The following is a 56,326-nucleotide window of genomic DNA, read 5'->3' as shown; positions in this document are numbered from 1 at the left end:
GCGGTGGGGGATCACCGGGGTGAGCCAGCGCTCGGGCAGGGTCCGCGACCAGCTCGCGCCGCAGGACGGTCTGTACTGCGTTCTGGAGCGCGGACTCGGCGATCCGTCGGTGCAGGTGATCGGCAGCATCCGTGAGGTCCTGACCGCCCCGGAGGATCCGGACGCTGTGGTGGCACGGATCGCGGATCCCGCGGTGTCCGTGGTCACGCTGACGGTGACCGAGAAGGGGTACCGAGCGGCCGGTCACGGCCTCGACCTGGACGATCCCGAGATCCAGGCGGACCTGACCGGCCGCCCACCGCGCACGGTGGTCGGGCAGCTCGCGGCCGGGCTGGCGCGCCGGGACGAGCCGTTGACGATCGTGTCGTGCGACAACCTGGTGGCCAACGGGCCGTTCCTGCGGAAGCTGGTGACGGACTATTTCGAGGCCCTGGGCAAGGTTCCCGAGGTGTTCGAGACGACCCGGTTCCCGGCCAGCATGGTCGACCGGATCGTGCCGGCGACCACCGACGCGGACCGTGACGAGGCGGCCCGGCTGCTCGGCGTACGGGACGAGGCAGTCGTGGTCGCGGAGCCGTTCCTGCAGTGGGTGATCGAGGACGACTTCGCGGGGGACAGGCCGGCGTGGGAGCGCGGTGGTGCTGTCCTTACCGCCGACGTTGCGCCGTGGGAGCAGGCCAAGCTGCGGATGCTGAACGCCACCCACTCGATGCTTGCCTACCTCGGTGCTCTGCGCGGGTACGAGACCATCGCTGAGGCGGTGCGGGACGAGGAGTTGTCCGCGCTGGCACGACAGCTCATGACGGAGGACGTCGTACCGACGCTGACGGCACCCGACGGCCTCGACCTGACCGAGTACGGCGCGTCCGTCCTCGAGCGGTTCGCCAATCCGGCGTTGAAGCATCGCACCACGCAGGTCGCGATGGATGGGTCGGTGAAGCTACCGGTCCGGATGCTGGGGACAGTCCGCGACCGCCTGGCTGCGGGCGCCGAGCCTCGGGTGATCTCACTGGCCGTCGCCGCGTGGATGGTCTACGTGTTGAAGACGCCGATTGTCGACGATCCGCAGGCCGACCGGCTCAAGGCTGCCCTTGCGGGAGCCTCAGGTCCGGCCGCTGTGGTCGATGCGTTGCTCGATGTCGACTCGGTCTTCACCCCCGACCTACGCGACTCAACAGTCTTCCGCGCCCTGCTGATCGACCACGTTAGCTCACTGACTGCCGGGTCGACCACGTCAGCTCCCTGACTGCCGGGTCGGGCACGTTAGTTCGCTGATCTCCGGGTTGTGAAGGTGCTTGTCGTGTCCTGGCCGGTCTGGCGCCATTCCTGGGCGCTGTACCACTGGCCGGTCTTCTGGAACCGGTCGGTGGTCAGGCTGTCCAGGATGTAGGTGTTCTTGTCCAGCGTCACCTCGCCGAGCGGGATGGCCGCGCCGGCGTTCTGCACCATGCCGGTAGCGGTCGTCCCGCCGCGCATCGTCACCTGGTTGCCGGAGACAACGATGTCGCGGAGCACATTCAGGCCCCACGGGCCGGAGCCGCGGGTGCGGGACTGGATCGAGATGCCGTTCACGTTGTCGGCGACCACGTTGTCGCGGATCTGGACGTTCGACGATGTGTTGACGTTGATCCCGCCGCCGTCCCACAGCGACGTACCTGAGCCACGGCCGGTGCCGAGGCCGTTGCCGCTGATCTCGTTGTTCTCGATCACGCCGTTGCGGCCGATCTCGTACCGGATCCCATCCGCCGCATTGTCGGCAATCTGATTGGCGTTGAAGGTCCGGCCGTCGTCGTACGCGTCGCTCCACAGCCCGACGCCCCGGTTCAGCTTGATCAGGTTTCCGGTGACCCAGCCGCCGCTGGACCAGGTGGTCTTGATCCCGCCCGACTCCCAGTCCGCGATCCAGAAGCCGTCGGTGTTGTTGTAGCTCACCTCGTTGGCCGAGATGGTGCCCTTGAGGGTGCTGTACTGCCCGATGCCGAGTTGGCCGTTGGAGTGGATGAAGTTCTTCTCCAGGACGGCGCCGTCGGCGTTCACCAGCATTGCCCCGACCGCGTGATTCCAGCGGATGTCGTTGGCGAGGACCTTCCAGCCCAGCCCGAGCACGACCGCGCCACCTTGTGCGGGTGTCGCGAAGTGCTCGATCGTCAGCCCGCGCACGGTCACGCCGCCCGCGGTCGACTGGATCGCGGTCTCGGTCTTCGACATCTCGACCGACCGGCCACGCGGGTCGTCACCCAGGTAGACGGCGTTCGCCGCGTAGTCGGCGTAGAAGGTGCCGGGGGCAACCTTGTCCCGACTGGCCACCCGGGTCAGGTGTTTGCTGTTCAGGAATACCTGCTCACGCAGGTAGCAGATGTTCGCGACGTTGTCCTCGCACTGCCCGGTCTGCGAGTACGCCGGTGGCAGGACTCCCGTGGTCACCCAGTCGCCGTTCGACGCGGTCCACCTCGTCAGCGGCACCGACCCGGTCAGCACGGCGCCCTGATCGCTGGCCAGCACCTGGTCAGCCTTCGGGCGGATGGTCTGTGTGATCCGGTGCAAGCCGGCCGTGAAGCAGAACGTCGTACCGTTCGGTGCGTCGTTGACGATCTTCGCGGCGTCCTGCCCGGGCTTGATCGTGACCCCGGCACATTGGGGTGCTTGCGATGGTCCGGATGGGAACACCGCGTCCGCGGAGGGCGGCGTCGTGGGCAGATCCGCTGGGGGAGGCGTCGGCTGCACTCCCGGCATGATCGCGTGCAGCGGATCGTCAGACGGTGCCGCAGGCAACAGCCGGTCCGTGGGTGCTGCGGGCAATAGGCTGTCCGTGGGTGCCGCGGGCAACAGGCTGAACTCGCCCTGCACTAAGACGTCGTCGGTGGGCGCACTGTGCGCGGGCAAGGCTGTCGTGACGGCGAAGGTGCCGACTGCAACGATCACCACAACTGCGGTAGCTGTCTTCATTGCGGAGCCTCCGGGGGCACAGGTGGATCCTGAGCGCACCCCCCATGGCGCGGCTTCGTCTGCAGACTACTACTACCTCAGGTAGCCAAGGCAATACTTTCCGCGCAATTTCTGTTGCACCCAGCCCCAATCCCGTTGCAACAGGCAATCGATCGCGCCGGGGAGAGGATGACGGCGTGGCTCATCGAGCAGCGGTGTACAGACCGACAGGTAGTGCACTCGCGAGACAGCGTACAGAGAACGCACCGACGCTCAGCTGCACTACCGGTCGGCCCGACACTTCCTGTCCAGCTGCACGCCGCCACCCCAGCCGAACCCGAACCACGGGGGCGTTCCGCCAGAGGTCACCGATCGGGTTCGTTCTCCTCGACCCGCACGTCCTCGCGCCTGAGCGCCTCGCGCAAGCCGTGGCGCCGGTGGTCAGTTGGCGAGGAAGCTGCCTACTAGGTCCAGGCCGGCTTTCTGCCAGCCATCGGCGGTGAGTTTGGCACCGAACATCGAGAAGCGCTTGGCGCCCAGGACGTCGAGGACGTACTTGTTGCCGCTGAACACGACCTCGCCGTCCGGCACCTCGGCGCCCGAGTTCTTCACGATGCCGGTGCTCTGGGTACCGCCGGTCATCTCGATCGTGTTGCCGGTGATGCTGATGTCGCGCAGCAGGTACGTGCCCCACGGGCCGGTGCCGCGGGTCCGCGACTGGATCGCGATGCCGTTGACGTTGCCCTTGACCACGTTGCCGCGGACGGTGACGCCGGACGACGTGTTGATGTTGATCCCGCCGCCGTCCCACAGCGACGTACCCGAACCGCGCCCGGTGCCGAAGCCGTTGTTGGTGATCGTGTTGTTCTCGATCGTCCCGTTCCGGCTGATCTCGTAGCGGATCCCGTCGGCGGAGTTGCCGATGATCTGGTTGGAGCTGATCACCCGGCCGTCGTCGGCGACGTCGGCCCACATCCCCACGCCTCGGTTGGCCTTGATCAGGTTGCCGCTGACGGTGCCGGAGGAGCGGGTCGACTTGATCCCGCCGGACTCCCAGTCGGCGATCCAGAAGCCGTCGGTGTTGTTCGAGCTGATCACGTTCCGCGTCACCGTCGCGTCGGCCGAGCTGTACTGCCCGAGGCCGAGCTGGCCGTTGTCGCGGATCAGGTTCTTCTCGACCTTGGTGTTGTTGGCCTTGACCAGCATCACGCCGACGGCGTGGTTCCAGCGTACGTCGTTCGCCGTCACCTTCCAGCCCGGCCCGGAGACCAGGGCGCCGGCCTGCGGCGCGCTGGCGAAGTGCTCGATGGTGAGCCCGCGGACCTCGACACCAGTCGACCCGGACTCGATCGCGGTCGACGTCTTCGACATCTCGACCGAGTGACCGGCGGGGTCGTCGCCGAGGTAGATCGCGTTCGCGCCGTAGTCGGCGTAGAACGTGCCCGGCGCGACCTTGGAGGTGTTGCCGACCCGGGTCAGATGCGCGCCGTCGAGGAACAACTGCTCACGCAGGTGGCAGATGTTCGAGACGTTGTCCTCACACTGCCCACTCGCCCCATACGCCGCCGGCAGCGCGCCACGCACCACCCACGCCGAGCCGGACTTGGTCCAGCCGGTCAGCGGGACGGATCCGGTCAGTACGGCGCGAGCCGCGCTGGCCAGCGTCATGTTCGCCTTCGGCCGGATCGTGTCGGAGATCCGGTGCAGACCGGCCGCGAAGCAGAACGTCGTCCCGGCGGGCTTGGCGTTGACGATCGACTGAGCGTCGTCACCAGGCTTGATCACCACGCCGCTGCAGGGACCGGCGAAGGCCGGACCGGCGTCGCCCTCGTCCGCCGTGGGGACCGTCGGGCCGGTGGGGGAGGCCGGCTCGGTGGACGGCGGCTTGCTGGGCTGCGCCGTGGGCTTCGTCGACGGCGGCTTGGTAGTGGCCGTCGGCGCCGACGTCGCCGGGTGGGTGGCCTTCGGCTTGGGTGCGCGGTGTGAGGGGAGCACACCGGAAGCCGCTGTGTCGCGCACCTGACGAGACTTGGCGGCGGTGGTCGCCTTGTTCTCGTTGGCGATCACCGGGAGCGCGATCGTAACGACTGACAGCGCAGCAGCGATAAGCGCTGCGAACCACAACTTCCTCAATGCACCCTCCGGGGTTGCGGTCCCTGAAACCAGGTGTAGCCACCGCGAGACTTAAGGTAGTGCCATGCGGGTCGCCATGTTGCACAACCGTTACCGGACCGGTCAACCCAGTGGCGAGAACACCGTGGTCGCGCAAACGGTTGATTTGTTGCGTAACTCAGGACATGAGGTCGACCTGTACGCCCGGAACAGCGACGATATCGCCGCGATGAGCCGAAAAGATCGCACTCTGTTACCGTTCCGCTCCGTCTGGTCATTTTCGGCCGAACGCGATTTAACACTTCTATTGCAGGAAAATCGGCCCGATGTCGTGCACGTGCACAACACGTTCCCGCTGTTCAGTCCCTCGGTGCTGCGAGCCGCGTACCGGCTGGGCCTTCCGGTGGTGGCGACGCTGCACAACTTCCGGCTGATGTGCGCCAACGCAGTCCTGCAGCGTGACGGCAAGCCGTGCGAGTCCTGTGTCGGCAAGCTTCCGTGGGCCGGTGTGGTGCACAGCTGCTATCGCGAGTCGCGGGTGCAGACGTTGCCCCTGGCCACGAGCATCGGCGTCCACAACACCCTGCGCACCTGGCAGCGGTACGTCACGACTCTCGTCGCGCCGTCGGAGTTCGTCCGCGACCGGTACGTCGCCGGTGGCTTCGATCCCGAGCTGTTCGTGGTGAAGCCGCATGCCGTCCCGCACTCCGGGCAGGTTCGCAGCGGTGCCGGCGATGCGGTCGTCTTCCTCGGCCGCCTGGAGGACGACAAGGGTTTCGCGGATCTCCTGCAGGCGTGGGATTCCTCGCTCGGGAAGCTGATCGTCGTCGGCGACGGCACGCTCCGCGCCGAGGCGGAGCAGCGCGCTCGGCACGACCTGTCGATTCAGGTACTTGGTCAACTTCCCTGGGCCGACAGCATGGAAGTACTGCGGTCCGCGCGCGCCGCCGTCGTACCGGCGCGTTCGTATGAGAGCTTCGGTCTCGTGGTGGTGGAGGCGTTCGCGCACGGGGTGCCGGTGGTCGCATCCCGGCTGGGAGCGCTGGCGGAGTTGGTGGACGACGGTGAGACCGGCGCGCTGACCGAGCCCGGTGACCCGGAAGGGCTGCGCAAGGCCCTGGGGTTGGTGACCGATCCCCGGACTTCGGTAGCCTTCGGCGAACGAGCCCGACAGGTCTATCTCAACCGCTTCACCCCGGAGCGCGACCTCGAGGCCACGGAGAGGATCTACACCGATGCGATCGCGCGGCACGCCGACGGCGGGCGGACGCGTCGGGGGCGCCGGGCTGACCGTGACTGACCGGTATAGTGCCGCTGACGCGGGGGGACGCGTCGTACCGGGCCGTCGAGGCTCATCGAGAGACGGCTCCTGCCCGGAGCCACTGGGGGATCAGAGTTTGTCGCGGATCGGATTTCTGGCTGGAGTCTTCGACCTGTTCCACGTCGGGCATCTCGACGTGCTCGGACGGGCCGGGCGGGCCTGTGACCGGCTGGTCGTGGGTGTACTGACCGACGAGTGGGCGATGGACGCGTGGGGTGCGCGGCCGTTCGTGCCGTTGCCGGAGCGCATCCAGATCATCGAGCACCTGCGCTGCGTCGACGAGGTGGTTGTGGTCGACGGCGTACGGTCCGACTGGCTGACCGGCGTAGTAGGAGTACAGACCGTGTTCGCTGCGAGTGGTACCGACGGCGTGCTCGGCGTGGACGAACTCGACGGGATACCGGGCGAGCTGGTCAGCGTCCTGCCGGCCGGTCGCGGATCCCGCAGCCCGATCCTGCGCGCCGCCATCGATCAGCGGCAGTCGCGCAGTTCCGTCGCATGACCGCCCTGGGTGAGGTCGTCGGTCAGCTCTCCCGGGCCCAGAAGCCGTCAGCCGGGACACCGGCGTACTCGCGCTTCGTCAACCGGCGGATCGGCCGGGTCTTCGCGGCCGCGGCGTTCCTCGGCCGGCGTACGCCGAACCAGGTGAGCCTCGCGTCCGGCTTCTGCTCACTGATCGGCATCGTGCTGGTCGCGACGGTCCGGCCGTCGCTCGGCCTAGCGTTGATCGTGACCGCGCTGCTGGTGCTCGGCTACGGCCTCGACTCCGCGGACGGCCAGTTGGCCCGGCTGCGCGGTGGCGGATCGCCGCTGGGCGAGTGGCTGGATCACATGATCGACGCGGTCAAGATCGTCCTGCTGCACAGCGCGGTACTCATCTCGTTCTACCGCTTCGATGCCTTCAGCAACGAGTCGCTGCTGCTGATCCCGCTCGGCTACGTCTGCATGTCGTCGGTGCTGTTCTTCGGGCTGATCCTGATCGATCAGCTGCGCCGGCGCCACGGTGTAACGCAGCAGTCCAACCAGCGCGGCGACTCGGTGGTCAAGTCGTTGCTCATCGCACCGACCGACTACGGCGTCCTCTGCCTGGTGTTCCTGGCCTTCGGCACCCCGTCGCTGTTCATCGTGCTGTACGGCGCCCTGCTCGCGGCCAACCTGGTGTTCCTGGCGGCTGCGATCGCCAAGTGGTACCGGGAGATGGCCACCCTGCAGCCGGGGGTGGGCTGATGGGGATCGTCGGCTACGCGCCCGGTGTGTACGACATGTTCCACATCGGCCACCTGAACATCCTGCGCCGGGCCCGGGAGCACTGCGACCACCTGATCGCCGGTGTGGTCGAGGACGACGTGGTCGCGCGGATCAAGGGCCGGCCGCCGGTCGTGCCGCACGACGAGCGGATGGAGGTCGTCCGGGCGATCGGCCTGGTCGACGAGGTGGTCAGCGACTGGTCCAGCGACAAGTTCGAGATGTGGAAGCAACTCCGGTACGACGTCTTGTTCAAGGGCGACGACTGGAAGGGCACGGAGAAGGGGACCCGGCTGGAGCGGCTGCTCGGTGAGGTCGGTGCGTCGGTGCACTACTTCCCGTACACCGCGTCCACCTCGAGCACGGATCTGCGCAGGTTGCTGGAGGGGATGGGCTGATGCCGACCCGGCCGAAGGTCCTGCTCAGCGCGTACGCGTGCCGGCCCAAGGGCGGGTCGGAGCCGGGTGCCGGCTGGGCCTGGGCGAAGGCCGCGGCGCGGGACCACGACGTCTGGCTGCTCACCCGGGGCAAGTTCGCCCACGAGATCGCCGAGGAGCTCGCGATCCGGCCGGTTCCGGCGCTGACCGTCGTACCGCTGGAGTTGCCGAAGTGGGTCCTGCGGCTGCGTCGCCGCCCGTCCGACGTGTACTGGTACTACCCGCTGTGGCAGGGCCTGGCCCGGCGTACCGCGCGACGGTTGCATGCGGAGCACTCGTTCGACGTCATCCACCACCTGACGTTCGCGGTCGACTGGATGCAGGCCGGCGTCGTCGAGGAGTCGTCCGCGAGGGTGATCTGGGGACCGGTCGGTGGTTCGACGACCGCGCCGCTGTCGATGGCGCACTGGCTCGGGCCGCGTGGAGTGGTGGCCGAGCTGGTACGGCGTACCTACACCGGCATCCGGCGTCGCCTCACCGGCCGGAAGCTGGCCCAGAAGGCCGACCTGATGGTTGCCCAGAACAAGGATGTGGCCGAGGCCTTCCGCCCGTACGCGCGCGAGATCGTGGTGCAGCCGAACGTCGCGATCCGGCGGTTCACCGCGTCCGGGCCGTACGAACCGTTCGGTGCGCCCGGGGTGAAGACCGCGCTGTTCGTCGGCCGGCTGATCCCGTGGAAAGGCGTGTTGCTCGGGATCAGCGCGCTGGCGCGTCCCGAGGCGGCGAACTGGGAGCTGCGGATCATCGGCGACGGTCCGGACTGGGGACGCGCCGAGCACCTGGCGGAGGAACTGGGCGTCCGCGACCGGGTCGAGTTCATGGGTCAGCTACCGCGCGAGGACGTACTGGCAGCAATGTTCCGCGCCGACGCCTTGCTCGCACCCGCCCTCCGCGAGGCCGCCGGCTGGGCCGTCACCGAGGCGTTGGCGTCCGGGTGCCCCGTGGTCTGCGTCGACCGCGGCGGCCCCGCAGTGATCGTCGGCCCAGAAGATGGCGCCGTCGTCTCTTGGCGCGGTGACGTGGTCGGCGAGCTCGCCAAGGGCCTTGCGTCCCTCCACGGCCGCATCACTCCGGTCGACCGCTGGGGCCCGGACCGCCTCCCGGACCTTCTCGCCAAGTGGTACGCCCCGGCCCGCGTTTCGTCTTAGTCCTGGGCGGTCTTACCCGGGAGGGCGAGCATGCGGTCGAGGGCCAGCTTGGCGTACTTCTCGGTGTCGGCATCGACCGTGATCGGGTTGACCACGTGGCCGGCGACCAGGTTCTCCAGCGCCCAGACGAAGTGCGGCAGGTCGATCCGGTTCATCGTCGCGCAGTAGCAGACCGTCTTGTCCAGGAACACGATGTTCTTGTCGGTGTGCTGCTTGGCCAACCGCTGCACCAGGTTGAGCTCGGTGCCGACCGCCCACGACGTACCGGGCTCGGCCGTCTCGAGGGTCTGGATGATGTACTCCGTCGAGCCGACCAGGTCGGCCTTCAACACGACGTCGTGTTGACACTCCGGGTGCACGATCACGTTGACGCCGGGGACGCGCGCCCGTACGTCGTCGACCGATGCGGCGGTGAACCGGCCGTGCACCGAGCAGTGCCCGCGCCACAGGATCATCTTCGCCGCGGCCAGTTGCTCACGGGTCAGCCCGCCACCCGGCTTGTGCGGGTCGTACACCACGCACTCGTCCAGCGAGATGCCCATCTTCAGTACGGCGGTGTTCCGCCCGAGGTGCTGGTCGGGCAGGAACAGCACCTTCTCACCTTGCTCGAACGCCCACTCGAGCGCGGTGTCAGCGTTGCTCGACGTACAGACCGCTCCGCCGTTGCGGCCGCAGAACGCCTTGATGTCGGCGCTGGAGTTCATGTAGGTGACCGGCACGGTCACGTCCGCGACACCAGCGTCCGCGAGCGCGTCCCAGGCCGCCTCGACCTGCTGGATCCGGGCCATGTCCGCCATCGAGCAGCCGGCCGCGAGGTCCGGCAGGATCACGGTCTGCTGGTCGTTGGTGAGGATGTCGGCGGACTCGGCCATGAAGTGCACGCCGCAGAACACGATGTACGGCGCGTCCGGCCGGGCCGCGGCGTCGCGGGCGAGCTTGAACGAGTCACCGGTGACGTCCGCGAACTGGATCACCTCGTCGCGCTGGTAGTGGTGCCCGAGCACGAACACCTGGTCGCCGAGGGCCGCCTTGGCCTTCAGCGCGCGCTCGACCAGGTCCGGGTCGGAGGCGGGAGGAAGGGCTCCGGGGCACTCGACCCCGCGCTCGGAGTGGGGGTCGGTGCTCTGGCCCAGGAACAGCAGCGGGAGGGACTTCGGGCCGTCCGCGATCGTCGTCACGTCAAACATCGTGCCATGCCGCGTGCCCCTCGCCGCGTGGTGCACATCACTGCCCGGACTGTGAAATCGGTACTCTCCGGTTGTGAAGATCGCAGGCCTCGTCCTCGCCGCCGGTGCCGGCCGCAGGATGGGCACACCCAAGGCGCTGGTCCGCGACCCCGACGGCCTGGCGTGGGTGGTCCGCACCGCCCGCCTCCTGGCCGATTCCGGCTGTGCTCCGGTCCTGGTCGTCATCGGCGCCGCGGCCGACCAGGTCCGAGCGGTCCTGGTTGACGAGCCCGTCCAGGTGGTCGAGGCAACGAATTGGGATGAAGGGATGGGCGCCTCCCTCCGGGCGGGGTTGAAGGCGTCACCGCAGGATGTCGACGGAGTGGTCGTCGTACCGGTCGACGTCCCAGGCCTCACAGCAGCCGCGGTACGCCGGGTCACGGGGAACCGCTCGGCGTTGGTACGAGCGGTGTACGACGGCCAGCCCGGGCACCCGGTGTTCCTGGGCCGGGACCACTGGGACGGGATCATCGCAACTGCGCAGGGGGACAGCGGGGCTCGGGAGTATCTGCGCAAACATCAAGTAGAAAAGGCTGAATGTGCGGATGTCGCAGAGGGTGCCGACGTTGACACAGTGCATCAATTGCCGGACGGACATCATCCCGGCTGAGCCTTGGCAACGGCGTCGCCGCTGCGAGATGCTGAAAAGATGAACTTGTTCGGTTCCGCGGGAGAGCTTGCCGAGCGGCTGCGCGGAACCGGATATCTGGCCGGCGACGGCCTGGCCACGGTCGGGTACCTGGCGCTCGCCCTGCACCGGCCGTTGCTGCTCGAAGGCGAGCCCGGCACTGGCAAGACCTCCCTGGCCGCGGCGATCGCCGAAGCCCTCGACCTGCAGCTGATCCGGCTGCAGTGCTATGAAGGCATCGATGCGACCCAGGCGCTCTACGACTGGGACTTCCCCCGCCAGATCCTGCACCTGCGCACGGTCGAGGCGACCAGCTCGGACCCGGCCGTCGAAGAGGTCGAGAAGTCGCTGTTCGACGAGCGTTTCCTGCTCGCCCGCCCGGTGCTGCGCGCGCTCCGCGAGAGCCCGGCGGTGCTGCTGGTCGACGAGATCGACCGCGCGGACGACGAGTTCGAGGCGTTCCTGCTCGAGGTCCTGTCGACGTACGAGGTCACCATCCCCGAACTCGGCACGATCACCGCCGAGACCCCGCCGATCGTCGTACTCACCTCGAACCGCACCCGCGAGGTCCACGACGCACTGAAGCGCCGGTGCCTGTACCACTGGATCGACCACCCGGGCCTGGCCCGCGAGGTCGAGATCGTCCGCACCCGGCTGCCGGAGGTCTCGCACCGGCTGGCCGAGCAGGTGGCGCGCTCCGTGCAGCGGATGCGTGAGCTGGATCTGCTCAAGCCGCCCGGGGTGGCCGAGACGCTCGACTGGGCTCGCGCACTCGATGCCCTCGGCACCGAGATCCTCGACGTGGAGACCGCGGCGGCGACGTTGGGTGCCGTGCTCAAGTACCGCGAGGACACCGACCGGGTGCGCGAATCACTAGACCGATTACTGGCGAGCTGAGGACAGATGGCCGCACCAGATCTCGCGTTGGCCGGCTTCGCGTCGGCGCTCCGGCACGCGGGACTGGCAGTCACGTCCGATCGGGTGCACCTTTTCCTCCAAGCGGTCGCCGCGCTCGACGCGGGCGTCACCGCGGATGTCTACTGGGCCGGCCGCGCCGCGCTGTGCACGGGACCCGACGACACCGCCCGGTACGACGAGGTGTTCGCCGCCTGGTTCTCCGGAGAACGGTCGAACGGCGCGGCCCGGCGTACGACGGCGCAGTCCTCGGTGCAGGCCGCCCTCGAGGTGGACGACAGTGCGGGAAGCCAGGACGGCGACCAGTCGTCGAACGCCTCCGCGAGTACGACGGAAGTCCTCCGGCACCGCGACGTCGCCGAACTGTCCGCGAGTGATCGGGCCCACCTGAACCGACTGTTCGGGTCGCTGCGTCCCCGGATCCCGGTACGTCGTACTGTCCGGCGACGTCCATCGCATCGCGGCGACATCGATCCACGGCGGACGCTCCGGGCCCAGCTCCGGCAGGTCGGCGAGCCCGCTCGCGTCCACTACCGCCGCCGCGGCACCCGACCGCGCCGGGTCGTCGTACTGGTCGATGTCTCCGGTTCGATGCGCCCGTACGCCGACAGCCTGTTGCGGCTCGCGCACACGGTGGTCCAGCGGGCTCCACGGTCGGTGGAGGTGTTCACGATCGGGACTCGGTTGACCCGGGTGACTCCGGCGTTGCGCCGAGGCGATGCGGAGTCCGCGCTGCGGTCGGCGGGGAGCGTCGTACCGGACTGGTCGGGTGGCACCCGGCTCGGTGAAGTGCTCAAGGTGTTTCTCGACCGGTGGGGCCAGCGAGGGATGGCGCGCCGGTCGATCGTGGTCGTGTGCAGCGACGGTTGGGAACGCGGCGACACCACGTTGCTCGGTGCACAGGTGCAGCGGCTGGCTGCGCTGGCGCATCGGGTGGTCTGGCTGAATCCGCATCGCGGCAAGCCCGGATACCTACCGGTGCAGACCGGGATCGTTGCGGTGCTCCCGTATCTGGACGAACTCGTCGCGGGACACAGCCTGGCCAGTTTTGCTGATCTCCTGGAGGTGGTTGCCGATGCGTGATGTGCTCGAGCGATTGATGGAGTGGTGGCGCGCGGGCGAGTCGGTTGCCGTGGGCACTGTTGTCGCGACGTTCTCGTCGGCGCCGCGGTCGCCGGGTGCGGCGATGCTGGTCGGGCCCGAGGGCGAGGCGGTCGGCAGCGTGTCGGGAGGGTGTGTCGAGGGCGCGGTGTACCAGTTGGGCGAGGAGATCCTCGAGTCCGGCGAGTCGATGCTGCAGCGGTACGGCGTGAGCGACGAGTCGGCGTTCGCCGTCGGGCTCACCTGTGGCGGGATCATCGACATCTTCGTCGAGCGGGTCGATCGCTCGTCGTACCCCGAGCTGGGAGAGGTGGCGGCCGACGTCGAGGCCGGGCGGCCGGTGGCGGTGGCGACCGTGATCGCGCATCCCGATCCGGCAAGGGTCGGTCGCCGGATGGTGGTGCGCCCGGTCGGTCAGCCGATCGCGGGGACGCTCGGGTCGTCGCGGGCCGACGACGCGGTGGCCGACGACGCGCGCGGGCTGTTGGCGAGCGGGCGGACGGAGACGTTGGAGTACGGGCCGGAGGGGCAGCGGCGCGGCGAGGGGATGCGGGTGTTCGTGTCGTCGCACGCGCCGGTGCCGCGGCTGTTGGTGTTCGGTGCGATCGACTTCGCCGCGGCGGTGGCGAAGCTCGGATCGTTCCTGGGGTATCGGGTGACGGTGTGCGATGCGCGGGCGGTGTTCGCGACGGCCTCGCGGTTCCCGTCGGCCGACGAGGTGATTGTCGACTGGCCGCATCGCTACCTGAAGGCCGAGGCCGAGGCCGGGCGGATCGACGGACGGACCGTCATCTGTGTGCTGACCCACGACCCGAAGTTCGACGTACCGCTGCTGGAGGTGGCGTTGCGGTTGCCGCCGCTGGCCTACATCGGGGCGATGGGTTCGCGGCGGACTCACGACGACCGCGTGAAGCGGCTGCTCGAGGCGGGACTGACCGAGGAGGAACTGGCCAGGCTGGCGAGCCCGATCGGTCTCGACCTCGGCGGGCGGACGCCCGAGGAGACCGCGGTCAGCATCGCCGCCGAGATCATCGCCCTGCGCTGGGGTGGTGCCGGCGACCGGCTGTCGACGGTGCCAGGACCGATTCACCATTGAACATCTCTTGTGGTGGACATCACAGGAGAGCAGGATCGGACGGACGACTTTGCTCACTTCTGGAGGCGGGGCGATGACCCGGATCACGGTGAAGGTCGACGGAAGCAGCTTCACGGACGAAGTGGAGCCGCGCACGCTGCTCGTGCATTATCTGCGCGAGCAACTGGGGAAGACAGGGACCGTGGTCGGCTGTGACACCGGCAACTGCGGAGCCTGCACGGTTCACCTGGACGGCCGGAGTGTGAAGTCCTGCTCGGTGTTCGCGGTCCAGGCCGACGGGCACGAGGTGACGACGATCGAGGGTCTCGCGGCCAACGGGCAGTTGCATCCGATGCAGCAGGCCTTCCATGAGAACCACGCGTTGCAGTGCGGCTACTGCACGCCAGGAATGATCATGCAGTCCATCGATCTGCTGGCCGACAATCCGGACCCGTCCGAGGACGACGTCCGGCTCGGGCTCGAAGGCAACCTCTGCCGGTGCACCGGCTACCAGAACATCGTCAAGGCCGTCCGCGCCGCCGCCGCTGCGGGAGGTGCGCAATGACGACCACCGAGGCACGCCCGGCCGCAGAGGTCGGCAGCCCACGCTGGCGCAAGGAGGACGCCCGCCTCGTCACCGGCCGGACGCGCTGGACCGACAACATCGTGCTTCCGGGCATGTTGCACCTGGCAATGGTGCGCAGCCCGTTCGCGCATGCGCGGATCACCGCGATCGACACCGAGGCCGCCCGGGCCGCGACCGGGGTGGTCGCCGTAGTGACCGGGGCCGACATCGCCGACGAGCAGGGCGCGTTGCCGAACGCCTGGGCGATCGTGCCGGAGCAGAAGGCACCGGTGCACCCGTCGATGGCGGTCGACCACGTCGCGTTCGCGGGCGAGATCGTTGCCATGGTCGTGGCCCGGAACGCGGCCGAGGCGAACGACGCCGCCGATCTGATCGACGTCGACTATGAGGAGCTGCCGCCGGTCCTCGACCTGCGCCAGGCCGCGACCGACGCGTCGCTCGCGCACCCGGACCTGGGCACCAACGTGTCGGCGGTGTGGTCGTTCGACTCGGCCTCGGCCGGCACCGGTGGCGACGTCGAGGCCGCGATCGCGGCCGCCCGCGACGGCGGCATCGTGATCGAGAAGGAGATCCGCCAGCAGCGGCTCATCCCGGCGTTCATGGAACCGCGGTCGATTGTCGTCGATCCGACGCCCGAACAGATGACGGTGTGGTCGTCGACCCAGGTACCGCACTTCGTCAAGATCTTCATCGCACTCGTGCTCGGCATCCCGGAGAGCAAGATCCGGGTGATCGCGCCGGACGTCGGCGGCGGGTTCGGCGGCAAGCTTCAGTTCACTCCCGAGGAAGTGCTCACCGTCATCGCGGCCCGGTGGACCGGGAAGCCCTGTAAATACAGCGAATCCCGGTCGGAGTCGCTGATGGCCGGCCACCACGGCCGGGACCAGTGGCAGAAGCTGACGCTGGCCGCGACCAATGACGGCGACGTGACCGGTCTCAAGGTCGAATTGCTGGCCGACATGGGTGCCTACCTCGGCCTGGTCACGTCGGCGATCCCGTTGCTCGGCGCCTTCATGTACAACGGCATCTACAAGTTCCCGTCGTACCACCTGAAGTGCACGAACGTCTTCACGAACAAGACCTGGACCGATGCCTATCGCGGCGCGGGCCGGCCGGAGGCGACGTTCGCGGTCGAGCGGCTGATGGACGAACTGGCCGCGAAGGTCGGGGCCGACCCGCTGGCGATCCGGGAGCGGAACTGGATCAAGCACGAGGAGTTCCCGTTCGCGACGGTGGCCGGGCTGAAGTACGACTCCGGCAACTACGAGGCCGCGACCGCGAAGGCCCGCGAACTCTTCCGGTACGACGAGTTGCGCGCCGAACAGCTGAAACGGCGCGAGTCCGGTGACCCGGTCCAGCTCGGCATCGGCGTCTCGACGTACACCGAGATGTGCGGGCTGGCGCCGTCGCGGTGGCTCGGCTCGATGGGGTACGTCGGTGGTGGCTGGGAGCACGCGTCGATCCGGATGCTGCCGACCGGCAAGGTCGAGGTCATCACCGGGACGAGCCCGCACGGGCAGGGACACGAGACCGCGTGGAGCCAGATCGTGGCCGACCGGCTCGGCGTCGGCTTCGAGGACATCGAAGTACTGCACGGTGACACGCAGGTCGCGCCGCGCGGCCTGGACACCTACGGCTCGCGGTCGCTGGCGGTCGGTGGGATGGCGGTGCTCGCCGCGGCCGACCGGGTGATCGAGAAGGCCAAGCCGATCGCGGCGCAGTTGCTGGAGGCAAATGTCGACGACCTCGAGTTCGCGGGCGGCCGGTACGGCGTCCGCGGGACCGAGTCGGGGATGACGATGGCCGAGCTCGCGTTCGCGGTCTTCCAGGGGCACAAGCTCGACGGCTCCGCGGAAGGTTGCCTGGACGCCGACGCGACGCTGGATCCGGAGGACTTCTCCTTCCCGCACGGTACGCATCTGTGTGCGGTCGAGGTCGACACCGAGACCGGTGCCACCACGATCCGGTCGTACGTGAGCGTCGACGATGTCGGGGTTGTCGTCAATCCGATGATCGTCGAGGGTCAGGTCCACGGCGGTCTGGCGCAGGGCATCGCGCAGGCGCTCTTCGAGGAGGCCGTGCACGACGAGACCGGCACGCTGGTGAGCGGGTCCTTCGTCGAGTACCTGGTCCCGTCGTCGGCCGACCTGCCGTCGTTCACCACCGCCCGGACCGAGACCCCGTCGACGACGAACCAGCTCGGCGTGAAGGGAGTCGGCGAGGCAGGCACGATCGCCTCGACGCCTGCTGTCGTCAATGCGATTGTCGACGCCGTCCGCCACCTCGGCGTGTCGGACGTGCCGATGCCCTGTACGCCGTACCGGGTCTGGAAGGCGTTGCAGGAAGGGGCGCGGTCATGATCCCGGCAGCTTTCGAGTACTTCACGCCGTCGACGGTCGACGAGGCAGTCGCGCTGCTGCGCGAGCAGCCCGACGCGAAGGTGCTGGCCGGTGGCCAGAGCCTGATGCCGGTCCTGCGGCTACGCCTCGCGGCACCCGAGACGATTGTCGACATCGGGCGGATCGACGAACTGCAGGGCGTTCGCGACGACGGCGACGCGCTGGTGATCGGTGCGATGACCCCGCACAGCACGGTGCAGACCGATCCGCTGGTCGCAGAGCACGCCCGGCTGGTGTCGTTGGCGACGGCAACGATCGCCGATCCGCAGGTGCGGCACCGCGGTACGTTCGGCGGTTCGCTGGCGCATGCCGACCCGGCCGGCGATCTGCCCGCTGTCGCGGTTGCCCTCGACGCGTCGTTCGTGATCGCCGGCCCGGACGGCCGACGTACCGAGGCCGCTGCCGACTTCTTCCAGGGCGTGTTCAGTACGACGCTCGCCGAGGACGAACTGCTGGTCGAGGTGCGGGTGCCGAAGTACACCGGTTGGGGCGCGCACTACGAGAAGTTCAACCGGGTCGCGCAGCAATGGTCGATCGTGGCCGTGGCGGCCGCGGTTCGGCTGGACGGGGACTCGATCGCGGAGGCGCGGGTCGGGCTCACCAACATGGGCTCGACTCCGATCCGGGCGAGCGCGGTCGAGGCCGCGCTGGTCGGCCGGCCCGCGACCCCGGAGGCCGTGCGCGAGGCCGCGGCCCGGGCGGCCGACGGGACGTCTCCGGTCTCCGACCTCAATGGTGATGCCGACTATCGGCGGCATCTCGCGTCGGTGCTGACGCGGCGTGCGGTGCTCGCGGCGGCGGGGACCGGATGAAGCTCGAGCACAAGTTCGTCGTACCGGCTCCCGTCGACGAGGCGTGGGTCGCGTTCAACGACCTCGGAAGGGTGGTGCCGTGTTTCCCCGGCGCCACCCTGACGTCGGCCGAGGGTGACGAGTTCACCGGCTCCTGCAAGGTGAAGCTGGGGCCGGTGTCACTCCTGTACTCCGGCAACGGCACGTTCGTCGAGCGCGACGAGTCCGACCATCACGCCGTGATCGAGGCCAGGGGCAAGGACCGCCGAGGCAACGGCACGGCCAGCGTCCGGGTAGTCGCCCGCCTGACCGCGGCCGACGCCACGTCGACCCAGGTCACCGTGGACACCGACCTGACCATCACCGGCCGCCCCGCCCAATTCGGCCGAGGCCTCATCCAAGAAGTCTCCGACCGCCTCCTCGACCAATTCACCACCTGCCTGACCACAACCCTCCAAACCCCCACCACCCGCACAACCCCGTCCGCGCCCACCCCTTCCAGCACCCGCACAACCCCGTCGGCGCCCACCCCTTCCACCACCTCCGCGACTCCGGCGGCGTCCGCTCCCTCCACCGAACCCACTGCCCAGGCCGGCCCAGCCCAGCCCGCAGGCCCGGCCCAGCCCGCCGGCCCGGCCCAGCCGGCAGGCCCGGCCCAGCCCGGGGACCCAGCGCGTGCTGCCCGCGTGGATCAACCCGCGGACTCAGCCGAGCCGGCAGGCCCAGCGCGCGCCGCCGGCGCGGGTCAGCCCGCTGACCCATCAGCACCTACCTCGGACCTCGGCACATCGTCCGCGTCCGCTTCCGGTGCGGCTTCCGAGCCGCCGGCGCTCAACCTGGCGGCGACCATGCTGCCGGTGCTGGCCCGCCGCGTCCGGCCCTACCTCATCGGGGCAGTCGTGGCTCTCGTCCTCAGGCGCCTGCTCCGCCGCTGACTGGTCACGGCTGCTCAGGCGTGGGTGGGCCGCCGGGTGGCCACTCGACCAGCTCGATGCGGTAGCCGTCGGGGTCTGTCACCCACGACGTCTTCGGACCGTCCTGACCTCCTGGCAACTCGACAGCGCCAGGCTCGAGACCAGCAGCGGTCAGCCGGTCGACGGTTGCGCTGAGCGACTCGACCTCGATCGCGAAGTGTGCGAACCCGCCCAGGACAACCGGCCCGTCGGCCGGGCGGTGCACCAGCTCGAGCGACACCGCCGGCTCGTCGGGCAGTTTCAGCCAGACCAGGCTGGACCCGTCCTCGAACGGCACCGTAGTGAGCTCGGTGTAGCCAACAGTCCGGTAGAAGGCGAGCGAGCGCTCGAGGTCACTCACGCGCAACGCGAAGAGGATTGTCTTCATGTTGACGATCCAACTGACGGCGCCCGCGCACGTCAACGCGGCCCGTGGGAGAGGATGTCGGCATGCGAGTGCTGATTGCGCCGGACAAGTTCGCGGGCACGCTGACGGCCGTCGAGGCGGCCGCGGCGATCGAGGAAGGGTGGCGGCGGCGGGATCCGCAGGCCGAGGTGCTGGTCGCACCGATGGCCGACGGCGGCCCCGGGTTCATCGACGTGCTGTCCGCCGTCGTCGGCGGGACGCTCCTGTCCGTCACCGTCCGCGGCCCGCTGGGCGTCGACACCCCGGCGACCGTGCTGCTCGCGGGCGAAACGGCGTACGTCGAGACTGCGCAGGCGTGCGGCCTGCACCTGGTGGAGCCGAAGCAACGCCGGCCCGAGGACGCGACGACATACGGCGTGGGTCAGCTGATCGCGGCCGCAGTGGAGGCCGGTGCGAAGCGGATCATCCTCGGACTCGGCGGTTCCGGGACGAACGACGCGGGCGCCGGACTGCTGGCGGCGCTCGGTGCAACCGCGACCGGAGGCCGCCTGGACGCCGGTGCCACCGGGCTCGCGGAGCTGACCGCCGTCGACCTGGAGCCGGCCCGGGAGCGGATGGCCGGGATCGAGTTCGTCGCGGCGAGTGACGTCGAGAACCCGATGCTCGGGCTGCGCGGCGCGACCAACATCTTCGGCACCCAGAAGGGCATCACCGACGAACGCAAGCCGGCGGTTGACGGCTGGCTGACCAGGTTCGCCGAGCTGGCCGGGCGCAAGACCGCCGACCAGAAGGGAGCGGGCGCCGCCGGTGGTCTCGGCTACGCGCTGCTACTCCTCGGCGCCGAGCGCATCTCCGGCATCGACCTGGTCGCCGACCTGACCGGCCTGAAGGAGAAGGCGTCGAGGGTCGACCTGGTGCTGAGTGGTGAGGGCGCGTTCGACTTCCAGTCCCGCGACGGCAAGGTGATCGCCGGCGTCGCGAAGGTCGCGAACGACGCCATGCGCCCGTGCGTGGTCCTGGCCGGCAAGGTCCAGATCGGCTCCCGCGAGATGCGCACGATGGGTGTCGAGTCGGCGTACTCGCTGGTCGACGCGGTGGGGGAGGAGCGCGCCTTCGCCGACCCGCACGGCTCCCTGGCGGCGGTTGCGGAGCGTGTCGCCCGGACCTGGGCCCGCTGATCACCCTGCGACCGGGGTTGTTGATCCTGGAAATTGGTGTGCGACCATGGGAATGGTTCCGGATCGGCGCTTGTTGGTTCGGAATGACAGCGGACTTTCCGCGCACGGCTGCCTGCCCACACAGCAGCCGGGCGCTCACGAGATGACTGGAGTCAGGAATGACTGAAGCGCAGACCGAGCAGACCGTCGCCACGGGTGTTCTCCTCACCGACGGGGCCGCCGCCAAGGTGAAGGCGCTGCTCGAGCAGGAAGGCCGCGACGACCTCGCGCTGCGGGTCGCCGTGCAGCCGGGTGGCTGCTCCGGGCTGCGGTACCAGCTGTTCTTCGACGAGCGTCAGCTCGACGGTGACGTGGTGGCCGACTTCGGCGGCGTGAACGTGGTGACGGACCGGATGAGCGCGCCGTACCTGAAGGGCGCCTCGATCGACTTCGTCGACACGATCGAGAAGCAGGGCTTTACGATCGACAACCCGAACGCCACCGGCTCCTGCGCCTGCGGCGACTCGTTCAACTGAGCCTCCTCGAAGCCCCCGGCACCTGTTGGTGCCGGGGGCTTCGTCGTGTCCGGACCCGCTCCGGCGGCCGTACGCCGACGTCCCGCCCCACAGGTACTCCAGCCCGAGGAACAACGCCCCCAACCGCAGCCGATCCTCAGGTGCGGACGGCTCCTCGACGGACCGCAGTACGTCGTCCGCCAGCCAGCCTGACCCGCCATCCGGGGTAGCCACCCGGGTGTACCCGTCGGCGTGCTCGGTCGACGCCAGGACGGTCGCGAACGAGAGCTCGCCCAGCGGCGCGCCCGCGCCCGGCTCAGCGAGCAGCGTCGCGGTCGGGACCGTGATCGCGACGGGTGCGGTCGCGCTGCTGGGCAGCTCACCCAGGTGGCTCGACGGCACCCAGCCCGGGTACCCGAGCTCGTCGTTGGACGACGGCTGCCAGGGTGCCAGGATCTCCGACCAGCCGTCCCGCTCCGAGCGGACCAGGACAGGTTCGGCGAACAGCAATTGGGTCAGGGTCCGGCCGTGCAGGCCGAGCCGGGTCTCGGTGTCCATGGACTTCGCCCACGCGGCGACATCGGGCTGGGCGGCGACGGCCGCGGCATCGATGTCACGGGGCGCATCCGGCGCGGTCCAGACGGTACTGACCGGGACTTTGGCGGCGACTAGCTTCATACGGTCAAGCCTGTCACGCCGAGGCCAGGAGCCGCAGGCAGGTGGATCAGCGCGCCGTCGTACCGGATCCCGCCGGTCACCGGCGGCTGCTTCAGCCACCAGGCCGCGTCGAGGTCGTTGACCGCCGACGTCGGGTAGGCCGACACCAGCGCCGCCGCCGCGCCGACGCCGACGTGGCTCTCCATCATCGAGCCGACGATCGTCCGGATCCCGTGCTCGCGGGCCAGTTCCAGCAGGGTCCGGGCCGGCCCGAGTCCGCCGCACTTGGCCAGCTTCACGTTCACCATGTCCGCGGCGCCGTACCGGATCACGTTGACCAGGTCGCGTACGCCGTACACCGACTCGTCGGCGAGGATCGGCGTACGGACCCGGTCGGTCACCCACGCCATGCCCTCGAGGTCGGCGGCAACGACCGGCTGCTCGACGAGTTCGAGGTCGCAGCCCGCGTCCTCCATCGCCCGGATGGCGGTGACCGCGTCGCGCCGGGACCAGCCCTGGTTGGCGTCCAGCCGCAGCGTCGGTTCCGGGCCGATCGCCTCGCGAACCCGCCGGACCCGCTCGACGTCGGCGCGGGCGTCGGTGCCGACCTTGACCTTCAGTACGTCGAAACCGTCCACGAGCCGGGCCTGTGCCGCTGCCGCGAGCGCATCGGGATCGCCGACGGACAGCGTCATGTCAGTGCGCACGATGTCGACGGTCGAGCCGAGGAAACCGTGCAGCGTCTGCCCGCGACGCCGCGCGGCCAGGTCGTGCAGCGCGACGTCGACCGCGCCCTTCGCGCCGAAGTTGCCGGCCACGGCGTTCTGCACGCGGCGCAAGGCCTCCGTGAGGTCGTCCGGGCCGAGACCGTCCAGGGCCGCGGTGATCGGTCCCTCGACGCAGGCCTGCGACCCGGCCAGCGAATCGCCGGTCACCTTCCACACCTGCGGAGCCTCGCCCCAGCCGCTGAGCTCGCCGTCGCTCACCTCGACGAGCAGCGAGTCCGCGTGCGTCGCAGTCCGCAGTGCCGTGATGAAGGGCGTGTGCAGCGGCGCGGAGACCAGATGCGTGCTGACCTTCATCGGACCCCTCCGAGGTCGCGCCGGTGGTTCCACGCCTCGAGCGCGATGTTCGCGATCAGCTTCTGCGCATCCGCGTCGGCCAGGTCGGACGTCGTACACACGACCAGCACGAACGGTTCGGCGTCGGGTGGGCGGACGATGCCGCCGTCGTGCCGGATCCGGCTGTCCCAGCCGTTCTTGTGCTCGACCCGGGTCCCGGCCGGCAGCAGGGCAGGGATCTCGCCGTTCCACTGGTTGCCGGCCAGCAGGTCGCGCAGATAGGTGCCCGAGGCGCCCTGCTGATTGCCGACAGCAACCAGTACGCCGGCCAGCCCCGCCGGGCTCATCAGGTTGCTGATGCCGGCCCGCACGCCCGGCCCGTCGTCGATCCCGCGCCGGATCGCGCTGTCTCCGGGGCCGTATTCCGCGAGCACCGCGTGGGCGGCATCGATCCCGACCTGCTCCAGCACGAGGTCCGTCGCGAGGTTGCTGGACCGGGTGATCATCTCGGTCGCCAGCCACCCGAGCGGCACCTGCTCACCCAGCTTCGTCCAGGTCGCCGGCGCCTCGTCCTCGTCCGGGTCCACCCCGAACCGCCCGCCGGCCGCGGACGCGAAGTCGTTGTGCACGGTCACCGGCTGGTCAAGCGCCAGCTCACCCGCCTCGACCTTGCGCATCATCGCCATCGCCACCGGGAGTTTCATCGTGCTCGCGGAGTAGTGCGTCCGCTCCGCCAGATGCTCGAACACCGGTACGCCGTCCAGCCGCCCCAGCCACACCCCGAAGGCGCCGCTCCCGTCGACGTCCCGGAGCAGTTCCGCGATTCCCATGCCGATCACCCAACCACACCTCCACCTGGCAGACTGCCAAGGGTGTTGAGTACCCCGTGGTGGAGATCCTTCGGCGCTTCCGGCGCCCAGGCACGCACCTCGCGGCACTTGAGGTTCGTCCACGATGGAACCGCATCGAGGACGCCCCTCAAGCACCGCGATGCACGCACCTGGACACCGCAATCACTCGAAGCCTCTCCACCACGGGGTACTAGGGCATTCGGTCTCCTCCTCGGCTTTGCGGCCGACCGTGTTCTTGGTGATCCCCGCCGCTTCCATCCGGTGGCCGGCTTCGGGCAGGCCGCGTCGCGCGTGGAGTCCCGCTGGTACGCCGATTCCCGCGCGGCCGGTACGGCGTACACGGTCGCCCTGGTCGGTGCGACGGCAGCCGCCGGAGTTGTGCTCGAGCGGCTGACCCGGAATCGTCCGATCGTTCACACGCTCGTCACGGCGGCCGCGACGTGGACGGTGCTCGGCGCCCGCAGTCTGGAGCGCGAGGCCGAGGTGATGGCCGGGCTGCTCGAGGAGAAGGACATCCCGGCGGCCCGCGACCGGCTCAGCCACCTGTGTGCGCGAGACGCGACCAGCCTGGAAGCCGACGAGCTTGCCCGCGCGACCGTGGAGTCGATCGCCGAGAACACCTCCGACGCGTGCGTCGCTCCGCTGCTCTGGGGCGGGGTGCTCGGCGTACCCGGGCTGCTCGCCTACCGCGCCGCCAACACTCTGGACGCGATGGTCGGCTACAAGTCCGCGAAGTACCTCAACTTCGGCTGGGCGTCCGCGCGGCTGGACGACGTACTCAACCTGCTGCCTGCTCGCGTGTGCGCCTTGCTGACCGGACTCGCCGCCGGCCGGCCCGGACAGACCATCCAGGTCTGGCAGCGGGATGCGCGGAAGCACCCGAGCCCGAACGCCGGGCCGGTCGAGGCCGCGTTCGCCGGTGCCCTCGATCTGACCCTCGGCGGCACGAACAGTTACGGGTCGTACCAGGAGGACCGAGGCACACTGGGCGACGGACCCACACCGGCGGTTGCGGACGTACGACGTACCGCGGCGCTGGCCAGGCGTGTCGGTGTGGCTGCCGCCGGGGTCGCCGCGATCCTGGCCGTCGCCGGCCGGAAGGGAACACGATGGGGTTGAGTCACCGCCCGATGCGGATCGCACTGATCCGGCACGGCGAGTCCGAGGCGAACCTGGACAAGTCGATCTTCGAGCGAGTACCCGACCACGCGATCCCGCTCACGCCGCACGGGCACGAGCAGTCGGCCAAGGCGGGCAAGTACCTGCGGGAGCTGTTCGAGAACGAGCCGGCCCGCGTGTATGTCTCGCCGTACGTGCGGGCCTTGCAGACGCTGGACTCACTCGGGCTGGACGACCTGATCGGTGAGCCCCGGGAGGAGCCGCGGCTGCGGGAGCAGGACTGGGCCAACTACCAGGACACCGCGGACATCGAGCAGCAGGAGGTGCTGCGGGACCGGTTCGGACACTTCTTCTACCGGTTCACCCACGGTGAGTCGGGGTCGGACGTGTACGACCGGGTGTCGACGTTCCTGGAGACGATGCATCGCGACTTCGAGTCCCCGGACGCGCCGCGGAACGTGTTGCTGGTGTCGCACGGGCTGACCATGCGGCTGTTCTGTATGCGCTGGTTCCACTGGTCGGTCAAGTTCTTCGAGACGCTGCGGAACCCGGACAATGCCGAAACACGGGTCCTGCTGCGGCAGCCGGATTTCCGGTACAAGCTGGACCGGCCGTTCGAGCAGTGGACGACGTACGAACCGACGGAACGGGAGCGATCGGCCTGGCTGTGAGGCGGCAGCCGACAGGTTCACCCGCGCACGGCGGCGAGGATGAACAACGCCGCGAGCAGCATCGCCGCCACCCCGGTCACCATCAGCAGCAGTGCGAGGCCGATGGTGAACGCCCGACTCACCGGCCCGGGATGCTCCGGATCGTCACCGCGCCGACGAAGGATCCACCAGGGGTGGATGCGCTTGGTCCACGCCCACCGCACAACTGCGAAGCCCGGCGGGCCGATGACGGCTGCGAACGGAAGCGTGATCGCCTTGTACGGGTCCGCAGTGACCAGGTACAGAACGAACAGGAAGACCAGGTAGACGGCCAGCATCACGCCAGGCCTGCTCAGGGAGCCCACCACGACAGAGACAACGCCGCGAGCCCCTGACTGTCCAGACACCAGCGCAGCGTACGACGGCGTCGGGTCCTACGTGTCGCGACCGGGACGAGGTGGTGGTCGTAGGCTGGGCGAGGCATTCTGGTCGACGGAACGGGAGCATCGGCATGGTTGTGGAGCAGACCCGGGAAGCGGTTCTCGAACTCTTGGCGAGCCTGTCGCCGGCGCAGCTGGACAAGATCAAGGCGGCGTTCGACACCCCGGACCACAAGCAGTGGACCTACCTGCCGGGTGCGGTACCGGGCCTTCCGCTGACGGAGCTGACTCCGGCCCAGCAGCAGTTGGTGGAGCGGCTCGTCGCGATCGGGTGCAGTGAGCGCGGTGCGGCAGACGCCTGGGCGGTGTGGGACGCGGAGATCATCGTGCGCGGGATCCCGGCGCTGCCGGCGAGCGGCGAGTGGGAGGGATCCGTCGTCGGCGACCGGTACTTCCTGCGGGTGCTGGGCGATCCGGCCGGGACGGAGCCGTGGGCCTGGCGGCTGAACGGGCACCACCTGGCCTTGCACGTGACGCTCGTGGACGGGGCGATCTCGTTCACCCCGCAGTTCCTCGGGTCGAACCCGGCCGAGGTCCGGTCCGGGCCGCAGGCCGGCCGGCGTTTCCTCGCCGCCGAGCAGGACCTGGGCTTCCAGCTCCTGCACGCGCTCGAGCCGGCCCAGCGGGAGGTGGCCGTCGTCTCGCCGGAGGCACCCGACGACATCCTGACCCGGCACGACCCGGTCGCCGACGCCAGGCTTCTCCACCAGGGCCTCGCGTACGGCGACATGACCGCGGAACAACGGCAGTTGTTCAGCCTCCTCATCGGCCAGTACGTCGGACGGGCCGCCGGACCGATCGGGTTGCAGACCTGGCAGGACATCACCGACCAGGGCATCGAGCGCCTGACCTTCGCCTGGGCCGGCGCGACCGACCCTGGCGTCGGCCACCGCCACTACTACTCGATCGCCGGCCCGACGTTCCTGGCCGAGTACGACAACACCCAGGACGACGCCAACCACATCCACTCCGTCTGGCGAGACCTCCGCAACGATTGGGGCACCGACCTCCTCGCCGCCCACTACGCCATGCACCGCTGAGGTCAGCGCCGTTGGAACTCGTGGTTCGCGGTCCAGGACGCCGCCTGGTGGCCGAGCTTGTTTCCGTCGTCCATCGCCTGCCGGAAATGCAGCCCCAGCCAGATCCGCGCGTTCTTGGTCTCGGCGTCCAGTGCCGCGGCGGTGCGGAATTGACGAGTCGTCCCCGTCACGGTCGACGAGACGGTCAGGTTGATTGAATGCGCTCCGAACAGGCGGCTGAAGGTCTCGGACGTGGCCCCGCTGGCGCAGGCATGCCCGCTGACATAGTCCGGGTACGGCGGTGTCGCGACCAGCGGTGTCCAGGTCGGATCGGGCTTCGTCGCGCGGTTGCCGTCGGTGTCCGCCAGCCGGATCGCCGTGATCGGCCGCCAGTAGGCGTAGTCGTACTTGGCCCGCCAGCACGCGACCAACGCATCGGCCGTACTGGTGCCGAGGAGTGCGAAGGCACGTGCGCTCTTCACGATGTCCAGCCCGCGCTTGGTGACCTGATCTCGCAGTGCTGCCTGGTACTGCGCGACCGCGTTCGCGTTCCAGAACAACGCGGTCTGGGTCTGCGCGGGCGTCCGGTCGGAATCGTCTCCGGCTGCGCCCATCGCCTTCACCTCGGCGAAATCGCGCGCGTACGCCTTCGACGTGATCGGGTCTGGACCGGGCAACCGCACCTGCGTCGGTGACTTGAGAGCGAGCGGCTCAACGAACCCGAGCCACGGCACGAGCATCGGCGCGAACGCATCCGGAGTCGGACGCCACACGCCCGGTGCCGGTGTGACGTCGAGGGTCACCGCCGCGCCCCGCCCGTCGTTGAGTCGCGCCTCGATCAGGGATGCGGCGGCGGTATCGCCAACCTGCTGCCCACGGGTCTTCGCCGAGCCGTCCGGGATGTTGCTGAGTGATCCGGCGTAGTCCGCCGCGAGTTTCTGCGCGGACGCCGGGAAGTAGTAGCTCAGCACCCGGTACGCCGCCGTCACTGCCGCGGCCTCCGTCGACGCCTTGGCTCGGACGGGAGGCTGTTTCAGATACGGCCGATACCGTCCTTCGATCGCCACCACCGCGTCGTACACGGCGATGGAGACGAAGCCGAAGTACAGGCCCGAGGACGGAATCGGAGTGGCGTTCTCGGCGAAGACGGTCCGCTCGGCGATCGCATTCCAGGTGGTGATCACGGCGGGATCGGCGTGCTTGGTGCCGGTCGCGAGACTCGGTGGGACGGCAACGGCCGAGGTGGCGAGGCCGGCCACGACGACCGCGCTCACGAACGCAGAGTGGTGGAAGCGCACAGGAATCCCCTTCAGTAGAAGTCGAGTGACTTGTGCTGAAGCAGCGTTGTGCGCGATGCCGGAGGAGGCCAGCGGACAAGCCCGATCATTCCGGCCTAGCACCGTCGAGCCGGACGGGTCAAGAACTCGCCGCGCTCCTTCGGAAATCAAGCGTCCGATAGAGTCTCGGCGTCAAGCGATGGCAACTGCAGGAACCCGGTGTGAGTCCGGGACGGTCCCGCCACTGTGACCCAGCGCCGTAGTCAGGCGCAGGGGAGTCAGGAACTGCCGCTGTCGCACCTCCGGACGGGGCGTGGACACCCCGAGGAAGGACCGGTCGCGCATGCCCGCGAACCTCCTGCTGCTCTCCACCGCCGACACCGATCTGCTCGCCGCCGCCGAGGCGGACGCCGGCTGGAAGGTCGCGAACCCCGCCCGGCTCGACCTCGCCGACCTGACCCCGTTGCTGGACGCGGCCGAGATCGTCGTGGTCCGGTTGCTCGGCGGTCGCCGGGCCTGGGAGGAGGGCCTCGGCGCGGTGCTCGCCTCAGGCAAGCCGGTGGTCGTCGTCAGTGGCGAGGCCGCGCCCGACGCCGAACTGATGTCGTTGTCGACCGTGCCTGCGGGCGCGGTGACCGAGGCGCTGGCCTATCTGCGCGAAGGCGGCTCCGAGAATCTGCGCAACCTGGCCGGCTTCCTGAGCGACACGCTGCTGCTGACGGGCGACGCGTTCGACCCGCCCCGCGCACTCCCGGCGTACGGCGTCCGCGGGACGTTCGTCGAGGATGAGCGGCCGGTGGTCGGGATCGTCTACTACCGAGCGCACGAGATCTCCGGGAACACGGCCTTCGTCGATGCGCTGGCAAGTGCGGTCGAGGCCGCCGGCGCGCAGCCGCTGCCCGTGTACTGCGGGACGCTCCGCGGACTCGATCCGACCAGCGATGAGAACGCCGGACTGTTCGACCTGCTGCACAAGTGCGACGTCCTCGTCACGACCCTCCTCGCCGCCGGCGGGTCCGTCGCGGCCAACGCGAGCGCGGGCGGCTCGGACGATGCCTGGGACGCCGGAGCGCTCGCGTCCCTCGACATCCCGCTGATCCAAGGCCTCGCGCTGACCTCGACCCGCGAGCAGTGGCTGGCCAGCGACGCCGCGATCAGTCCGATGGACGCCGCGACCCAGGTCGCGATCCCCGAGTTCGACGGACGACTGATCACGATCCCGTTCTCCTTCAAGGCGTACGACGCCGACGGTCTGGCCCGGTACGCGCCGGACCGGGAGCGGTGTATCCGGCTGGCCGGGATCGCGGTGGCGCATGCCCGGCTCCGGCACGTCCGGAACCGCGACAAGCGACTCGCGCTGGTGCTGTCGTCGTACCCGACCAAGCACGCCCGGATCGGGAACGCGGTCGGCCTGGACACTCCGGCGTCGGCGGTCGTCCTGCTCGGGCAGCTCGAGGACGCCGGGTACGACCTCGGCGGCCTCGACCTCAGTGAACTGCAGGGCGCGGACGGCGCAGACGGGCTCATTCACCGGCTGATCGCGGCGGGCGGTCACGACGTCGACTGGCTCACCGACGAGCAGCTGGCCAACGCCGTCGCGACGATCCCGCGGTCGGTCTACCAGCAGTGGTTCGGTCGCGTGCCGGAGTCGTTGCGCGAGGCAATGACCGAGGCGTGGGGCGAGCCGCCCGGTGCGCTGTACGTCGACACGTCCGGGAACGAGCCCGCGATCGCGTTGGCGGCGCTGCGCTTCGGGAACGTGGTCCTGATGATCCAGCCGCCGCGCGGCTTCGGGGAGAACCCGGTCGCGATCTACCACGACCCGGACATGGCGCCGTCGCACCACTACCTGGCGGCGTACCGCTGGCTGGAGGCCGCGCCGTCGGATGGCGGCTTCGGTGCGCACGCGGTCGTCCATCTGGGCAAGCACGGCACGCTCGAATGGCTGCCGGGCAAGGGGATCGGGATGGCGGCCGGCTGCGCGCCGGACGCCGTCCTCGGGAATCTGCCGATGGTCTACCCGTTCATCGTCAACGACCCCGGTGAGGGGACGCAGGCGAAGCGGCGCGCGCACGCGACCGTAGTCGACCACCTGGTCCCGCCGATGGCGCGGGCCGAGACGTACGGCGACATGGCGAAGCTGGAGTATCTGCTCGACGAGTACGCGAGCGTGTCGGCTCTCGACCCGGACAAGGTGCCGACGTTGCGTGCGCAGATCTGGACCCTGATCCAGGCAGCTCAACTGCATCACGACCTGCACACGTCCGAACGGCCCGAGGACGACGACTTCGACGAGTTCGTCCTGCACCTGGACGGCTATCTGTGCGAGATCAAGGACGTTCAGATCCGCGACGGTCTGCACATCCTCGGTGGTGCGCCGGCCGGTGAGGCACGCGTCAACCTGGTGCTCGCCGTACTGCGTGCGCGGCAGCTCTGGGGTGGTTCGTACTCGATTCCCGGTCTGCGCACGGCGCTGGGGGAGACCTTCGGAGTCGACGAGGCGGCCATGCTCGCCGATCCCGGCCGGGCCGTGCCGGAGCTTGCCGAGCTGGCGACGCTCGCGGATCTGCCGGCGGTGAGTGGCGCCGACGGTGTCGACCTGCTGGAAGCCGTCGCCCGCAAGCTCGTGGTCGGGATGGAGACGCTGAGCTGGGAGGCCGCGAAGGTCCCGGTCGTCGTGATCGAGGTGCTCGGGCGGCCGTCGGAACAGGTCGAGGCGTCGCTCACCTTTGCCGCCGAGGAGGTCGTGCCGCGGCTCGCGCGCACCGGTGACGAACTGACGAACGTACTGCGCGCTCTGGACGGCCGCTTCGTCGAGGCAGGTCCGTCCGGCTCGCCGACCCGCGGTCTGGTCAACGTGCTGCCGACCGGGCGCAACTTCTACGCCGTCGACCCGAAGGCGATCCCGAGCCGCAACGCCTGGGACGTCGGGGTCGCGCTGGCCGATTCGCTGCTGGCCCGGCACAAGGCGGAAACGGGGGAGTGGCCGCGATCGGTCGGCCTGACGGTCTGGGGTACGTCGGCGATGCGGACCCAGGGCGACGATCTCGCCGAGGTGATGTGGCTGCTCGGCTGCCGCCCGGTCTGGGACGACGCGTCACGGCGGGTCACCGGCTTCGAGGTGGTTGGCCTGGAGGAGCTCGGCCGACCGCGTGTCGACGTGACGATCCGGATCTCCGGTTTCTTCCGGGACGCGTTCCCGCACGTGGTCACGCTCTTGGACGAGGCGGTGCGCACAGTCGCCGCCCTGGAGGAAGGGGCTTCGGACAACTACCTCCGGGCGCACGTCGACGCTGACGTTGCTGCGGGCAACGACGTACGGTCGTCGACCGCTCGGGTGTTCGGCTCCAAGCCGGGCTCGTACGGCGCCGGCCTGCTGCCGCTCGTGGACGCGCGGAACTGGCGGACCGACGCCGAACTGGCCGAGGTGTACGCGGTCTGGGGTGGGTACGCGTACGGCAAGGGCCTCGACGGTGCCGAGGCTCGCGGCTCGATGGAACGCGCCTACGCCCGGATCCAGGTGGCGGCGAAGAACGCGGACACTCGCGAGCACGACATCATGGACTCCGACGACTACTTCCAGTACCACGGCGGCATGATCGCGATGGTCCGTCACCTCACCGGGTCCAACCCCAAGGCGTACGTCGGGGACTCCGCCGTACCGGCGCAGGTGAAGACGCGGACCCTGGAGGAGGAGACCAAGCGCGTCTTCCGGGCCCGGGTGGTGAACCCGCGGTGGATGACGGCGATGCGGCGGCACGGGTACAAGGGCGCCTTCGAGATGGCCGCGACGGTGGACTACCTCTTCGGGTACGACGCGACCGCCGGCGTGGTGGACGACTGGATGTACGAGACCCTCACCACCGAGTACGTCGCCAATCCCGAAATGGCCGAGTTCTTCCGCAAGTCCAACCCCTGGGCCCGCCACGGCATCGCCGAACGCCTACTCGAGGCAGCCCAGCGAGGACTGTGGGCAGAACCGTCACCGGAGGCGCTGGAGACGCTCCGCAGCGCAGTACTTGAGACGGAAGGCGATATCGAGGACCGCGGCTGACGTCCTGTGATTGGGTAGAGGTATGGCGCCTCCACAGCTGAGAGTCCTGATCACCAACGACGACGGTTACCAGGCTCCGGGGATCCGGGCGCTCGCACCCGCGATCGCCGCGCTCGGGCATGAGGTGCTCGTGCTGGCTCCGCTGGACGACGAGAGCGGCGTCGGCTCGGCGCGCGCCGGGATGGTCGGGCGGCCGATCCGGACTGCGACGTTCGAGGAGAACGGCGTCACCTACATCGGCGTCGACGGTACGCCGGCTCTTGCGGTGACGCTGGCGTCCGTCGGGGCGTTCGGGCGGGCCCCGGACGTGGTGTTGTCGGGGATCAACCGCGGCCACAACATCGGCGTACCGATCTTCCACTCCGGCACGGTCGCGGCGGCGCTGACCGCGGCGGGACAGGGGTTGTCGGCGGTCGCGATCAGCATCGACTCCGAGGCCCCGGACCACTGGCCGACAGCGGCCGCGGTGGCAGCCGAGGCGCTCACCTGGATCGTGCCGGAGCCGGCCGGTACCGTCCTGACCATCAACGTTCCGGACCGCCCGCTCGACCAGCTCAGCGGTGTCCGGCACGCCTCGCTGGCGCCGATCAAGCGTTCGCGCGTCGTCGGAACCACCGCTCCGAGTGGCGAACCGATGATCGAGCTCGAACCACCCTCGCCCAACCCGGTATCCGACTCCGACGAGGCGCTCCTGAAGGCCGGATACGTCACCGTCACCCCGATCGTCGGCATCCGCGAGGTCAAGGACGACGCGGCCGCCACGGCCCTCGCGAAGCGCCTCTCCTAGAGGTAGCCCAGTAGGTCCGCGCTAGAGCTGACGGGCTGTCCCTCGGGGCCTGTCGGCATGTCCTCCAGCCCGACCCGCACGTCGTACCCCTGCGCCGAGGCCCAGCGCAGTACCGGCCAGGCCCACTCGCCCTCGCCATGCACCAGCACGTCCCGCGTCGGCACCGCGTCGAGCACCGCCCGAGTCGCCTCCACACCATCCGCCCCTGGCGACACTCCCGGAATCGCGCGCTCCGCGCCGTCCTCATGAAAGTTCACACTCGCGAAGTCCGGCTCGGATGTCGTCCCACCGCAGGCGCTCAGCACCTCCCCGCGGATGCACATGCAACGCCTGCGCTCCCGCCCGCACCGCAGCCGCACCCTCGGCCGCCAGCTCCTCCGGAGTCACCGGTACGCCGCAGTGATCCGCTCGCGACCGATCACCGTTCAGGCACCCCTTGATCAGCACGGCCCCAAGCTACCTAAGGGGGTACGCCGCGGATCTGAGGTGGACTGCCCGATGTGGCGACTCCGGGCCTGGCCGCAGGGTGAATGAAGACGGCGATCCGCGCCGTGAGGAGGAACCGTGAAGCACATCCGTACCCTCGTCGCCGTACCTGCGCTGACCCTCGGCATCACCGTGGCGATCGCATCCCAGGCCTCGGCGCGCGAGATCTATCCCGAAGGCGACTACCGGCAGCCTGTCGTGGTCGTCCACGATCCGGGCCCGACGATCGAGGTCGACGACAACCTCGATGAAGCTCGGCAGGCCGGCGCAAGCGCCATCGGTGGGGCCGGTATCGCCCTGGCAGCCCTCTGGGCCTACCGACGTCGCCATCCGGTCGACCTTCAGTGACCAAGCAGCCGCCGCTCAGCCAGAGCGGCGGCTGCCACCCGGCTCGTAGTCCCGGTCTTCCGCAGAATGTTCGAGACATGAACACTGACCGTCTTGTCACTGATGAACAGATCCTTGGCGATCTCGGAGTTCGACCGCCCGACGACGAGGAAGGCCAGCACTTCCCGTTCGCGGTCGGTGAGTGCGGCCAGTCGTGGGTCGTCGACGGTCGGAACGACCTCGACCGGGCTCAGGTCAACCTTTGCCCGCCGCGCCAGCGACTCGACCTCTCGACGCAAGGGCTCGGCGCCCAACTCGACCGCGCACTCATGAGCCTGCCGCAGGAGGCCGCGTGCCTGCGCCGAAGTCGGTCCACTGGTGAGCTCAGCCTCGGCGCACCGCCACTGCGCGACCGCTTGATCCCAGCGACTTCCGGCGCCACCGCACGCGTCTGCCGCGCGGCGCCAGAGCTCCGGTTGGTCCGGGGTGTTCCGGCAGCGGCCGATCTCGGCCGCAAGGAGTGCCTCATTCATCGCTTGGACATCCACGCCACCCATGGCGTCGGCGAAGGGCGCCCGCGGCCATCCGTCGATGACGCTGTCGAGCACGTCCGCGGCCGCAGCGACGGCGGCGACATCACCGCGGTCCCGGGCAGCGCAGGCTGCGTCGGCCGCCGCCCGGGCAAAGCCAGGAAGTACCTCGTCATCCCACGCATCAGGCGGCTGATCCATCGCGGTCAGACGTGGGCGTGCCCAGGCCACGGAGAGCGCGTCCTTGCCTTCCGCGGTCATCAGCTCGATGCCGACGCGGGTGATGGACGGGCGGAGCGGATTGAAGTCGTCGGAGATCAGCTCCAACGCCCGATCGAAATGCTGCCGGGCCTCTTCGGTCCGGCCCGACCGCACGGCGAGCAGGCTCGCGGCCAACCTGACGCCTGCTCCAGGGATATCGGCCGCGCGGGCCGCCAACGCGGACCGCAACAAGCCTCGGCAGTCGTCCCAGCGGCCGAGGTCGATCAGCTCGCTGGCGGCTTCGAAGGCGAGGAAATACGCCCAGACGCCGGCGCCGGCGGAAACAGCGTCGAAGTACGCAGCGCGAGTGACGTCAGCTGCATCGGATCGCCGGCCGAGCGCGTGCAGAGCATTGAAACGGAAGATGGCGGCATTGGTGGCGGTGTCCACATCTCCGCAGGACCTGGCCAGCTCTTCCGCAACCTCCGCACCGGCGAGCGACTCGAGCGGCGCGCGGCTGTCGGACACAGCCGCCAATGCACCCAAGCCGCGCCCGATGGCTTGCGCCGAGCCTGACCTGTGCGCGATCCGGACCGCTTCCTCTGCGTGCAGTACGTCGTCCGGCAGGCCGTGCAATGTCTCGCTCTCGGACAGCTCGGCGAACGCGACGGCGCGCTCCGCGCTCGCGGGGAAGTCTGTCGTCAATTCGATCGCTTCCAGAACGTCGGCCAGGTCTGGCATGCCGGGCGCGGTCGAGCTCCAGCGGGCGTTGGACCGCGCGACCAGGAGATCGCAGGCCAGCAACGGCTCGCGCGTTGTGTCCACCAGGCTCAATGCATCGGTCAGGAGCGGGACGGCCGCGTCGGCCAGGCTTGCCCGGAGACAGATCGTGCTTGTCCGTCGCAACAGGCGGATCCTGTCGTCACGCCCGCCTCGGATCGCCGGTGATGCCGACTCCCAGAGAGCGCACGCGCGGCGGAGTTGGATCGCCTCTTCGGACGGGGCCCGTAGCTGTGCTGCCTGGTCGGCCGCCACGAGCGACCAGCGGAAGGTCGCATCGATGTTGCCGGCCCGTTCGTTGTGGACCGCCAGGTCGGCGGCCGTCAACTCGGCGGGCCGCGACTCGAGTACGCCGACGTAGTCGGAATGCAGCTCGATCGCTTGGTCGGGGGACAGGCCGTCGTACAGGACCTCGGCCAGCAGCGGATGGCGGAACCACCAGCTGCCGCCGTCGTTGCGCACGACACCGCGGTCCTGCGCCTCGGACAGGCTGGGGGTGATCTGATCCGCCCGGATCCCATGGCTGGAGGCGACCTCGGTCAGTACTGCGGATGGCGTCGGGCGACCGCCGACGGCGAGAATTCTGGTGACCAGCCGGGCTCGTTCGGACAGACCGTGCCAGGTGGCGAGCAATGCTTCCCCGAGTGCGGCCGGGACTGTCGGAGGCAGACTTCGCTCGGAGCCGGACAGACCGCGGACCATCAGTTCGACGAGATAGGGGTTGCCGTCCGACCTGGCCAGGACCTCGGTGGCGAGCTCGATGTCGGGCGTGTGGCCGAGCAGTCCTTCGATCTGGTTGCTGACGGCGTCCAGGTCGAGCGGTTGCAAGGAAATCTCGCCGAAGTACGGCATCCGGCGCATGTCGGCCAGCCAGGAGTGGAGTGGATGCCCCTCGCCGCGTTCCTCGGTCCTGCAGGTGGCGATCAGGACCAGCCGCTGGACCCGGAATCCCGCGATCAGGTAGGACAGCACGTCCAGAGAGGCCACGTCGGCCCACTGCAGGTCGTCGATGACGACCACCGTCGGGCGCTGGTCCGCGATCCGGTTCAGCACGAGATCGACCAGCATCGGCAGCCGCGTCGAGTCGCTGCCGTCGGCAGCGTCGCCGCTGCCGTTCGTTCCGATCGAGGGAAGCAAGGCGGTCAGCCCATCGGTCGCGGCGAGGATCCGCTCCCGCTCGTCCGCGTCGGCCTGGCTGAGCCAGTCCTGCAGTGCGCCGCTGATCGGGGCGAACGGAACCGACGCGCCACCGAAGTGCACGCACGATCCCCACAGGACGGTCAGCCGCGGATCCCGGCACATCTCCCGCGCCAAGCGGCTCTTTCCGATGCCGGCTTCACCGTGGATCACGATCGCGCGCGGGATCCCGCCGACGGCGTCGCGCACCACGTCGCCGAGCAGTTCCTGTTCGACGGCCCGTCCCGCAAACCGATGATCGGCCCGAAGACCCCCCATGTCACCTCAGTGAACACCCATCCGCGCCCAACCGACAGGCCCACCACCGCCGGGTGCGGGTGTGAACCTGGTCGCTGAGGGATGGGTGGCGTGTGTCATGATCGGGCGGACGGTTGTGGAGGAACACCGGTGACCGGCTTCGGCCGGGAGTCCGGGGCGGTCCCGCCACTGTGACCGGGATGAATCCCGGAAGCCAGGACATCCACCTCCGTCCGTCGGGCTGCGGTCTCCGTGGTACGGCGTACCAGCTGCCGGCGGGCGTGGATACCCGCTCGACGAAGGGATCCACCGCTCATGCGGCCTGCCTCACCGTCCAGTGGTTTCCCGTTCACCGCCGTAGTCGGGATGGACGATCTTCAGCTCGCCCTGATTCTCGCGGCGATCTCGCCGGCGATCGGTGGGGTGCTGATCCGGGGCGAGAAGGGTACGGCGAAGTCGACCGCGGTCCGCGCACTGACCGAGATCCTCCCGACGGTGGACGTCGTACCGGGCTGCCGCTTCTCCTGCGACCCCGACCACCCGGACCCGGCCTGTCCCGACGGACCGCATTCGTCGGTCAGCGAATCCCGGCCGGCCCGGCTGGTCGAGCTTCCGGTGGGTGCGACTGAGGACCGTGTGCTCGGGTCGTTGCATCTCGAGAAGGCGCTGGCCGAGGGCATCACGGTGTACGAACCTGGACTGCTGGCGGCGGCGCACCGCGGGATCCTGTACGTCGACGAGGTCAATCTGCTGCACGACCATCTGGTCGACGTACTGCTCGACGCTGCGGCGATGGGACGCGCGACGGTCGAGCGTGACGGGGTATCGGTCACGCACCCGGCGCGGTTCGTCCTGGTCGGCACGATGAACCCGGAGGAGGGTGAACTGCGGCCGCAGTTGCTCGACCGGTTCGGGCTGACTGTTGATGTCGTCGCCAGCCGGGATCCTGCCGTCCGGGTTGAGGTGATGCGGGCTCGGCTCGGATACGAGGCTGATCCGGATGCCTTCATTGCTCGGTACGACGGTCCGCAGCGCGAGCTCGCCGAGCGCATCGTCAAGGCTCGTGCCCTGCTGACCGAGGTGATTCTCACCGACTCCGCCTTGCGTCAGATCGCGGAGATCTGCGCGTCGTTCGACGTCGACGGGATGCGGGCCGACCTGGTCACCGCGCGGACGGCGGTTGCCCACGCTGCCTGGTCCGGGCGGACTGTGGTCGAGGTGGATGATGTGCGCGCGGCCGCCAAGCTCGCGTTGCCGCACCGGCGTCGTCGAAATCCGTTCGACGCTCCAGGTCTCGACGAGGACCAGCTGGAAGAGGCGATCAACAACAGCACTCCGCCTCCGGATCCGGACGATGACCCGGACGGCCCCGATGGTTCGGATGATCCTGGCGGTCCGGGCGGAGGTGTGGATCCCGCTGATCCTGGTGATTCTGGTGCAGGTGATGACAGCGCGCCCGGCCTCTCAGGTCCCGCACCCGCAGGTGAGGTCGCGGGCAGCTCGGAGCCCTACAAGGCGCGGTTGCTCAGTGTGCAGGCCGCCGGGACAGGCGTCGCCGGTCGGCGGTCCCGGGCGATCACCGAGGTCGGGCGCGTGGTGGGTGACCGTTCACGCGCAGGACGGGAGGCAGGCCGCCCGCATCTCCTGGCAACTATCCGATCCGCGGCGCCGCATCAGCATGCGCGGGGGCGGACCGGGCCGGGGCTCGCGGTGCGGGCGGCGGATGTGCGGCTCGCCGTACGAGAAGGGCGTGAGGGCAACCTCGTGCTCTTCTGCGTGGACGCGTCCGGCTCGATGGGGACGAAGAAGCGGATGGGCGAGGTGAAGACCGCGATCGTCTCGCTCCTCCTGGACGCGTACCAGCGCCGTGACACCGTCGGCCTCGTCACGTTCGCCGGTGCCGCGGCGACGGTCGCCCTGCCGCCCACCGGCAGCGTCGAGACCGCCGTACGCCGGCTTGAATCGCTGCCGACGGGTGGACGTACGCCGCTCGCCGAGGGACTGCTGCAAGCCGCCGAGGTACTGCGGATCGCCGCGATCCGAGACCCACGTCGACGCCCACTGCTCGTGCTCGTCACCGACGGCCGAGCCACCCACGGAGACAACGCGTTCGCCCGCGCCCGTCAGGCGGCCGGATGGCTCGCCCAGCACGGGATCGCCACGGTGGTCGTCGATTGCGAGCCGCGCCGCGGCGTCCGGCTCGGGCTGGCCGGGGAGCTCGCGGCCGACCTCGGCGCCGAGTACATCGACCTCGGTGAAGTTGCCGCTGGCAACCTCATCCGCACGGTGACGGACCGGAGGGCGGCCTGATGCCGAAGGGGCAGCCCAGTGTGGTGCCGAAGGACGGCCTGACCACCCGCCAGCGCCGGAACCGGCCGCTGCTGATGGTGCACACCGGTGAGATGAAGGGAAAGTCGACGGCCGCCTTCGGGATGGCTCTGCGCGGCTGGAACCAGGGCTGGGACATCGGCGTGTTCCAGTTCGTCAAGAGCGCGAAGTGGAAGGTCGGCGAGGAGAGCGCGTTCAAGGCGCTCGGTGAGTTGCACACGGCAACCGGTCAGGGCGGGCCGGTCGAGTGGCACAAGATGGGCGAGGGCTGGAGCTGGTCGCGGAAGGCCGGCACCGAGGAGGACCACGCCGCCGACGCACTGGAGGGTTGGCGTGAGATCCAGCGCCGGATCGCCGCGCAGACACACGACCTGTACGTCCTGGACGAGTTCACGTACCCGATGAAGTGGGGCTGGGTCGACGTCGACGAGGTGGTCGAGACGCTGACGAACCGGCCCGGGCATCAGTACGTCGTGATCACCGGACGCAACGCGGACCAGCGTCTGCTGGACGCAGCCGACCTGGTCACCGAGATGACCAAGGTCAAGCACCCGATGGACACAGGCCAGAAGGGCCAGAAGGGCATCGAGTGGTAACGCCCGGCGGGGTCAGGGAACGCGCCGAAGCGGGGGAGACCCGGTGATCCCGCGGGTTGTGGTGGCGGCGCCGGCTTCGGGGGCTGGGAAGACCACGGTTGCCGTCGGGTTGATGGCGGCGCTGCGGCGGGCCGGGCACACGGTCGCCGGGTTCAAGGTGGGGCCGGACTACATCGATCCTGGGTTCCACGCGGTCGCCACTGGTCGTCCTGGGCGGAACCTCGATCCGATGCTGTCTGGCGAGGAGCGCGTCGGCCCGCTGTTCGCACACGGTGCCGCTGGTGCAGACCTCGCCGTTGTCGAAGGCGTGATGGGGCTGTACGACGGCGCACTCGGGACCGAAGGGTTCTCGTCCACCGCCCACGTCGCGAAGTTGCTCAAGGCACCTGTCGTGCTGGTGGTCGATGCGTCGGCTGCGGGTCGCAGCGTCGGCGCCGTCGTCCAGGGATTCGTTGCTTTCGACACCGAGATCCGGATCGTCGGCGTCATCCTGAACAAGGTCGGTTCGGACCGGCATGAGGCCGAGGTCCGGGCCGGAGTGGCGCCGACCGGTGTACCTGTGCTCGGTGTGCTTCGGCGTGACACCCGCCTCACCGTGCCCAGCCGTCACCTCGGTCTGGTTCCGGCCGACGAGCAGCGCGAGCAAGCCTCGGCGGCGGTTGAGGCTGCCGCCGAACTGGTCCGCCAAGGCGTCGACCTGGAAGCGTTCGTCGCCGCTGCCCATGCCGCCACAGATCTCGACGTCCAGGCGTGGGACCCGGCCGCGGAGGTGACTCAGGCGGGTGAAGGTCGGCCGGTGGTGGCGGTTGCCGGTGGCCCCGTGTTCTCGTTCCGCTACACCGAGACCGCCGAGCTGCTGGTTGCCGCGGGCGCCGATGTTGTTGCCTTCGACCCACTGTCGGATCCATTGCCTGAAGCAACCTCGGCGCTGTATCTGGGGGGTGGCTTCCCGGAGCTGCACGCTGAAGCGCTGTCGGCCAATGACGTACTCCGTCGGCAGGTGGCGACCGAGATCGCGGCCGGGTTGCCGGTCATCGCCGAGTGCGCCGGGCTGCTCTATCTGTGTCGCGAGCTGGACGGCCATCCGATGACAGGTGTGCTACCTGCTACCGCCCGGATGACCGACCGCCTGACCCTCGGCTACCGGACGGCGATCGCCGCCACGACGACTGCGTTCTTCGACGAGGGTCGTCGGGTCCGCGGTCACGAGTTCCACCGGACGGCGATCGAGCTGGACGCCCAGGTGGATCCCGCGTGGCACCTGCCCGCTGGTGCCGAGGGCATTGCATTGCCTCGGGTGCACGCGTCGTACCTGCATCTGCATTGGCCGGCGAGCCCGGACGTCCCGGCCCGCCTCGTCGCGGAAGCACGCGTGCATGCGGGGCTCGAGAAGTGAACCTCGTCGTCGGCATCGGCCTCCGCTCCGGTACGCCGTACCGCGAACTCCGTGACCTCGTGCACGACGCACTACAGGAGGCCGGTGGAGGCACGGTCCGACTCGTCGTCACGGTCGCCGGCCGCGAAACCGAGCCAGGTGTCCAACGCCTGGCCGCCTCCCTGAACGCCGAGCTACAAACCGCGCCCGCCGAAGAGCTGGCCCGGCAGCCCGTCCCCACCCCCAGCGAGAAGGTCGACCAACTGACCGGCACGCCAGGCGTGGCAGAAGCTGCAGTGCTCCTCACCGGCGCCGAACTGCTCGTCGCGAAGCGCCGCTCCGCGGCGGCCACTGCGGCTGTAGGCCGGCTGCCGCACGCCGGCACTGCCCCGGCGACCGGCGATACGCCGACTGCCGACCCCGCTCCCGGATATGCACGCGCGGAGCGCGCGGCGGTGCACCGCGTGATTGCCGAGCGGCGGGATGTGCGGAGGGGGTTTCTGCAGCGAGAGATTCCCGATGATGTGTTGGGGCGGGTGTTGGAGGCTGCGCATCGGGCTCCGAGTGTGGGGTTGAGCCAGCCGTGGGACTTTCTGTTGATTCGGGACGTGGCGACGCGGCGGAAGGTGCATGACCTGGCGTCGACTCAGCGGGACGCGTTCGCGGCGAGTCTGCCGTCCGACCGCCGGCAGTCATTCGACGGCCTGAAGATCGAAGCCATCCTGGACACCCCGCTGAACATCGCGGTCACCTGCGACCCGGGCCGCGGCGGGCGGCATGTGCTGGGTCGGCACGCGGACCCACGGACCACCTGGTTCTCCGTGGCGATCGCGATCCAGAACCTCTGGCTCGCCGCGCGAGCCGAAGGGCTGGGCGTCGGCTGGGTTTCCTTTTTCGAGCCCGCCGAGGTCGCCGCGGTACTCGACCTCCCCGCCCACATCGAGCTCGTCGGCTACCTCTGTGTCGGGTACGTCGAGGGGTTCGCCGCCGCACCCGAGTTGGTACGCACCGGCTGGGCCGCACGCCGCCCACTCGCCTGGGCAGTCCACCAAGAGGAATGGGGCCGGCGCGGCCTTCCCGGCGTCGCATCCACGTCGATCGTCGACGACGCGGTGCAGGCACAGCAGAACGCCGTACAGACAAACGGCCGACAGCTCGTCCGACTTATCGTGGGCGGCGAGCCGGCGCAGTACTTGGAGCAGCCCGAGGCGCTCGTCGTACAGCTGAATCCACAGAAACCCGCAGTCGACTTCGGTGTGCTGTGGCGGCCTGCTCGTACGCCGGTCGAGGCCGTGGAGCTCGGTGTCGAGCTCGCACGGGACCTGGCGTTGCAGGGCGTAGGCGAGTTCGACATCCAGATCGTCGAGCAATCCGAACTGGCCGATGCGCTGGCGCGGGGACTGCGCGTCGGTGCTTCGGCCTGCGGGGTGACGACTGCTGGATGAGCCGGGAAGGCTGTCACACTTTCGACATGACCGTTCCTCCTGAGGGCCCAGCCGCCATGTACGTGCCCGCGTTCTCGATGAAGCAGCGGGTCACGATGATGGCGAACAAGTACGAGCTGATCACGACCAACCCGGACGGCTCGGACGGGCCGCTGCTGGCGTTCGCGCAGCAGAAGCGGATGGCGTTCAAGGAGCAGGTCACGTTCTACACCGACGACACCAAGACCCGGCCGGTGTTCTCGTTCAAGGCGCGCAAGGCGATCGACCTGAGCTCGGGGTACGACGTGACGGACGCCGAGGGCCGGCCGATCGGCTGGTTCAAGAAGGAGTTCGGCAAGAGCCTGCTGCGGTCCAGCTGGCAGCTGAGCGCCGGCCAGGTGCTCTCGAGCGGGACGGAGCGTAACCCCACGATCGCGATCGTCCGCCGGATCTGGGACTTCGTGCCGTTCATCGGCGAGATCCCGCTGCCCTTCATCTTCCACTTCGACTTCACCGACGTGAACAGCGGTCAGCCGGTACTGTCGGTGGAGCGCAGGCTCTCGGTCCGGGACCGCTACCGGATCACGGTCCAGGACCAGCGCCTCGACTTCCGCGTGGCCGCCGCGATGACGGTGGCGCTGGACGCGCTGCAGAGCCGTTGAGCCGTCGGACGAGGCCCCGCGTACGACCCAGGTCGTAGATGCGGCTCACTCTTTTGGGTGAACCCACCCTGAGACCTCTTGGTTCCGCCGCGACGCGGTGCGAGTCTTGACTACATGGGCGTAACGCAGCGCAGTCGACGGTGGTTGGTTCCGGTCACGGCAATCGCGGTAGTGGCAGGTGTGGGGGCACTGGGGCCAGTGGTCGCGGACGCCTCCCCGAAGCTGCCCGGCATCACGGCGCAGGATCTGCTCGCCAAGGTGCAGACGGCCAAGGTCGACGGCCTGAGCGGCACGGTCCGCTCCTCCGCGGATCTCGGCCTGCCCGCGATCCCAGGGGTCGAGGGCGGCAACCCTGTCTCCGAGCTGCTCAGCGGTCAGCACACCGCCCGCGTCGCCTTCGCGACCCCGGACAAGGCCCGGGTGTCCGTCCTGGACAACCAGGCCGAGCGGGTCTGGACGACCGACGGCAAGTCCGCCTGGGCGTACGACTCGTCCCGGCGTGAGGCCGTCAAGCTGACGCTGCCGGCGCGCTCCGCGAAGCCGGACAAGCCCAAGGCCGCGCCGCAGAACTACGACCCGCAGGCGGTCGCGAAGCAGTTCCTGGACGCGATCGACCCGACCACCAAGGTCGAGGTGAGCGGCACGGAGAAGGTCGCCGGCCGGGACGCCTACAAGCTGCGCCTGGTGCCGAAGACGGACCGTACGACGGTCGGCTCGGTGACGCTGGCGATCGACTCGAAGACGTGGGTCCCGCTCGACGTGACCGTGATGCCGCGGACCGGCAACGACCCGGCCGTGGAACTCGGCTTCTCCTCGGTGTCCTTCGACGTACCGGCGGCGAGCACGTTCACCTTCACCCCGCCGAAGGGTGTGAAGGTGACGGACAAGAAGGTGCCCGCGACGCGCGAGGCCCCGCACCCGGTGAAGCCGCCGACGGCGGTCGGGCCGAAGGGTGAGAAGGCGCCGGCCCAGAGCGGCGACAAGCCGACCGTGATCGGCACGGGCTGGGAGAGCGTGGTGATGGTCCGCGGCGTGAAGACCACCGGCAACGGCCCGGTCGACCAGCTGCTCGCCAACGCTCGTACGGTCGAGGGTTCCTGGGGTAAGGGCAAGATCCTGACCAGCAAGATGGTCAGCGCCCTGATCACCGACGACGGCCGCGTGTTCGCCGGTCTGGTCACCCCCGACACCCTGCAGGCCGCCGCAGCCAAGGCTCCCCGCTGACGTGACGACCCCGCAGGAGCCGCCGCCCCCCGCGGCATCGGCCGCCCCACCCATCGTCACGCGGGGACTGACGAAGCGTTTCCGGGGTGGCCAGGTGGCGGTGGACACCGCGGACCTGGAGGTCCCCGCGGGGAGCGTGTTCGGGTTCCTCGGGCCGAACGGGTCCGGGAAGACGACGACCATCCGGATGCTGCTGGGGCTGATCGCGCCGACCTCGGGGTCGGTCGAGCTGCTCGGCGAATCGATGCCGAAGGCCCAGCTGAGGGTCTTGCCGCGGGTCGGCGCGCTGGTCGAAGGGCCGGCGTTCTACCCGTTCTGGACCGGACAGGCGAACCTGCTGCGCTTCGACGCGGCCGACCGGACCGCTGACCCACGCACGCGTAAGGCGCGCGCGGCCGAAGCCCTCGAGCGGGTCGGTCTGTCCAATGCCGCAGGCAAGAAAGTCCGGGCCTACTCGCTCGGTATGCGCCAGCGGCTCGCGATCGCGGTCGCGTTGATGCAGCGTCGCGACCTGCTGGTGCTCGACGAGCCGACCAACGGCCTCGACCCGCAAGGCACCCGCGAGGTCCGGAACCTGATTCGCGAGCTGGCGAGCGACGGCACCACGGTCTTCACCTCGACCCACCTGCTGGCCGAGGTCGAGCAGGTCTGCACCCACGCGGCCGTGATGAGCCGTGGCAAACTCGTCCGCCAGTCGACCGTGGCCGACCTGCGCGCCGAGCTCCGTCCGCGTCTGGTCGTCCGTACGCCGGACCTCGCGCAGGCAGCCGAGACCCTCAAGAGCCTCGGCGCCACCGATCTGAAGACCACCGAGGAGACCGTCGAAGGCGACTCCGGCGACCTCCCGATCGACAAGTTCGCGGCGGCCCTGGTCGCCGCCGATGTTCGCATCCATGGCTTCGGGCTGGAACGCCCCAGCCTGGAGGAGGCCTTCGTCGCGCTCACGGGGGAGGGGTTCGATGTCGCTGAGTAGCACTGTCGAGGACGGCCGGAGGGTGACGGCGGGCCGGCACACGCTCGGTCTGTTCCGCTCGGAGCTGCGCCTGGTCTTCGGCAGGGCCCGTACGCAGGCCGGACTCGGCGTCCTCGCCGCGGTCCCGCTGCTGATCGGGATCGCGATCAAGCTCTCCGGCTCCGACGGCGACGCCCAGGGGTTCCTCGGTCAGGTCGCCGGCAACGGCCTGTTCCTGATCGTCGCGAGCCTCGGCCTCTCACTGCCGTTCTTCCTGCCGACCGCGGTGACCGTGATCTCGGGCGAGTCCCTCGCCGGTGAGGCCAGCCTCGGCACGTTGCGCACCATGCTCACCGCACCGGCCGGGCGCAGCCGGCTGCTCGCGGCGAAGATGGTCGCGCTCGCGGTGTTCTGCCTGGCCGCGACGATGACGATCTGGATCTCCGGGCTGATCGTCGGCTTCGTTCTCTTCCCGGTCGGCGACGTACTCCTGCTGTCCGGTACGACGGTCTCGCTGGCGGAGGGCCTGCTGCGTGCCCTCCTGATCGCTGTGGTGATCTCGCTGTCGCTGCTCGGGCTGGCCGGAATCGGCCTCTTCGTCTCGTCGCTGACGTCGACCCCGCTGGCCGCGATGGCGGCGACCTTCGGCGCGTTCATCGTGCTCGGCATCATGACCGCGATTCCGCAGCTGCACGCGATCCATCCGTGGCTGCTGATGTACCGGTGGCAGTCGTTCGCCGACCTGCTCCGAGATCCGCCGTACTGGCATGAGATCGTCCGCAACCTGCTCGTGCAGGCCGCCTACCTGGTCGTCTTCTATACGGCCGCCTGGGCGCGCCTCACCAGCCGGGACATCACCTGACCCACCCGGGGGACTGAGACACTGGGTCGGTGGATGCCGACCTGGTCGCCGTACTGCGCTGTCCCGTCTGCGCGGACGCACTCGCCCTGACCGACCGTACGGCGCGCTGCCCGCAAGGGCACACGTACGACCTGGCCAAGCAGGGCTACCTCAATCTGTTGCCCTCGGCATCCACCGGGATCGACGGCGACTCGGCCGCGATGGTCGGTGCCCGGACGGTCTTCCTCGGCGGCGGCCACTACACCCCGATCCGGGACGCGCTGATCCTCAGCGCCGCCGCGAGCCTGCGGCCGGACGGCCAGGAACTGGTCGTCGAGGTCGGCGCCGGCACCGGCTACTACCTCGCCGGTGTCGTGGGTGCCTCAGCCGCCCGTCGCGGCCTCGCCCTGGACGTCTCCAGGTACGCCGCCCGCCGCGCGGCCAAGGTGGATCGGCGGATCGGATCCGTGGTGTGCGACGCGTGGCAGCAGCTGCCGCTGCTGGACAACTCCGCGCACCTGATGCTGAACGTGTTCGCGCCGCGCAACGCCGCCGAGATGGCCCGGGTCCTCGCGCCCGGCGGTTCGCTCCTGGTGGTGACACCGAATCAGGAGCACCTCGCCGAACTGGTCGGCGTACTGGGGCTCGTGACGGTCGACGAGGAGAAGGAGCGCCGGCTGCGGGAATCACTCGCCGGTGCGTTCGTGAACACCGGCCGGGAAGTCGTCGAGGAGACGATGCGGCTCGACCGGGGTGCGGTGGAGCAGTTGGTGCTGATGACGCCGAGTGCGCGTCATCTGAACTATCGCGAGCTGGCGCAACGGATCGCCGTACTGCCCGAACCCTCGATCGTCACGCTGTCGGTCACGCTGTCGACCTGGCAGGTCGCCTGATCCGGTGCCGGCTAGCACGGCACCGCACCAGGCTCGCGGTCAGGCGAGCACGACGCGTGGAGGTCAGGCCGCGTTGCCGATGAGCTCGCGGGCCACCACGGTGCCGTGTTGCTCAGCGGTGACCCGGGCCTCGGATTCGGAGACCTTGGACGCGTCGACGAGCTCCTCCATGCCCGGGGTGACCGGGGCCAGGGTGAATTCGGCGGCGGCGGTACGGATGTTCATGCCGAAGATGTCCGCGAAGACCCGCTCCAGGTACGGCGTGGCGTGGTCCCAGCCGTGCTTCGGGGTGCCGGGGCTGTAGCCGCCGCCGCGGGCGAGGGTGAGGATGACCGGCCGGCCCGCCGTCCCACCGGTGCCGCGGACCAGCTCCGGGTCGATCAGCAACAGGTCGATCCAGGTCTTCACGTTGTTGGCGATGCCGTAGTTGTACAGCGGGACGGCGAGCAGGATGGCGTCCGCGGTCTTGACCTCGTTGGCGAGCTGCTCGGCGAGGGCCTTCGCCTCGGCGAGCGGGGTGCGGTGGGCGCCGTCGGCGGGCTCGGCGCCCACCTGCGCGGCGGCCAGCGTCGGCCAGATGGTCGACGGCAGCGGGTGCAACCCGAGATCGCGGCGGACCACGATGCCGTCCGGGTGCTCCGCCTTCCAGGCCGCCTCGGCGCTGTCCGCCAGAGCGCGGCTCACCGATCCTTCGACCCGGATGCTGGCGTCGACGCGTAACAGGGTGGTCATTCGTTCATCTCCATCAGATTGGGGGCGGCTCATACGAGCTGTCCTGAAGATAATCTGTTAAGCAGAACATATTCAAGCCAGATCGTATTCCGAGTGGCGTACACCACGTACGATGGGGGCGTGACCAGTACTTCGCCCGACGTCGGGAGCCGGGCAGCCAGAGGAGCGCCCCACCGGACTGCCAGCGGTGCGCCGGTCGAGACGGACCTCGGCTGGGCGCTGGGCGTCGTCTTCCGGCGGTACGCCAAGACGGCCGCCGCGGTGCTCGACGACGTACCGGGCGGCCCACGCGGCTACCAGGTGCTGGCGGCCGCGCATGGGGAGGGCCCGAAGCGGCAGCTCGACCTCGCGGCCCAGCTCGGCGTGGACCGGACCGTGATGACCTACCTGCTGGACGACCTGGAGAAGGCCGGCCTGGTCCAGCGACAGCCGGATCCGGCCGATCGCCGGGCGCGGCTGATCGTGGCGACCGAGCAGGGCCGGGAGACCTTGTGTGAGCTGGAGCAGCGACTTGCGACGGCCGAGGAGGAGGTCCTCGGCAGTCTGGAGGACTCCGAGCGCGCCAGCTTCCGGATGCTCCTGCAGCGTGTGGCGGTCAAGGCCGACACCGTCGACCCGCTGCACAACGCCTGTGTCCTCGCCGACGAGAACGTGAACCCGGCCGACACCTGACCGGTCAGGTCAGTGCAGCGGGACGAAGCCCGACTCGTAGGCCCGGATGACGGCCTGGGTGCGGTCCCGGGCGTTCAGCTTGGCGAGGACGTTCGCCACGTGGGTCTTGACCGTCTGCAGGCCGAGGATGAGTTCGGTGGCGATCTCCGCGTTCGACAGTCCGCGCGCCATCAGACGGAGTACCTCTTGCTCCCGTTCGGTCAGCTGGTATTCGTCCAAGCCGGTCGGTCGCGGCGACTGCCCTCCCGCGTGGGCCCGGGCCAGCGCGCGGATCGCCTCGGGGAACAGCAGTGACTCGCTCCCGGCGACTGTACGGATCGCCGCGATGATGTCGTCCGGCGGCGTCCGCTTGAGCAGGAACCCGGAGGCTCCCGCGCGCAGGGCGTCGTACACGTAGTCGTCGTTCTCGAACGTCGTCACCACCAGCACACGCGGCGCGGGGTCGAGGTTCTCCAGGAGCAACCGGGTCGCTTGGATCCCATCGACAGCGGGCATCCGGACATCCATCAGCACCACGTCGGCACCGGTACGGCGGACGACCGGCAGCACCTCCGCGCCGTCGCCGGCCTCGCCCACCACCGTGAGGTCGGGCTCGGCGTTGATGATGGCGCGCAGACCGCTGCGGATCAGCGGCTCGTCGTCGACCACGACCACCGACAGGTTCATGTCATCCCTTCGTCGTCACGGCGACCGGCAAGGTCACGGCCAGCCGCCAGAGAGGCCCGTCCAGACCTGCTGCCACGGTGCCCTGCAGTACGGCGACCCTTTCACGGATACCGGCCAGGCCACGGCCACCGCCCGCGTGGTCCGACGTACCACTGACCGGGTTGGTCAGCTCGAGGCGGAGACCGGAACCGTCCAGCCGGATCGAGAGGTCGATCGTGAGCTCGCCGGCACGGTGACCGGCGTGGCGGATCGCGTTGGTGAGGCCCTCCTGGACGATCCGGTACGCCTCCCGAGAGACAGCCGCGGGCAGCCGTTCCAGGTCGCCCTCCCGCCGTACGTCGACCGTGATGCCGCCGGCCCGGGTGGCGTCGACCAACCGGTCGAGGTCGCCGAGGGTCGACTGCGGCGTCGTCTGCGACCCCGGGCGCCGGTCGTCGCGCAGGAGTCCGAGCACGTGGTCGAGTTCGGCCAGCGCGGACCGGGCGGACGTCTCCATCGCGGCCAGCGCCGTCTCGGCGAACTCCGGATCGGTCGCCAGCACCCGGCGCGCCGCGGCAGCCTGGATCGTGACGAGGCTGAGCGCGTGCCCGACGCTGTCGTGCAGCTCCCGGGCCAGACGGTTGCGCTCGGCAAGTGTCGCCGTACGGCGCTCGAGCAGCTCGATGCGCTCCGCGGCGGTCGGCCCGAGCACGCGCGGGGCCAGGTGGGCGAGCAGGGCACCCACGGCGGCGGAGAGCAGGAACAGGCCGACGATCCCGCCCACGGCCGCGGCCGGCAGCCACAGATCGCCCCAGCCGCCAGTGATCTCGTATGTCCAGCCCGGCACGATGTCCCGGGTACCGGGGGAGCGGAACGGCACCGCGAGCCAGATCGCTCCGACGCCGAACACGATCGTGCTGAGAACGCCCACCGCGCCGCCCGCGACCAGGTGCAGGCAGAACCAGCTCGCCGTCCGACGGCGCTGCGGCCAGGTCCGCGCCGGACCGAGCGGCCGCTCCTCGAACCGGACGCCGAGCAGCGACTCGACCGCGATCCCCTCGACCTCGCGAACCGCGGGCAGCACGCCGAGGGCGATCGGCGGACCGGCCGCGATCACCGCGATGACGATGCCGATGGCAACTTTCGGCAGCTGGAGATCCTGGGCCACCGCGACCAGCGCGCTGTCCACCAGGATGAACGCGAGCACCAGGGCCGCGCCCAGCAGGAGGTAGACCCAGCGCAGGTACGTCGACGCCCGGCCGAGGCTGGTGACCGCACGCAGCAGGGCCGGCGCCCCACGCACGGGACGCGCCGATCCGCGCACCAGCCCGTTCGCCACCCCTCCATGGTGTCAAACGCCCGGTCCGGAGACCTCCCTCCGGGGAGCCGGAGACCTCCCTCCGGGGAGTGAGGACCGCGACGTGCCGCTCGACCCTGGGACATGGCTGGGTCATGGCTGGGTCATGGCTGGGTCATGGCTCCGGTTACGTGCCGTGCGTCACTCGAAACTGACGGTTTACACAAATTTGACACCGCACGGACGGTTTCGGAGCCTGCGGCCGTCGCGATCTGCTGTCCGGGCAGGTACGGTCTGTGGTCGGGGCGGGATGCCGGTCCTAGACAGGACGGGTAGGGGGAATGGCTCCAGGACGGGTGGCCGAAGGGCTCTGCGGGGACCTGGCACGGGGACGTAAAGTCCCGGTGAAGTCCCCAAAGGCCGATTGACCACCTTTCTGAATTTGATGTTTGATCAAATATCGGACGAGAGAGGTCGATATGAGGTTGAGGCGTTCCGTCATCGCGTTGGTGGCGGTCCTGGGGCTCGCCCTGGTCAGCGCGTGCAACAACGACGATGAGGGAAAGCAGGCCGACACTGGCCTGACGAAGGTCAGCTATCTGACCTCCTTCAACACCTTCGGCCGGGAGGCTTACGCCTACGTGGCCCTGGAGAAGGGCTACTTCAAGGACGCCGGCTTCGATGTCACGATCAACCCGGGCTCCGGCACGGTCGACGTGATGAAGCTGGTGGCCGGCGGTCAGGCCGACTACGGCATCGGTGACTTCACCGGCGCCGTCATCACCCTGGGCAAGCAGAAGCTGCCGGTGACCACGGTCGGGATGATCCACCAGCGCTCGCTGGCCGCGATCGTCTCGCTGGAGGGCTACGGCATCACCAAGCCGGAGGACCTGGTCGGCAAGTCCGTCGGCGACCAGCCGGGCTCGACCAACACGGTGATGTTCCCGGTCTACGCCAAGGCGGCCAAGATTCCCGCCGACAAGACCGACTTCATCCCGTCCCCGCCGCCGGCGTTGCCACAGCTGCTCGCGTCCGGGAAGGTGCCGGCGATCGGACAGTTCGTGGTCGGCGTACCGCTGGTCGAGAAGGCGGACCCGAAGCACCGCAAGGCCGTCGTCCTGCCCTACGGCGACGTACTGCCGGACCTGTACGGCAACGCGATCATCACCCGGACCGACCTGGCCAAGGACCACCCGGACCAGGTGAAGAAGTTCACCGCCGCGCTGCTCAAGGGCCTGCAGGACACCATCGACGACCCGGCCGCGGCCGCCGCGATCCTGAAGAAGTACGTGCCGCAGACCGACCTCGGCGTCGCCACCGAAGAGCTCAAGCTGATGAAGCCGTACGTCAAGCCGGACGGCTTCAACGACCCGCTCGGCTCGGTCGACCCGCAGCGGGTGCAGACCATCCTGAAGCTGCTGGACGAGGCCGGCGCGATCACGCCCGCGGGTTCGGTCAAGTCCGAGGACGTCGTCAGCATCGACCTCGCGCCGAAGAGCTGAATCCCGTCGATGATCCGGCTGGACGGTGTGGGGCAGGTCTTCGACGGGCGCGAGGGCCAGGTCACGGCCCTCGAGGAGATCGACCTGCACGTCCAGCAGAACGAGTTCGTCACGCTGATCGGCCGGTCCGGATGTGGCAAGTCCACCCTGCTCCGGCTGATCGCGGGACTGATCTCACCGACGTCCGGCACGGTCCGGGTGGCGGGCGACCCCGTCACCGGTCCGCGCCGCGACGTCTCGTTCATGTTCCAGCGGCCGGCGCTGCTGCCGTGGCGGTCGGTGCTGTCGAACGTCATGCTGCCGATCGAGATCGACGGCGGCGACGGCGATCGGGGCCGGGCGGCGTACCGCGACCGGGCCTACGAGTTGCTGGAGCTGACCGGGCTGACCGGATTCGAGCGGCGGCTGCCGCACGAGCTGTCCGGCGGCATGCAGCAGCGCGTCTCACTGTGCCGGTCGCTGATCCGCGACCCGCAGGTGATGCTGATGGACGAGCCGTTCTCCGCGCTCGACGCGCTCACCCGGACCGAGCTGTCCGACGAGCTGCAGCGGATCAAGATGGAGCTGGACACGACGATCGTCTTCGTCACCCACTCGATCGAGGAGGCCGTGCTGCTGGCCGACCGGGTGGTCGTGCTGACCCCGCGGCCGGGCCGGCTGCGCGAGGTCGTCGACATCGACATCCCGCGCCCGCGCACCCTGGGCCAGAACGCACACCTGACCGAGGTCGCGCGGATCAGCGGACTGCTGCACGGTCTGCTCGCGGAGAAGGTGGCGCCGGTTGACGAGCCGGCGCCGCGGCAGGTGGACGAGGTGCGGCCGCGATGACCAAACGGTCCTGGCTGAAGGACTCGCCGGTCGCGGCGGTGCTGCTGCCGATCATCGGCCTGGCCGGTGCGATCGCGCTGTGGTGGCTGGCCACGATCGTGTTCGGGATCGAGTCCTACCTGCTGCCGAGTCCGAAGGACGTCGTCATCAGCTTCAAGGACCAGCCGTCGTACCTACTGACCGAGACCGGGACGTCGATCCTGGAGACGGTCGAGGGCTTCCTGCTGGCGATCGTGGTCGGCGTACCGATCGCGCTGCTGATCGTCCGGTCGGTGCTGCTGGAGCGGCTCGTGTACCCGCTGCTGCTGATGGTGAACGCGATCCCGAAGGTCGCGATCGCTCCGCTGCTGGTGGTCTGGATGGGCTTCGGTCAGTGGCCGAAGGTGGTCATGGTGCTGCTGGTCTGTTTCTTCCCGATCGTCATCTCGACCGCACAGGGGATGAAATCGACGCCGATCGAGCTGGTCGAGTTGCTCCGGTCGCTGAATGCGAGCCGGGCGCAGGAGTTCTTCAAGCTGCGGCTGCGCTACGCGATGCCGCAGATGTTCACCGGCCTGAAGGTGGCGATCTCGCTGGCGGTGATCGGTTCGGTGATCGCCGAGTTCGTTGGCACGACCCACGGCCTTGGCTACGTGATCTACCAGTCGGGCGCGAGTGCGGACACGCCGCTGGCGTTCGCCGCGATCACCCTGCTCAGCATCCTGAGCATCGTCTTGTTCTACATCCTGGTGCTGCTGGAGCACCTGTTCCTGCCCTGGGCGCAGGAATCGCGGTGAGCGCCCGGTGACCGCACAAGCCTCCGACGCCGACCGCCGGGTCCTGGTCCGGCCTGCCTGGCTGGAAGCCACCGTCTCGGCCGTCTTCACCGCGCTCGGCTTCGACCCGGCCGACTCCACCAAGATCGCCGCGGCCCTCGTCGAGGCGGACTTACGCGGAGTAAGTTCGCACGGCATCATGCTCGTCCCGATGTACGTCGAGCGCCTCAACGCCGGCGGTGTCACCCGGGAACGCGAGCTCGACATGCTGTACGACGCGGGTGCGGCGATGGTCGTGGACGCGCGCGGCGGGATGGGGCAGCTGTCGAGCCCACAGGCGATGGGCCATGCGATCGAGCGCGCCGGCCGCTACGGCCTCGGCCTGGTGTCGGTCCGCAACGCGCACCACTTCGGTGCGGCCAGCCGCTGGGCCATGCAGGCCGCGCAGGCGGGATGCATCGGCGTGGCGATGTCCAACACCACGCCGCTGATGCCCGCGCCCGGTGGCGCCGAGCGGATCGTCGGCAACAACCCGCTGGCGATCGCCGTGCCCACCTCGGCCGGGGTGGAGATCGTGCTCGACATGGCCCTGTCGGCCGTTGCCCTGGGCAAGATCCGGCTGGCCGCGTCGGCCGGACGGCCGATCCCGGAAACCTGGGCCACCGACCCGTCGGGCACACCGACCAGCGATGCGGAAGAGGCCGTCCTGGGCATGCTGCTGCCCGCCGCCGGGCACAAGGGTTTCGGTCTGGCGCTGATGATCGACGTCCTGACCGGCGTACTGAGCGGTGGCGGCTGGGGTGACCAGGTCCGCCCGCTGTACCGGGAGCCGGACCGGCCGAACGACTGCGCGCATCTGTTCCTGGCCATCGACCCGGAGTTGATGGGCGGGGTGGAGAGTTTCCGGCGGCGCTCGTCCGGGCTGGCCGCGCGGGTGCGCGGCAGTGCGACCGCACCGGGGGTGAACCGGCTGTACCTGCCGGGGGAGATCGAGGCGGAACGGGCAGCACACCAGCGGCGGCACGGCGTACTGATCGAGAGGTCGGGGCTGGACGCGCTGCTGGCGGCCGCACGGGCGGTCGGTGCTGTCGTTCCGGCGGGAGGGGTACTGAGCTGATGCCGAAGAAGCAGATCTCGACGGACACGCTGCACAGCCCGAACGGCGTGTTCTCACAGGCCACCACGATCGAGGCGACGGGGCGACTGGTGTTCGTCTCGGGGATGACCGCCCGCCGTCCGGACGGCAGCATCGCCGGCGCCGGCGACATCCGGGAGCAGACGCGGCAGGTGCTGGAGAACGTGCAGGCGGCGGTCCGGGCCGCCGGCGGCACACTCGCCGACGTCTGCCGGGTGGACGTGTACGTGCGCAACATGGAGGACTTCGCCAAGATCCACGAGATCCGGGCGCAGTACTTCGCCGAACCGCTGCCGGCCTCGACCATGGTCGAGGTCAGCAAGCTCGCGCACCCTGACTACCTGATCGAGATCAACGCGATCGCGGTGATCTCATGAACGAGCGAAGCGAGTTCATCATCAAGCACAGCCCCGTTTCGTGCCTCATCCGCGCCCGGAGCGAAGCGAGGACGTGGATGAGTTGGGGGGATCTGATGCGCGGCGTCGAGTGGACCTGAGATGCGGTACGTGATGGTGGAGCACGCCGGCCAGGAGCGGCCGGGCGTGCTCGACGGAGACTCGGTCCTGTTGCTGGAGGCAACGGACCTGACGGCGGTGATCGAGGCCGGCGCCGTGCCGACGGGGGAGAAGATCCCTTACTCCGAGGGGTTGCTGCGGCCGCCGTTGCGGCGATTCCGCCGCGACATCCTGTGCACCGGGTGGAACTACTGGGACCACTTCGAGGAGAGCACGGGCAAGCGCGAGGGCCAGGACGTGGATCGGCCGAAGCACCCGACGTTCTTCACCAAGGGCCCGGATGTGGTGATCGGCCCGTACGACGACATCGCGTGGGATCCGGCGGTCTCGGTCAAGTGGGACTACGAGGCAGAGGTCGCGCTGGTGATCGGCAAGACCGGGCGGAGCATCCCGGTCGACCAGGCGCTCGACCATGTCTGGGGTTACACCCTGGCCAACGACGTGTCGCAGCGCGACCTGCAACGGGCGCACGGCGGGCAGTGGCTGAAGGGGAAGAGCATCGACGCGACCATGCCGCTCGGCCCGTGGATCGTTACGGCTGACGAGCTGGGAGATCCGCAGGACGTGCGGCTGCAGTGCCTGGTGAACGGTGAGGTGCGGCAGGACGCGTCGACGCGCCAGATGGCGTTCGACATCGCGACTCTGATCAGCGAGCTGTCCTTCGGTATGACACTGCGGCCAGGCGACCTGCTGCTGACCGGCACACCGGCAGGCATCGGCAACGCGCGGGAGCCGCAGGTGTTCCTGCAGGAAGGCGACGTCGTGGTGAGGCGGGCAGACAAGATCGGCGAGTTGCGCAACACCGTCGTCCGGCAGGTGCTGTCATGACCGGCCCCCTCGAGCTGTTGCCCGGCGGCGGACGCGGCGGCCGTCGTACCCTCGCGGAACATGCCGCCGCCGAACTGCACCAGCTGATCCTGTCCGGAGAGCTCCCCAGCGGTACGCCGTTGCGCCTGGTGGAGCTGGCGAACCGGCTTGAGATGAGTCAGATGCCGGTGCGGGAAGGGCTCCGGCGGCTGGAGGCGCTCGGACTGGTCGAGATCATCCCGCACCGCGGTGCGTGGGTCCGCGACCTGTCGCTGGAGGATCTGCGGGACACGCACGAGACCCGGCTGGCTCTGGAGAGCCTGGCGGTGCGTGCGGCGGCGGAACGGTTCGCCGACGGAGACTTCCAGCGGGCCGCGGCCGCGTTGGCCGAGCACCTGCGGTTGTCGCGGGCAGAGGACTCGATCGGCGCTCGGCAGGCGCACGCGGACTTCCACTTCACCCTTTACCGGGCCAGCGGCTCGCAGTGGCTGGCCAGGGCGATCGAGCCGGTCTGGCAGAACAGCGAGCGGTACCGGTTCGGCAGCCGGCCGACCGATTTCCTGATCGAG

At 69.4% G+C, this 56,326-nt stretch carries 53 protein-coding genes and 2 riboswitches (2 of these 55 running past the window's edge); of the genes, 39 read left to right on the top strand and 14 right to left on the bottom strand.

Annotated elements, in window-relative coordinates; genetic code table 11:
• Positions 1-1,246 carry the 3' portion of a mannitol dehydrogenase family protein gene (locus AB0I34_RS05885; protein ID WP_360440057.1) on the top strand. 152 nt of this gene lie to the left of the window's left edge, so the window shows 1,246 of its 1,398 coding nt (coding positions 153-1,398); its start codon lies beyond the left edge, outside the window; the stop codon is at positions 1,244-1,246.
• A 17-nt stretch (positions 1,247-1,263) separates the two neighbouring features.
• On the opposite strand, the gene AB0I34_RS05880 is transcribed toward AB0I34_RS05885, so the two are convergent.
• Together AB0I34_RS05880 and AB0I34_RS05875 are read right to left on the bottom strand one after the other, a co-directional pair.
• The gene (locus tag AB0I34_RS05880; protein ID WP_360440054.1) at positions 1,264-2,946 is read right to left on the bottom strand and encodes a right-handed parallel beta-helix repeat-containing protein; all 1,683 of its coding nucleotides are present in this window, start codon (positions 2,944-2,946) and stop codon (positions 1,264-1,266) included.
• Positions 2,947-3,366: 420 nt separating this feature from the next.
• A complete protein-coding gene (locus AB0I34_RS05875) occupies positions 3,367-4,992 on the bottom strand; it encodes a right-handed parallel beta-helix repeat-containing protein (RefSeq protein ID WP_360440051.1) in 1,626 nt (541 codons plus the stop codon).
• A gap of 130 nt (positions 4,993-5,122) precedes the next feature.
• On the opposite strand from AB0I34_RS05875, the gene AB0I34_RS05870 reads away from it, so the two are divergent.
• The 5 genes from AB0I34_RS05870 (at position 5,123) to AB0I34_RS05850 (ending at position 9,188) form a co-directional block, all read left to right on the top strand.
• Entirely contained in the window at positions 5,123-6,337 is a 1,215-nt protein-coding gene (locus AB0I34_RS05870) for a glycosyltransferase family 4 protein (protein WP_360440048.1), read from the top strand.
• A gap of 97 nt (positions 6,338-6,434) precedes the next feature.
• A complete protein-coding gene (locus AB0I34_RS05865) occupies positions 6,435-6,860 on the top strand; it encodes an adenylyltransferase/cytidyltransferase family protein (RefSeq protein ID WP_360440045.1) in 426 nt (141 codons plus the stop codon).
• Positions 6,857-7,585, top strand: a complete 729-nt coding sequence (locus AB0I34_RS05860) for a CDP-alcohol phosphatidyltransferase family protein (RefSeq protein WP_360440042.1) — start codon at positions 6,857-6,859, stop codon at positions 7,583-7,585. The genes AB0I34_RS05865 and AB0I34_RS05860 overlap by 4 nt, the downstream gene beginning before the upstream one ends.
• On the top strand, positions 7,585-8,001 hold the full coding sequence (locus AB0I34_RS05855; protein WP_131350933.1) for an adenylyltransferase/cytidyltransferase family protein: 417 nt from the start codon (positions 7,585-7,587) through the stop codon (positions 7,999-8,001). Before AB0I34_RS05860 ends, AB0I34_RS05855 begins: the two co-directional genes overlap by 1 nt.
• Positions 8,001-9,188, top strand: coding sequence for a glycosyltransferase family 4 protein (locus tag AB0I34_RS05850; protein WP_360440039.1), 1,188 nt, complete (start codon positions 8,001-8,003; stop codon positions 9,186-9,188). Before AB0I34_RS05855 ends, AB0I34_RS05850 begins: the two co-directional genes overlap by 1 nt.
• On the opposite strand, the gene nadA is transcribed toward AB0I34_RS05850, so the two are convergent.
• The gene (gene nadA, locus AB0I34_RS05845; RefSeq protein ID WP_360440036.1) at positions 9,185-10,366 is read right to left on the bottom strand and encodes a quinolinate synthase NadA; all 1,182 of its coding nucleotides are present in this window, start codon (positions 10,364-10,366) and stop codon (positions 9,185-9,187) included. The two genes, AB0I34_RS05850 and nadA, sit on opposite strands and share 4 nt — an antisense overlap.
• An 82-nt stretch (positions 10,367-10,448) precedes the next feature.
• On the opposite strand from nadA, the gene AB0I34_RS05840 reads away from it, so the two are divergent.
• From AB0I34_RS05840 to AB0I34_RS05805, 8 genes are all read left to right on the top strand, one after another.
• Positions 10,449-11,024 carry a nucleotidyltransferase family protein gene (locus tag AB0I34_RS05840; RefSeq protein WP_360440034.1) on the top strand — a complete coding sequence of 192 codons (576 nt, stop codon included), beginning with the start codon at positions 10,449-10,451 and terminating at the stop codon, positions 11,022-11,024.
• Between the two features lie 39 nt (positions 11,025-11,063).
• Positions 11,064-11,939, top strand: a complete 876-nt coding sequence (locus AB0I34_RS05835; RefSeq protein WP_360440031.1) for a MoxR family ATPase — start codon at positions 11,064-11,066, stop codon at positions 11,937-11,939.
• Positions 11,940-11,945: 6 nt separating this feature from the next.
• Positions 11,946-13,040, top strand: a complete 1,095-nt coding sequence (locus AB0I34_RS05830) for a VWA domain-containing protein (RefSeq protein WP_360440028.1) — start codon at positions 11,946-11,948, stop codon at positions 13,038-13,040.
• Complete coding sequence (locus AB0I34_RS05825; protein ID WP_360440025.1) at positions 13,033-14,154, top strand: XdhC/CoxI family protein; 1,122 nt, start codon at positions 13,033-13,035, stop codon at positions 14,152-14,154. The genes AB0I34_RS05830 and AB0I34_RS05825 overlap by 8 nt, the downstream gene beginning before the upstream one ends.
• Positions 14,155-14,227: 73 nt before the next feature.
• A complete protein-coding gene (locus tag AB0I34_RS05820; RefSeq protein ID WP_360440022.1) occupies positions 14,228-14,698 on the top strand; it encodes a (2Fe-2S)-binding protein in 471 nt (156 codons plus the stop codon).
• Entirely contained in the window at positions 14,695-17,079 is a 2,385-nt protein-coding gene (locus AB0I34_RS05815) for a xanthine dehydrogenase family protein molybdopterin-binding subunit (protein ID WP_360440019.1), read from the top strand. The genes AB0I34_RS05820 and AB0I34_RS05815 overlap by 4 nt, the downstream gene beginning before the upstream one ends.
• Entirely contained in the window at positions 17,076-17,930 is an 855-nt protein-coding gene (locus AB0I34_RS05810) for a xanthine dehydrogenase family protein subunit M (protein WP_360440016.1), read from the top strand. The genes AB0I34_RS05815 and AB0I34_RS05810 overlap by 4 nt, the downstream gene beginning before the upstream one ends.
• On the top strand, positions 17,927-18,844 hold the full coding sequence (locus AB0I34_RS05805; protein ID WP_360440013.1) for an SRPBCC domain-containing protein: 918 nt from the start codon (positions 17,927-17,929) through the stop codon (positions 18,842-18,844). The genes AB0I34_RS05810 and AB0I34_RS05805 overlap by 4 nt, the downstream gene beginning before the upstream one ends.
• A gap of 4 nt (positions 18,845-18,848) precedes the next feature.
• Here the strand turns inward: AB0I34_RS05805 and AB0I34_RS05800 are convergent, their stop codons facing one another.
• Positions 18,849-19,250: a VOC family protein gene (locus AB0I34_RS05800; protein ID WP_360440010.1), complete on the bottom strand. Its 402-nt coding sequence runs from the start codon at positions 19,248-19,250 to the stop codon at positions 18,849-18,851.
• Between the two features lie 62 nt (positions 19,251-19,312).
• On the opposite strand from AB0I34_RS05800, the gene AB0I34_RS05795 reads away from it, so the two are divergent.
• Positions 19,313-20,407 carry a glycerate kinase gene (locus AB0I34_RS05795; RefSeq protein ID WP_360440007.1) on the top strand — a complete coding sequence of 365 codons (1,095 nt, stop codon included), beginning with the start codon at positions 19,313-19,315 and terminating at the stop codon, positions 20,405-20,407.
• 158 nt (positions 20,408-20,565) lie between these two features.
• Positions 20,566-20,922: an iron-sulfur cluster assembly accessory protein gene (locus tag AB0I34_RS05790; RefSeq protein ID WP_131514720.1), complete on the top strand. Its 357-nt coding sequence runs from the start codon at positions 20,566-20,568 to the stop codon at positions 20,920-20,922.
• 653 nt (positions 20,923-21,575) lie between these two features.
• Here the strand turns inward: AB0I34_RS05790 and AB0I34_RS05785 are convergent.
• On the bottom strand, positions 21,576-22,640 hold the full coding sequence (locus tag AB0I34_RS05785; RefSeq protein WP_360440004.1) for a dipeptide epimerase: 1,065 nt from the start codon (positions 22,638-22,640) through the stop codon (positions 21,576-21,578).
• A complete protein-coding gene (locus AB0I34_RS05780; protein WP_360440001.1) occupies positions 22,637-23,449 on the bottom strand; it encodes a serine hydrolase in 813 nt (270 codons plus the stop codon). Before AB0I34_RS05780 ends, AB0I34_RS05785 begins: the two co-directional genes overlap by 4 nt.
• On the opposite strand from AB0I34_RS05780, the gene AB0I34_RS05775 reads away from it, so the two are divergent.
• Entirely contained in the window at positions 23,357-24,589 is a 1,233-nt protein-coding gene (locus AB0I34_RS05775) for a cobalamin biosynthesis protein (protein WP_360439998.1), read from the top strand. The two genes, AB0I34_RS05780 and AB0I34_RS05775, sit on opposite strands and share 93 nt — an antisense overlap.
• Positions 24,590-24,600: 11 nt before the next feature.
• Positions 24,601-25,260, top strand: a complete 660-nt coding sequence (locus tag AB0I34_RS05770) for a histidine phosphatase family protein (protein WP_360439995.1) — start codon at positions 24,601-24,603, stop codon at positions 25,258-25,260.
• A gap of 17 nt (positions 25,261-25,277) precedes the next feature.
• Here the strand turns inward: AB0I34_RS05770 and AB0I34_RS05765 are convergent, their stop codons facing one another.
• Positions 25,278-25,646, bottom strand: a complete 369-nt coding sequence (locus AB0I34_RS05765) for a hypothetical protein (RefSeq protein ID WP_360439992.1) — start codon at positions 25,644-25,646, stop codon at positions 25,278-25,280.
• Positions 25,647-25,750: 104 nt separating this feature from the next.
• On the opposite strand from AB0I34_RS05765, the gene AB0I34_RS05760 reads away from it, so the two are divergent.
• On the top strand, positions 25,751-26,719 hold the full coding sequence (locus tag AB0I34_RS05760) for a DUF3500 domain-containing protein (protein WP_360439989.1): 969 nt from the start codon (positions 25,751-25,753) through the stop codon (positions 26,717-26,719).
• Between the two features lie 2 nt (positions 26,720-26,721).
• On the opposite strand, the gene AB0I34_RS05755 is transcribed toward AB0I34_RS05760, so the two are convergent.
• Positions 26,722-27,972, bottom strand: coding sequence for a vanadium-dependent haloperoxidase (locus tag AB0I34_RS05755; protein WP_360439986.1), 1,251 nt, complete (start codon positions 27,970-27,972; stop codon positions 26,722-26,724).
• A 173-nt stretch (positions 27,973-28,145) separates the two neighbouring features.
• Positions 28,146-28,283, top strand: a riboswitch (cobalamin riboswitch).
• 35 nt (positions 28,284-28,318) lie between these two features.
• Between AB0I34_RS05755 and cobN the strand changes: the two genes are divergently transcribed.
• Complete coding sequence (cobN, locus tag AB0I34_RS05750; protein ID WP_360439983.1) at positions 28,319-32,029, top strand: cobaltochelatase subunit CobN; 3,711 nt, start codon at positions 28,319-28,321, stop codon at positions 32,027-32,029.
• A 22-nt stretch (positions 32,030-32,051) separates the two neighbouring features.
• Positions 32,052-32,816: a 5'/3'-nucleotidase SurE gene (gene surE / locus AB0I34_RS05745; protein ID WP_360439980.1), complete on the top strand. Its 765-nt coding sequence runs from the start codon at positions 32,052-32,054 to the stop codon at positions 32,814-32,816.
• Here the strand turns inward: surE and AB0I34_RS05740 are convergent.
• Positions 32,813-33,139, bottom strand: coding sequence for a 3-keto-5-aminohexanoate cleavage protein (locus tag AB0I34_RS05740; RefSeq protein ID WP_360439977.1), 327 nt, complete (start codon positions 33,137-33,139; stop codon positions 32,813-32,815). The genes surE and AB0I34_RS05740 overlap by 4 nt on opposite strands.
• Complete coding sequence (locus AB0I34_RS05735; protein WP_360439974.1) at positions 33,060-33,263, bottom strand: 3-keto-5-aminohexanoate cleavage protein; 204 nt, start codon at positions 33,261-33,263, stop codon at positions 33,060-33,062. Before AB0I34_RS05735 ends, AB0I34_RS05740 begins: the two co-directional genes overlap by 80 nt.
• 117 nt (positions 33,264-33,380) lie before the next feature.
• Between AB0I34_RS05735 and AB0I34_RS05730 the strand changes: the two genes are divergently transcribed.
• The gene (locus AB0I34_RS05730; protein ID WP_360439971.1) at positions 33,381-33,650 is read left to right on the top strand and encodes a hypothetical protein; all 270 of its coding nucleotides are present in this window, start codon (positions 33,381-33,383) and stop codon (positions 33,648-33,650) included.
• On the opposite strand, the gene AB0I34_RS05725 is transcribed toward AB0I34_RS05730, so the two are convergent.
• Positions 33,644-36,595, bottom strand: coding sequence for an AAA family ATPase (locus tag AB0I34_RS05725; RefSeq protein ID WP_360439968.1), 2,952 nt, complete (start codon positions 36,593-36,595; stop codon positions 33,644-33,646). The two genes, AB0I34_RS05730 and AB0I34_RS05725, sit on opposite strands and share 7 nt — an antisense overlap.
• A gap of 89 nt (positions 36,596-36,684) precedes the next feature.
• Positions 36,685-36,817: riboswitch (cobalamin riboswitch) on the top strand.
• A gap of 72 nt (positions 36,818-36,889) precedes the next feature.
• Here AB0I34_RS05725 and AB0I34_RS05720 point away from each other — a divergent pair.
• The 9 genes from AB0I34_RS05720 (at position 36,890) to AB0I34_RS05680 (ending at position 46,869) form a co-directional block, all read left to right on the top strand.
• Positions 36,890-38,884, top strand: coding sequence for a putative cobaltochelatase (locus tag AB0I34_RS05720; protein ID WP_360439965.1), 1,995 nt, complete (start codon positions 36,890-36,892; stop codon positions 38,882-38,884).
• Positions 38,884-39,498 (top strand): cob(I)yrinic acid a,c-diamide adenosyltransferase, encoded by a 615-nt coding sequence (gene cobO, locus AB0I34_RS05715; protein WP_360439962.1) that lies wholly within the window; start codon positions 38,884-38,886, stop codon positions 39,496-39,498. Before AB0I34_RS05720 ends, cobO begins: the two co-directional genes overlap by 1 nt.
• A 43-nt stretch (positions 39,499-39,541) precedes the next feature.
• Entirely contained in the window at positions 39,542-40,894 is a 1,353-nt protein-coding gene (locus AB0I34_RS05710) for a cobyrinate a,c-diamide synthase (protein ID WP_360439958.1), read from the top strand.
• Complete coding sequence (bluB, locus tag AB0I34_RS05705) at positions 40,891-42,318, top strand: 5,6-dimethylbenzimidazole synthase (protein WP_360439955.1); 1,428 nt, start codon at positions 40,891-40,893, stop codon at positions 42,316-42,318. Before AB0I34_RS05710 ends, bluB begins: the two co-directional genes overlap by 4 nt.
• Positions 42,319-42,344: 26 nt before the next feature.
• The gene (locus tag AB0I34_RS05700) at positions 42,345-42,959 is read left to right on the top strand and encodes a hypothetical protein (RefSeq protein WP_360439952.1); all 615 of its coding nucleotides are present in this window, start codon (positions 42,345-42,347) and stop codon (positions 42,957-42,959) included.
• Between the two features lie 180 nt (positions 42,960-43,139).
• On the top strand, positions 43,140-44,183 hold the full coding sequence (locus AB0I34_RS05695; protein ID WP_360439949.1) for a hypothetical protein: 1,044 nt from the start codon (positions 43,140-43,142) through the stop codon (positions 44,181-44,183).
• Positions 44,184-44,277: 94 nt separating this feature from the next.
• Positions 44,278-45,156 (top strand): ABC transporter ATP-binding protein, encoded by an 879-nt coding sequence (locus AB0I34_RS05690; protein ID WP_360439946.1) that lies wholly within the window; start codon positions 44,278-44,280, stop codon positions 45,154-45,156.
• Positions 45,143-45,997, top strand: coding sequence for an ABC transporter permease subunit (locus AB0I34_RS05685; RefSeq protein ID WP_360439943.1), 855 nt, complete (start codon positions 45,143-45,145; stop codon positions 45,995-45,997). The genes AB0I34_RS05690 and AB0I34_RS05685 overlap by 14 nt, the downstream gene beginning before the upstream one ends.
• Positions 45,998-46,026: 29 nt before the next feature.
• Complete coding sequence (locus AB0I34_RS05680; RefSeq protein WP_360439940.1) at positions 46,027-46,869, top strand: putative RNA methyltransferase; 843 nt, start codon at positions 46,027-46,029, stop codon at positions 46,867-46,869.
• A 63-nt stretch (positions 46,870-46,932) separates the two neighbouring features.
• Here the strand turns inward: AB0I34_RS05680 and AB0I34_RS05675 are convergent, their stop codons facing one another.
• A complete protein-coding gene (locus AB0I34_RS05675; RefSeq protein WP_360439937.1) occupies positions 46,933-47,601 on the bottom strand; it encodes an NAD(P)H-dependent oxidoreductase in 669 nt (222 codons plus the stop codon).
• Positions 47,602-47,721: 120 nt separating this feature from the next.
• Between AB0I34_RS05675 and AB0I34_RS05670 the strand changes: the two genes are divergently transcribed.
• Positions 47,722-48,273, top strand: a complete 552-nt coding sequence (locus AB0I34_RS05670; RefSeq protein WP_360439934.1) for a MarR family transcriptional regulator — start codon at positions 47,722-47,724, stop codon at positions 48,271-48,273.
• Between the two features lie 9 nt (positions 48,274-48,282).
• Here AB0I34_RS05670 and AB0I34_RS05665 read toward each other — a convergent pair whose 3' ends face one another.
• Entirely contained in the window at positions 48,283-48,939 is a 657-nt protein-coding gene (locus tag AB0I34_RS05665; protein ID WP_360439931.1) for a response regulator transcription factor, read from the bottom strand.
• Position 48,940: 1 nt separating this feature from the next.
• On the bottom strand, positions 48,941-50,257 hold the full coding sequence (locus AB0I34_RS05660; protein WP_360439928.1) for a histidine kinase: 1,317 nt from the start codon (positions 50,255-50,257) through the stop codon (positions 48,941-48,943).
• A 437-nt stretch (positions 50,258-50,694) separates the two neighbouring features.
• On the opposite strand from AB0I34_RS05660, the gene AB0I34_RS05655 reads away from it, so the two are divergent.
• From AB0I34_RS05655 to AB0I34_RS05625, 7 genes are all read left to right on the top strand, one after another.
• Positions 50,695-51,717, top strand: a complete 1,023-nt coding sequence (locus AB0I34_RS05655; protein WP_360439925.1) for an ABC transporter substrate-binding protein — start codon at positions 50,695-50,697, stop codon at positions 51,715-51,717.
• 9 nt (positions 51,718-51,726) lie between these two features.
• Positions 51,727-52,545 carry an ABC transporter ATP-binding protein gene (locus AB0I34_RS05650; RefSeq protein ID WP_360439922.1) on the top strand — a complete coding sequence of 273 codons (819 nt, stop codon included), beginning with the start codon at positions 51,727-51,729 and terminating at the stop codon, positions 52,543-52,545.
• A complete protein-coding gene (locus AB0I34_RS05645) occupies positions 52,542-53,321 on the top strand; it encodes an ABC transporter permease (RefSeq protein WP_360439919.1) in 780 nt (259 codons plus the stop codon). The genes AB0I34_RS05650 and AB0I34_RS05645 overlap by 4 nt, the downstream gene beginning before the upstream one ends.
• Positions 53,322-53,328: 7 nt before the next feature.
• Positions 53,329-54,417: an Ldh family oxidoreductase gene (locus AB0I34_RS05640; protein ID WP_360439917.1), complete on the top strand. Its 1,089-nt coding sequence runs from the start codon at positions 53,329-53,331 to the stop codon at positions 54,415-54,417.
• Positions 54,417-54,812 (top strand): RidA family protein, encoded by a 396-nt coding sequence (locus tag AB0I34_RS05635; protein ID WP_360439913.1) that lies wholly within the window; start codon positions 54,417-54,419, stop codon positions 54,810-54,812. The genes AB0I34_RS05640 and AB0I34_RS05635 overlap by 1 nt, the downstream gene beginning before the upstream one ends.
• A 120-nt stretch (positions 54,813-54,932) precedes the next feature.
• Positions 54,933-55,778, top strand: a complete 846-nt coding sequence (locus tag AB0I34_RS05630) for a fumarylacetoacetate hydrolase family protein (protein ID WP_360439910.1) — start codon at positions 54,933-54,935, stop codon at positions 55,776-55,778.
• On the top strand, positions 55,775-56,326 hold the 5' portion of the coding sequence (locus AB0I34_RS05625; protein ID WP_360439907.1) for a GntR family transcriptional regulator. The gene runs 177 nt beyond the window's last position; only the first 552 of its 729 coding nucleotides appear in the window; it begins with the start codon at positions 55,775-55,777; the stop codon falls past the right edge of the window. The genes AB0I34_RS05630 and AB0I34_RS05625 overlap by 4 nt, the downstream gene beginning before the upstream one ends.

This window comes from Kribbella sp. NPDC050281, from assembly GCF_040655855.1.
Taxonomy (GTDB): Bacteria; Actinomycetota; Actinomycetes; order Propionibacteriales; family Kribbellaceae; genus Kribbella.
The sequence above is the reverse complement of the archived record's forward strand: the minus strand, read 5'-3'. Positions and strand labels throughout refer to the sequence as shown.

Bases quoted from the DNA above. Each gene is read 5' to 3' on its own strand.
- AB0I34_RS05860 (WP_360440042.1), top strand. From the start codon at position 6,857: ATGACCGCCCTGGGTGAGGTCGTCGGTCAGCTCTCCCGGGCCCAGAAG.
- AB0I34_RS05805 (WP_360440013.1), top strand. From the start codon at position 17,927: ATGAAGCTCGAGCACAAGTTCGTCGTACCGGCTCCCGTCGACGAGGCG.
- AB0I34_RS05825 (WP_360440025.1), top strand. From the start codon at position 13,033: ATGCGTGATGTGCTCGAGCGATTGATGGAGTGGTGGCGCGCGGGCGAG.
- AB0I34_RS05630 (WP_360439910.1), top strand. From the start codon at position 54,933: ATGCGGTACGTGATGGTGGAGCACGCCGGCCAGGAGCGGCCGGGCGTG.
- AB0I34_RS05725 (WP_360439968.1), bottom strand. From the start codon at position 36,595: ATGGGGGGTCTTCGGGCCGATCATCGGTTTGCGGGACGGGCCGTCGAA.
- AB0I34_RS05675 (WP_360439937.1), bottom strand. From the start codon at position 47,601: ATGACCACCCTGTTACGCGTCGACGCCAGCATCCGGGTCGAAGGATCG.
- AB0I34_RS05810 (WP_360440016.1), top strand. From the start codon at position 17,076: ATGATCCCGGCAGCTTTCGAGTACTTCACGCCGTCGACGGTCGACGAG.
- AB0I34_RS05820 (WP_360440022.1), top strand. From the start codon at position 14,228: ATGACCCGGATCACGGTGAAGGTCGACGGAAGCAGCTTCACGGACGAA.
- AB0I34_RS05800 (WP_360440010.1), bottom strand. From the start codon at position 19,250: ATGAAGACAATCCTCTTCGCGTTGCGCGTGAGTGACCTCGAGCGCTCG.
- AB0I34_RS05850 (WP_360440039.1), top strand. From the start codon at position 8,001: ATGCCGACCCGGCCGAAGGTCCTGCTCAGCGCGTACGCGTGCCGGCCC.
- AB0I34_RS05650 (WP_360439922.1), top strand. From the start codon at position 51,727: ATGATCCGGCTGGACGGTGTGGGGCAGGTCTTCGACGGGCGCGAGGGC.
- AB0I34_RS05685 (WP_360439943.1), top strand. From the start codon at position 45,143: ATGTCGCTGAGTAGCACTGTCGAGGACGGCCGGAGGGTGACGGCGGGC.
- AB0I34_RS05700 (WP_360439952.1), top strand. From the start codon at position 42,345: ATGACCGTTCCTCCTGAGGGCCCAGCCGCCATGTACGTGCCCGCGTTC.
- AB0I34_RS05655 (WP_360439925.1), top strand. From the start codon at position 50,695: ATGAGGTTGAGGCGTTCCGTCATCGCGTTGGTGGCGGTCCTGGGGCTC.
- AB0I34_RS05720 (WP_360439965.1), top strand. From the start codon at position 36,890: ATGCGGCCTGCCTCACCGTCCAGTGGTTTCCCGTTCACCGCCGTAGTC.
- AB0I34_RS05855 (WP_131350933.1), top strand. From the start codon at position 7,585: ATGGGGATCGTCGGCTACGCGCCCGGTGTGTACGACATGTTCCACATC.
- AB0I34_RS05775 (WP_360439998.1), top strand. From the start codon at position 23,357: ATGCTCGAACACCGGTACGCCGTCCAGCCGCCCCAGCCACACCCCGAA.
- cobO (WP_360439962.1), top strand. From the start codon at position 38,884: ATGCCGAAGGGGCAGCCCAGTGTGGTGCCGAAGGACGGCCTGACCACC.
- AB0I34_RS05760 (WP_360439989.1), top strand. From the start codon at position 25,751: ATGGTTGTGGAGCAGACCCGGGAAGCGGTTCTCGAACTCTTGGCGAGC.
- AB0I34_RS05635 (WP_360439913.1), top strand. From the start codon at position 54,417: ATGCCGAAGAAGCAGATCTCGACGGACACGCTGCACAGCCCGAACGGC.
- AB0I34_RS05815 (WP_360440019.1), top strand. From the start codon at position 14,695: ATGACGACCACCGAGGCACGCCCGGCCGCAGAGGTCGGCAGCCCACGC.
- surE (WP_360439980.1), top strand. From the start codon at position 32,052: ATGGCGCCTCCACAGCTGAGAGTCCTGATCACCAACGACGACGGTTAC.
- AB0I34_RS05790 (WP_131514720.1), top strand. From the start codon at position 20,566: ATGACTGAAGCGCAGACCGAGCAGACCGTCGCCACGGGTGTTCTCCTC.
- cobN (WP_360439983.1), top strand. From the start codon at position 28,319: ATGCCCGCGAACCTCCTGCTGCTCTCCACCGCCGACACCGATCTGCTC.
- AB0I34_RS05665 (WP_360439931.1), bottom strand. From the start codon at position 48,939: ATGAACCTGTCGGTGGTCGTGGTCGACGACGAGCCGCTGATCCGCAGC.
- AB0I34_RS05780 (WP_360440001.1), bottom strand. From the start codon at position 23,449: ATGGGAATCGCGGAACTGCTCCGGGACGTCGACGGGAGCGGCGCCTTC.
- AB0I34_RS05795 (WP_360440007.1), top strand. From the start codon at position 19,313: ATGCGAGTGCTGATTGCGCCGGACAAGTTCGCGGGCACGCTGACGGCC.
- AB0I34_RS05770 (WP_360439995.1), top strand. From the start codon at position 24,601: ATGCGGATCGCACTGATCCGGCACGGCGAGTCCGAGGCGAACCTGGAC.
- AB0I34_RS05880 (WP_360440054.1), bottom strand. From the start codon at position 2,946: ATGAAGACAGCTACCGCAGTTGTGGTGATCGTTGCAGTCGGCACCTTC.
- AB0I34_RS05870 (WP_360440048.1), top strand. From the start codon at position 5,123: ATGCGGGTCGCCATGTTGCACAACCGTTACCGGACCGGTCAACCCAGT.
- AB0I34_RS05645 (WP_360439919.1), top strand. From the start codon at position 52,542: ATGACCAAACGGTCCTGGCTGAAGGACTCGCCGGTCGCGGCGGTGCTG.
- AB0I34_RS05740 (WP_360439977.1), bottom strand. From the start codon at position 33,139: ATGTGCATCCGCGGGGAGGTGCTGAGCGCCTGCGGTGGGACGACATCC.
- AB0I34_RS05830 (WP_360440028.1), top strand. From the start codon at position 11,946: ATGGCCGCACCAGATCTCGCGTTGGCCGGCTTCGCGTCGGCGCTCCGG.
- AB0I34_RS05835 (WP_360440031.1), top strand. From the start codon at position 11,064: ATGAACTTGTTCGGTTCCGCGGGAGAGCTTGCCGAGCGGCTGCGCGGA.
- AB0I34_RS05785 (WP_360440004.1), bottom strand. From the start codon at position 22,640: ATGAAGGTCAGCACGCATCTGGTCTCCGCGCCGCTGCACACGCCCTTC.